This window comes from Vibrio sp. 1180_3 (genome assembly GCF_029478545.1).
Lineage (GTDB): Bacteria > Pseudomonadota > Gammaproteobacteria > Enterobacterales > Vibrionaceae > Vibrio > Vibrio aestuarianus.
In genome coordinates this window covers 115,343-173,013 of the sequence record NZ_SJFM01000004.1, presented here as the reverse complement: position 1 = coordinate 173,013, position 57,671 = coordinate 115,343, and the positions used below count along the sequence as shown (strand labels likewise).

Annotated in this window: 46 protein-coding genes and 1 pseudogene (2 of these 47 running past the window's edge); 29 read left to right on the top strand and 18 right to left on the bottom strand. The window is 42.5% G+C overall.

The window, feature by feature from the left end:
* Nucleotides 1-1,371 carry the 3' portion of an HTH-type transcriptional regulator MalT gene (gene malT / locus EYW48_RS04535; RefSeq protein ID WP_171981198.1) on the top strand. 1,338 nt of this gene lie to the left of the window's left edge, so only the last 1,371 of its 2,709 coding nucleotides appear in the window; its start codon lies beyond the left edge, outside the window; it ends in the stop codon at nucleotides 1,369-1,371.
* A 73-nt stretch (nucleotides 1,372-1,444) separates the two neighbouring features.
* Here the strand turns inward: malT and EYW48_RS04530 are convergent, their stop codons facing one another.
* A complete protein-coding gene (locus EYW48_RS04530) occupies nucleotides 1,445-1,801 on the bottom strand; it encodes a YibL family ribosome-associated protein (RefSeq protein ID WP_053308917.1) in 357 nt (118 codons plus the stop codon).
* Between the two features lie 228 nt (nucleotides 1,802-2,029).
* On the opposite strand from EYW48_RS04530, the gene EYW48_RS04525 reads away from it, so the two are divergent.
* The gene (locus EYW48_RS04525) at nucleotides 2,030-3,691 is read left to right on the top strand and encodes a methyl-accepting chemotaxis protein (protein ID WP_168524371.1); all 1,662 of its coding nucleotides are present in this window, start codon (nucleotides 2,030-2,032) and stop codon (nucleotides 3,689-3,691) included.
* 106 nt (nucleotides 3,692-3,797) lie between these two features.
* Here EYW48_RS04525 and melB read toward each other — a convergent pair.
* Both melB and EYW48_RS04515 read right to left on the bottom strand, forming a co-directional pair.
* Nucleotides 3,798-5,173 (bottom strand): annotated as a pseudogene (gene melB / locus EYW48_RS04520) (melibiose:sodium transporter MelB).
* Nucleotides 5,174-5,516: 343 nt separating this feature from the next.
* Nucleotides 5,517-7,655: an alpha-galactosidase gene (locus EYW48_RS04515; protein ID WP_277431923.1), complete on the bottom strand. Its 2,139-nt coding sequence runs from the start codon at nucleotides 7,653-7,655 to the stop codon at nucleotides 5,517-5,519.
* A gap of 819 nt (nucleotides 7,656-8,474) precedes the next feature.
* Between EYW48_RS04515 and EYW48_RS04510 the strand changes: the two genes are divergently transcribed.
* The 4 genes from EYW48_RS04510 to EYW48_RS04495 all read left to right on the top strand — a co-directional run bounded on the left by EYW48_RS04510 (nucleotide 8,475) and on the right by EYW48_RS04495 (nucleotide 15,001).
* Nucleotides 8,475-9,716, top strand: a complete 1,242-nt coding sequence (locus EYW48_RS04510) for a carbohydrate porin (protein WP_277431922.1) — start codon at nucleotides 8,475-8,477, stop codon at nucleotides 9,714-9,716.
* A 69-nt stretch (nucleotides 9,717-9,785) separates the two neighbouring features.
* Nucleotides 9,786-10,661, top strand: coding sequence for a MalM family protein (locus EYW48_RS04505; protein WP_277431921.1), 876 nt, complete (start codon nucleotides 9,786-9,788; stop codon nucleotides 10,659-10,661).
* Nucleotides 10,662-10,751: 90 nt separating this feature from the next.
* Nucleotides 10,752-13,835 carry a beta-galactosidase gene (locus EYW48_RS04500; protein WP_277431920.1) on the top strand — a complete coding sequence of 1,028 codons (3,084 nt, stop codon included), beginning with the start codon at nucleotides 10,752-10,754 and terminating at the stop codon, nucleotides 13,833-13,835.
* Between the two features lie 164 nt (nucleotides 13,836-13,999).
* Nucleotides 14,000-15,001: a substrate-binding domain-containing protein gene (locus EYW48_RS04495; protein ID WP_277431919.1), complete on the top strand. Its 1,002-nt coding sequence runs from the start codon at nucleotides 14,000-14,002 to the stop codon at nucleotides 14,999-15,001.
* Between the two features lie 29 nt (nucleotides 15,002-15,030).
* Here the strand turns inward: EYW48_RS04495 and EYW48_RS04490 are convergent, their stop codons facing one another.
* Entirely contained in the window at nucleotides 15,031-15,615 is a 585-nt protein-coding gene (locus tag EYW48_RS04490; RefSeq protein WP_171979849.1) for a LysE family translocator, read from the bottom strand.
* A gap of 106 nt (nucleotides 15,616-15,721) precedes the next feature.
* On the opposite strand from EYW48_RS04490, the gene EYW48_RS04485 reads away from it, so the two are divergent.
* The gene (locus tag EYW48_RS04485; RefSeq protein ID WP_053308927.1) at nucleotides 15,722-16,165 is read left to right on the top strand and encodes an Lrp/AsnC family transcriptional regulator; all 444 of its coding nucleotides are present in this window, start codon (nucleotides 15,722-15,724) and stop codon (nucleotides 16,163-16,165) included.
* Between the two features lie 6 nt (nucleotides 16,166-16,171).
* Here EYW48_RS04485 and EYW48_RS04480 read toward each other — a convergent pair whose 3' ends face one another.
* The 4 genes from EYW48_RS04480 to raiA all read right to left on the bottom strand — a co-directional run bounded on the left by EYW48_RS04480 (nucleotide 16,172) and on the right by raiA (nucleotide 18,488).
* Nucleotides 16,172-17,170 (bottom strand): 2-hydroxyacid dehydrogenase, encoded by a 999-nt coding sequence (locus EYW48_RS04480; protein ID WP_277431918.1) that lies wholly within the window; start codon nucleotides 17,168-17,170, stop codon nucleotides 16,172-16,174.
* A 173-nt stretch (nucleotides 17,171-17,343) separates the two neighbouring features.
* Nucleotides 17,344-17,634: a hypothetical protein gene (locus EYW48_RS04475; RefSeq protein ID WP_171375445.1), complete on the bottom strand. Its 291-nt coding sequence runs from the start codon at nucleotides 17,632-17,634 to the stop codon at nucleotides 17,344-17,346.
* 26 nt (nucleotides 17,635-17,660) lie between these two features.
* Nucleotides 17,661-17,897 carry a hypothetical protein gene (locus tag EYW48_RS04470; RefSeq protein WP_053308930.1) on the bottom strand — a complete coding sequence of 79 codons (237 nt, stop codon included), beginning with the start codon at nucleotides 17,895-17,897 and terminating at the stop codon, nucleotides 17,661-17,663.
* Nucleotides 17,898-18,140: 243 nt separating this feature from the next.
* A complete protein-coding gene (gene raiA, locus EYW48_RS04465; protein ID WP_277431917.1) occupies nucleotides 18,141-18,488 on the bottom strand; it encodes a ribosome-associated translation inhibitor RaiA in 348 nt (115 codons plus the stop codon).
* Nucleotides 18,489-18,738: 250 nt separating this feature from the next.
* Here raiA and arfB point away from each other — a divergent pair, with 250 nt between their 5' ends.
* Nucleotides 18,739-19,152, top strand: coding sequence for an alternative ribosome rescue aminoacyl-tRNA hydrolase ArfB (arfB, locus tag EYW48_RS04460; RefSeq protein ID WP_053309053.1), 414 nt, complete (start codon nucleotides 18,739-18,741; stop codon nucleotides 19,150-19,152).
* Between the two features lie 119 nt (nucleotides 19,153-19,271).
* Here arfB and EYW48_RS04455 read toward each other — a convergent pair whose 3' ends face one another.
* Complete coding sequence (locus EYW48_RS04455; RefSeq protein ID WP_277431916.1) at nucleotides 19,272-21,338, bottom strand: GNAT family N-acetyltransferase; 2,067 nt, start codon at nucleotides 21,336-21,338, stop codon at nucleotides 19,272-19,274.
* 176 nt (nucleotides 21,339-21,514) lie between these two features.
* Between EYW48_RS04455 and EYW48_RS04450 the strand changes: the two genes are divergently transcribed.
* The gene (locus tag EYW48_RS04450; RefSeq protein ID WP_168524378.1) at nucleotides 21,515-22,549 is read left to right on the top strand and encodes a spermidine/putrescine ABC transporter substrate-binding protein; all 1,035 of its coding nucleotides are present in this window, start codon (nucleotides 21,515-21,517) and stop codon (nucleotides 22,547-22,549) included.
* A gap of 52 nt (nucleotides 22,550-22,601) precedes the next feature.
* On the opposite strand, the gene EYW48_RS04445 is transcribed toward EYW48_RS04450, so the two are convergent.
* The gene (locus EYW48_RS04445; protein WP_277431915.1) at nucleotides 22,602-23,573 is read right to left on the bottom strand and encodes a ParB/RepB/Spo0J family partition protein; all 972 of its coding nucleotides are present in this window, start codon (nucleotides 23,571-23,573) and stop codon (nucleotides 22,602-22,604) included.
* A gap of 7 nt (nucleotides 23,574-23,580) precedes the next feature.
* Nucleotides 23,581-24,798: a ParA family protein gene (locus EYW48_RS04440; protein ID WP_053308935.1), complete on the bottom strand. Its 1,218-nt coding sequence runs from the start codon at nucleotides 24,796-24,798 to the stop codon at nucleotides 23,581-23,583.
* Between the two features lie 1,301 nt (nucleotides 24,799-26,099).
* Here EYW48_RS04440 and EYW48_RS04435 point away from each other — a divergent pair.
* Nucleotides 26,100-28,076, top strand: a complete 1,977-nt coding sequence (locus EYW48_RS04435) for a replication initiator protein RctB domain-containing protein (protein ID WP_053308936.1) — start codon at nucleotides 26,100-26,102, stop codon at nucleotides 28,074-28,076.
* Nucleotides 28,077-28,451: 375 nt separating this feature from the next.
* The gene (locus EYW48_RS04430) at nucleotides 28,452-30,011 is read left to right on the top strand and encodes an alpha/beta fold hydrolase (RefSeq protein WP_277431914.1); all 1,560 of its coding nucleotides are present in this window, start codon (nucleotides 28,452-28,454) and stop codon (nucleotides 30,009-30,011) included.
* Between the two features lie 64 nt (nucleotides 30,012-30,075).
* Here the strand turns inward: EYW48_RS04430 and EYW48_RS04425 are convergent, their stop codons facing one another.
* Nucleotides 30,076-30,537 (bottom strand): transcriptional regulator, encoded by a 462-nt coding sequence (locus tag EYW48_RS04425; protein ID WP_274672408.1) that lies wholly within the window; start codon nucleotides 30,535-30,537, stop codon nucleotides 30,076-30,078.
* Nucleotides 30,538-30,975: 438 nt separating this feature from the next.
* Here EYW48_RS04425 and EYW48_RS04420 point away from each other — a divergent pair, with 438 nt between their 5' ends.
* The 17 genes from EYW48_RS04420 to EYW48_RS04340 all read left to right on the top strand — a co-directional run bounded on the left by EYW48_RS04420 (nucleotide 30,976) and on the right by EYW48_RS04340 (nucleotide 47,887).
* Entirely contained in the window at nucleotides 30,976-31,173 is a 198-nt protein-coding gene (locus EYW48_RS04420) for a hypothetical protein (RefSeq protein ID WP_053308938.1), read from the top strand.
* Between the two features lie 160 nt (nucleotides 31,174-31,333).
* Complete coding sequence (locus EYW48_RS04415) at nucleotides 31,334-31,543, top strand: DUF3283 family protein (protein ID WP_053308939.1); 210 nt, start codon at nucleotides 31,334-31,336, stop codon at nucleotides 31,541-31,543.
* A gap of 89 nt (nucleotides 31,544-31,632) precedes the next feature.
* Nucleotides 31,633-32,349 carry a YebC/PmpR family DNA-binding transcriptional regulator gene (locus EYW48_RS04410; RefSeq protein WP_053308940.1) on the top strand — a complete coding sequence of 239 codons (717 nt, stop codon included), beginning with the start codon at nucleotides 31,633-31,635 and terminating at the stop codon, nucleotides 32,347-32,349.
* Nucleotides 32,350-32,532: 183 nt separating this feature from the next.
* Nucleotides 32,533-33,402 carry an NAD(P)-dependent oxidoreductase gene (locus EYW48_RS04405; protein WP_171979855.1) on the top strand — a complete coding sequence of 290 codons (870 nt, stop codon included), beginning with the start codon at nucleotides 32,533-32,535 and terminating at the stop codon, nucleotides 33,400-33,402.
* A 628-nt stretch (nucleotides 33,403-34,030) separates the two neighbouring features.
* Complete coding sequence (locus tag EYW48_RS04400) at nucleotides 34,031-34,294, top strand: STAS domain-containing protein (RefSeq protein ID WP_176245757.1); 264 nt, start codon at nucleotides 34,031-34,033, stop codon at nucleotides 34,292-34,294.
* A gap of 23 nt (nucleotides 34,295-34,317) precedes the next feature.
* Nucleotides 34,318-34,677, top strand: a complete 360-nt coding sequence (locus EYW48_RS04395) for a response regulator (RefSeq protein ID WP_053308943.1) — start codon at nucleotides 34,318-34,320, stop codon at nucleotides 34,675-34,677.
* A 60-nt stretch (nucleotides 34,678-34,737) separates the two neighbouring features.
* Nucleotides 34,738-36,825, top strand: a complete 2,088-nt coding sequence (locus tag EYW48_RS04390; RefSeq protein ID WP_277431913.1) for a chemotaxis protein CheA — start codon at nucleotides 34,738-34,740, stop codon at nucleotides 36,823-36,825.
* Nucleotides 36,826-36,847: 22 nt separating this feature from the next.
* Nucleotides 36,848-37,375 (top strand): chemotaxis protein CheW, encoded by a 528-nt coding sequence (locus EYW48_RS04385; RefSeq protein ID WP_053308945.1) that lies wholly within the window; start codon nucleotides 36,848-36,850, stop codon nucleotides 37,373-37,375.
* A 3-nt stretch (nucleotides 37,376-37,378) separates the two neighbouring features.
* A complete protein-coding gene (locus tag EYW48_RS04380) occupies nucleotides 37,379-37,843 on the top strand; it encodes a chemotaxis protein CheW (RefSeq protein ID WP_274676086.1) in 465 nt (154 codons plus the stop codon).
* A gap of 10 nt (nucleotides 37,844-37,853) precedes the next feature.
* Nucleotides 37,854-40,247, top strand: a complete 2,394-nt coding sequence (aer2, locus tag EYW48_RS04375; protein ID WP_176245755.1) for an aerotaxis transducer Aer2 — start codon at nucleotides 37,854-37,856, stop codon at nucleotides 40,245-40,247.
* A complete protein-coding gene (locus tag EYW48_RS04370; protein ID WP_261916119.1) occupies nucleotides 40,232-41,086 on the top strand; it encodes a protein-glutamate O-methyltransferase CheR in 855 nt (284 codons plus the stop codon). Before aer2 ends, EYW48_RS04370 begins: the two co-directional genes overlap by 16 nt.
* A gap of 11 nt (nucleotides 41,087-41,097) precedes the next feature.
* Nucleotides 41,098-41,739: a chemotaxis protein CheD gene (locus EYW48_RS04365; protein ID WP_053308949.1), complete on the top strand. Its 642-nt coding sequence runs from the start codon at nucleotides 41,098-41,100 to the stop codon at nucleotides 41,737-41,739.
* Nucleotides 41,736-42,776, top strand: coding sequence for a chemotaxis response regulator protein-glutamate methylesterase (locus EYW48_RS04360; protein ID WP_176245754.1), 1,041 nt, complete (start codon nucleotides 41,736-41,738; stop codon nucleotides 42,774-42,776). Before EYW48_RS04365 ends, EYW48_RS04360 begins: the two co-directional genes overlap by 4 nt.
* 31 nt (nucleotides 42,777-42,807) lie before the next feature.
* On the top strand, nucleotides 42,808-43,983 hold the full coding sequence (locus EYW48_RS04355) for a methyl-accepting chemotaxis protein (RefSeq protein ID WP_277431912.1): 1,176 nt from the start codon (nucleotides 42,808-42,810) through the stop codon (nucleotides 43,981-43,983).
* A gap of 11 nt (nucleotides 43,984-43,994) precedes the next feature.
* Nucleotides 43,995-44,294: an STAS domain-containing protein gene (locus EYW48_RS04350; protein ID WP_053308952.1), complete on the top strand. Its 300-nt coding sequence runs from the start codon at nucleotides 43,995-43,997 to the stop codon at nucleotides 44,292-44,294.
* Nucleotides 44,295-44,313: 19 nt separating this feature from the next.
* A complete protein-coding gene (locus EYW48_RS04345) occupies nucleotides 44,314-45,987 on the top strand; it encodes a fused response regulator/phosphatase (protein ID WP_254068172.1) in 1,674 nt (557 codons plus the stop codon).
* A 223-nt stretch (nucleotides 45,988-46,210) separates the two neighbouring features.
* On the top strand, nucleotides 46,211-47,887 hold the full coding sequence (locus tag EYW48_RS04340; RefSeq protein ID WP_172532600.1) for a FapA family protein: 1,677 nt from the start codon (nucleotides 46,211-46,213) through the stop codon (nucleotides 47,885-47,887).
* Between the two features lie 77 nt (nucleotides 47,888-47,964).
* Here the strand turns inward: EYW48_RS04340 and EYW48_RS04335 are convergent, their stop codons facing one another.
* The 4 genes from EYW48_RS04335 to EYW48_RS04320 are packed head-to-tail and all read right to left on the bottom strand — an operon-like array spanning nucleotide 47,965 to nucleotide 54,112.
* Nucleotides 47,965-50,079: a type I secretion system permease/ATPase gene (locus EYW48_RS04335; protein ID WP_053308955.1), complete on the bottom strand. Its 2,115-nt coding sequence runs from the start codon at nucleotides 50,077-50,079 to the stop codon at nucleotides 47,965-47,967.
* 17 nt (nucleotides 50,080-50,096) lie between these two features.
* Nucleotides 50,097-52,007 (bottom strand): EAL domain-containing protein, encoded by a 1,911-nt coding sequence (locus EYW48_RS04330; RefSeq protein ID WP_053308956.1) that lies wholly within the window; start codon nucleotides 52,005-52,007, stop codon nucleotides 50,097-50,099.
* A 5-nt stretch (nucleotides 52,008-52,012) separates the two neighbouring features.
* Nucleotides 52,013-52,675 carry a transglutaminase-like cysteine peptidase gene (locus EYW48_RS04325; RefSeq protein ID WP_053308957.1) on the bottom strand — a complete coding sequence of 221 codons (663 nt, stop codon included), beginning with the start codon at nucleotides 52,673-52,675 and terminating at the stop codon, nucleotides 52,013-52,015.
* A gap of 45 nt (nucleotides 52,676-52,720) precedes the next feature.
* Nucleotides 52,721-54,112 carry an HlyD family type I secretion periplasmic adaptor subunit gene (locus tag EYW48_RS04320; protein WP_053308958.1) on the bottom strand — a complete coding sequence of 464 codons (1,392 nt, stop codon included), beginning with the start codon at nucleotides 54,110-54,112 and terminating at the stop codon, nucleotides 52,721-52,723.
* Between the two features lie 238 nt (nucleotides 54,113-54,350).
* Between EYW48_RS04320 and pdxH the strand changes: the two genes are divergently transcribed.
* A complete protein-coding gene (gene pdxH / locus EYW48_RS04315; RefSeq protein ID WP_053308959.1) occupies nucleotides 54,351-54,986 on the top strand; it encodes a pyridoxamine 5'-phosphate oxidase in 636 nt (211 codons plus the stop codon).
* Nucleotides 54,987-55,015: 29 nt separating this feature from the next.
* Here the strand turns inward: pdxH and EYW48_RS04310 are convergent, their stop codons facing one another.
* Both EYW48_RS04310 and EYW48_RS04305 read right to left on the bottom strand, forming a co-directional pair.
* The gene (locus EYW48_RS04310) at nucleotides 55,016-55,732 is read right to left on the bottom strand and encodes a PAS domain-containing protein (protein WP_171979864.1); all 717 of its coding nucleotides are present in this window, start codon (nucleotides 55,730-55,732) and stop codon (nucleotides 55,016-55,018) included.
* A 292-nt stretch (nucleotides 55,733-56,024) separates the two neighbouring features.
* Nucleotides 56,025-57,671, bottom strand: the 3' portion of a protein-coding gene (locus tag EYW48_RS04305) for an SUMF1/EgtB/PvdO family nonheme iron enzyme (RefSeq protein WP_053308961.1). Its footprint extends 174 nt past the window's final position; the window shows 1,647 of its 1,821 coding nt (coding positions 175-1,821); its start codon lies beyond the right edge, outside the window; its stop codon occupies nucleotides 56,025-56,027.

The following is a 57,671-nucleotide window of genomic DNA, read 5'->3' as shown; positions in this document are numbered from 1 at the left end:
ACCACCAAAGAACAAGGTGAATTTAATGCCCTGCGTGCACAAGTCGCCATTAACCAAAATGAACCAGAAAAAGCATTAGAACTTGCAGAGCTGTCATTAAGCCAGTTGGACCATACCGTTTATCGAAGCCGCATTGTGGCTACGTCAGTAGTTGGTGAAGTGAATCATGTGCTGGGTCAACTCAGCCGTGCTTTGTCAATGATGCAACAGACAGAAAAGCTTGGTCGCCAATATCAAGTATTCCACCAAGTTCTTTGGGCTTTATTGCAACAAAGCGAAATTTTGATAGCTCAAGGTTATGTTCAAGCAGCCTTTGAAGTCCAGGATGTGGCCTTTAAGCTAATAGAAGAGCAACAACTGCAGCAAGTTCCACTACATGAATTCTTGCTGCGCGTACGAGCACAAATATTATGGTGTTGGAATCGATTAGATGAAGCTGAAGAGTGCGCTTATAAAGGACTACGTGTGCTTGGCAATCATTCGCCAAGTAAGCACTTACATAGCTATTCAATGCTCGCGCGAATTGCCATTGGACGCGGTGAACTCGATAAAGCAGGGAAGTTTATCGAGCAGATCCAGCATCTACTTAAACAGTCGACCTACCACGTTGACTGGACAGCCAACGCGTCCTTGTCTCTGATTCTATTCTGGCAAGCTCGTGGGGATAATGAAGCGATGCAACAGTGGCTAGATACCACTATTCGACCAGAGAAAGCCTGCAACCACTTCTCACAATTGCAATGGCGCAACATTGCTCGCTGTCAGATCCACCTAGGTCTGCTCGATGAAGCTGCTCAAACGATCGCCTTCTTACAAAGTGAAGCGGCGACTTACCAGCTTCTTACCGATACGAATCGAAACTTAATCGTTGAAGCCGTCCTTGCCACCACATTACATGATGATGAACTGGCCAAAGAGAAGTTAAAAGAAGCGCTTAAGTTAACCAACCAAACTGGTATGATCGGCAACTTTTTGATTGATGGCGCAAAGATTGGCCACCTACTAGAGAAACTCGCTTCTCGCTCAGAACTAGGGGACTTAGAACGTCATCGAGCTCAGCAGTTAATGAAAGAAATCTCGACTACACAACGCAGTCGTTCTGTGCATTTTGACGAAGAGTTCGTTGAAAAATTAGTCAACCACCCTAACATCCCTGAGTTAGTTCGCACCAGTCCACTTACCCAACGCGAATGGCAAGTTCTCGGGCTTATCTACTCTGGTTTTAGTAATGAACAGATCGCACAGGAGCTCGATGTTGCGGGAACGACCATCAAAACGCATATCCGCAACTTGTACCAAAAACTCAATATTGCCAACCGTAAAGAAGCTATCAGCACAGCGGAAAACCTTCTGCAATTAATGGGTTACTAGATCAAAAAGAGCCAGTAAAAACTGGCTCTTTTTCTATTCTATAGATACACTGCCCGAATAAAAAAATTCGACCTTAAAAAGGCTTCGGTGCAAAACCCGTCATCACTTCAATACGTAATTCTTTACCCATTTTTGTCAATGGATGAACCACAACCAAACCCTTAACTGATTTTTTCAATTTACCTAAATCTGCTTGTTCTGCTTTGGTAATTTCGCGAGAGAACGGCATATCAAGCAAGCTCTTACGTTCTTTGTTCATTGTGTAGTTGTCTTTGTGCTTCACTTGAGCCATTTTCTTCGTCAACTGCTCAACTTCATCGGTAAATTTACTGATCATTGCCTGGTCACCACGAGCTTTAGCCGCTTCAAGTTTATGACGGCAAGTGTCTAAACGGTTGTTTAGTTGTTGGATTTCATTTTTCATGCTCATGGCTATTTGGCTCTTGGAAGGTAAAACGGGGCGGGAGTATATCACAAGGAAATGTAACTCCATACACGAGATTCATTGATCAAAAAAAACAATGGATAACATCTCTCTTTTTGAGGTTATTTGTCGGCAAAAGTACAAAACTTAAACTATTCTATAATTTACAAAAACAACAATATAAACGTTAGTGGTAGTACTCAATACAACCTTATTTCTCACAGGAAGTGCCCCATGAGCCTTACGATTCGCCAACGACTCTACGTGCTGTCTATTGTTCCACTGCTCATTATCTCATTGAGTATGATGTACCTTAGCTTTTCCGAAACTCAAAAGCTAAATAACGAGCAGATAACCGAAACGCGCAGCAGCATGATGGATATGAAACGCGCAGAACTAAAATCTTATCTACAAATTGCTGAAACCGCTCTGTCTCCATTAACGCAACGCAACGCCTCTCTTGAAGAAGCAATGCTTGTGTTACGAGAAATATCTTTTGGTAGCAGTGGTTATCTTTTCGGTTATAACTCAAAAGGTGATCGGCTACTACTGGGTAAAAGTGACAAAGGAGTTGGTGAGAATTTTTGGAGCCTACAAGATTCTCATGGCAACTACCTGGTACAAGACCTACTTAAAAATGCTAAAAAAGATGCCTTCACTACCTATTATTTCCCCAAACCAGGTGAATCAACACCTTTACCTAAATTGAGCTATTCCGTTTATTTATCTCAGTGGGATTTAATGATCGGTACAGGTTTCTACACCGATGATGTTGATGCGCTTATGGATGAAATGGCAGCTCGATCTTCTGAGCAGCTCGATAAAAGCCTACTCACGATTGTAACCGTCAGCCTGTTTATTGTCGCGATTGTTGGTGTGTTCGCGGTTATTTTGAACCGCAGCATAATGCGACCTTTGGAGTTATTTGATGCTTCTATTCGCTCATTTGCCAGTGGCGACGCTGATTTAACAGCAAGAATGGAAAAATTCAACGCACCGGAATTTGCTAAATTAAGCGATAACTTCAATGCGTTTGTTACTAGCTTGCAAGACATTATTAAACGCGTCAATCAAGTCGGTCAACAGGTCGTCGATGAAACCGATAATATGACCAAACGCGCCACACAGGTTGATACTATCGCCGCAGGTCAGCGCCAAGAGACTGAGCAAGTTGCCACGGCAATGACAGAAATGACCACCACTGCAACAGAGATTTCAAGTAATGCAAGTCAAGCAGCGCAATCAGCAAAGGATGCCGATGACAATGCACTAGATGCTCATCGAATTGTTGAGTCGGCCGCACATTCAGTTCAGGCATTAGCCGAAGAGGTTGCCGAGGCCAGTAGCGTTATTTCGAAACTCGAAGGTGATGTGAAAAATATCTCGTCTTCACTTACTGTAATCCAAGATATTGCGGAACAAACCAATTTATTAGCACTCAATGCTGCAATAGAGGCGGCTCGTGCTGGTGAACAAGGGCGCGGTTTTGCGGTAGTTGCCGATGAAGTACGTAAATTAGCTAGCCGAACTCAAGAAAGTACTGGTGACATCCATCAAATGATCGAGCAATTGAAAAAAGCATCGGATGCCGCCGTAAAAGCAATGGATTCCAGCCAAAGCCGCAGCGTAACGACGGTTCAAGAAGCCAATGCAGCTTCAGATGCCCTGAAAAAAATCCAAGATTCAATTGGCACAATCATGGACATGAACTCGTTGATTGCAACAGCAACGGAAGAACAGAGCATTGTAGGGCAAGAAATTTCTGAGCGTATTGTGGTCATTTCCGATCAAAGTAGTCAATCAGCCGATTTAGCTAACGAGAACCGTCACGGTAGCCAAACGCTGAATGGGCGAGCTCATGAGCTCTATAATTTGTTGGTTCGCTTTAAAGTTTAATCACACTTTACACTGTAAACCCCCGATGTTAGTACAAGCATCGGGGGTTTTTATTTGCAGTTCTATAAACGATAGCTGCATCGCTTACACAATAGAGGAAACATTCTTACGCTGATGCAGCAACGTGTTCAGATTGCGCTTCAATTTCCTTTTCTTCTTCCTGGTTGAAACCTTCGTGAAGTCGGTAGTAACGTTGATAAACAAAACCGCTGACTGCCATCATAATTGCTGGTAAGCCAACCATCATAAATTGCAGCCCCATGATTGTACTCTCTGACTGCTCAACGTTTGGCACATAACCAACTACAGATAGACCAACACCCACAATGAAACCACCTGCAGCACCAGCAAATTTCACCAACATGGTTTGTACTGAAAAATAACACTCTCACTACGACGACCAGTTTTGTATTCACCGTAATCAACAACATCTGCCAGCATAACTGTTTGAAGAGCATTAGCGATGCCAACACCAAACTTAATCGCAGCACCTGCCAAACCAATTAACATTGCATTACCAGGGGCAATAAGTGCCATTAGTAATAGCACCAAGCATGACAAAATAGGGAAACCACACGCCATCAACCATAGATTTTTTCGAGGTAACGCGGCTGCAATACGTGGGAATAAGAAGACACCAGCAATTTCGGCAGCACCAGCCACCATCATGTAAATCGGAAATAGCTCTGCATTACCCAGTGCGTAAGAGAAATAGTAAATGGCAAAGCCGCCCACCAATAAGTTAGCAATTTGGAATGACAATACAGTGCCAATCAACGCTTTTAGTTGATCGTTTTTACCAATAATTACCAACACATCTTTAAAGCTAAATCTTTCAGCAGGTTTTGCATTGGCCGGTGCCTGCTTTTCTTTGACGTTGCGAGCAATCAAAAAGGCACTCATGACGAATAATACAGCGATGAGCATCGCAACATTAAAGAAGCCTTGACCTTGATCGCCATTACCCAGCTTGCCAACAATATGTAGGCCGTATGTACCGGTCACAAACCAAGCTAAACTTGCGAAAAGGCGTGGCCATACCACAAGTTTTTCACGTTCTTGGCGAGAGCTAGACAGAGCTGGGATCATTGACCAATAAGGAATATCCATAATGGTGTAAGTTAGCCCCCACAGTATATAAGCTGCCGCTGCGTAGACGTATAGTGCTGTCCCTTCAAACATGTGAGTACTGAAAAGACCAACTAACACAACAGCATTTAAAAGTGTGCCAATCACAATCCATGGACGGAATTTGCCGAACTTAGAGCGTGTATTGTCCACAATCACGCCCATCATAGGATCGGTAATAGCATCAACAATACGCGCAGCTAAAAAAATAGTACCAACGAACGCAGCAGATAGACCAGCCACATCGGTAAAGTAAAACATTAAAAAAATATAGATTGGTGCACAGGCAAAATCTTTGCCCAAAGCACCAAGGCCATACGATAACTTCGTTTGTAGAGTAATTTTATCAGACATAATTTTTCCTTTAGGCGTATTACCGCTTCCCCTAACTAGAAACCGCAACACATACCTTTTATTGATTTATTTGTAAGTCCGATAGGAATACTACCTATCCCAAACAATCGGTACTGTGATCAAACACACTCAACTGGAAACGTTTACAATGAAAATTAAAAAATGGGACCTATGCCGCTATTTACTTAAACAAATGGTTTTAAATAAAAGGGATTACAAAGTGGTAACGATTCCACAAAATGATTAAATCCGCACGGATAGAAATATCAATGCGGATTTAATAAGAGGAGCGTATTGGTATATCCAACATAATTGAAGTTATCAATAGGTGGTAAATTTTCCCCTAAAACTTCACATTAGAATAGTCACTAATACGTTCGAATTTAATCAATAAGGCCGTTTCGGCATCTAGAATTGGCATGGTTAAACCAACTTCAGCGCACCAAGCACCTGACAATTCGCAGCCAGACTCCGTCCAAGGTGGTTGATAGTTGACAATATCATCATAGTTCTCAGGTTTATCCAGTACCGATATGCGATATAGCGCATTACTATCCAATCCCGGAACACGTAAGTGACCACTGAGTGAATGGGTTGGCATAGTAAGCTGTGCCATCATGACGACCGCTTCCGATTGATCTTGAGAAACAACAGCATGTATTTGGTGTGCTTTGTCGTCGGCTGGAATCCGCCAAGTTCGCCCTGTATGCAGCAATTGACGCAACATCTTATGCAACCGAACATATCGTTCAAAACCTTGCTTTTCTAACAGCTCTTCTTTGACCGGATCTAACTCAATTCCCATGTGACCAAACAAAGCCGTCAAACCACGAAATTCAATACTATGGCGACGACGTGTCGAGTGACAATGACTCGCACCAATGTGACTGCCCATGACTTCAGGTGGGAAAAAATAGCTCATGCCACGTTGAATCGTTTGACGTTCTAAAGCATCGTTATTATCTGATGCCCAAAAACGCTGAGTTCGTTTGAGTATTTCAAAATCAATGCGTCCCCCACCAGCAGCGCAAGACTCAATATCAACTTGAGGATGTTTAGCGCGCACCTTATCAACCAACTGGTAATAACGCTCGACTTGAAGAGATGCTGCGGCCTTACCTAAATGAGCTGGCTGTACAATCTCACGATTCATATCCCATTTTATATAGGCAATATTGTAAGTATTCAAAAAATGATCGAGCCTTTCAAATAAGAAATTAAACGCCTCATCATTTTGTAAATCAATGACATACTGGTTACGTCCGGTTGGCTGCTCATAACCGTCAACGGCTAATAACCAGTTAGGGTGAGCACGATAAAGATCTGAATCTTTGTTTATCATTTCAGGCTCAAACCACAGGCCAAACTCCATGCCTAATTTGTTGACGTGTGCAATAACAGGCTCTAAACCATTTGGGTATTTCTCTCGGTCTAAAAACCAATCGCCTAAGCCTGCTTTATCGCCATTACGTCCTTTAAACCAACCATCATCGATAATGAAGCGCTCTACTCCCATCGCAGCAGCTTCTGATGCCATCGACATAATATAGTCAGGATCATGGTCAAAATAGATCCCTTCCCATGTGTTTAAATGAATAGGTCGTGGCTTTTGCATAAAATCCGAAGGCAGAATAGCGTGACGGACATGCGAATGAAACTGGTGGCTCATACCGTTCAAACCAGCATGGCTATAACTGGCATAAAGCCAAGGCGTGGTTAGACTCTCACCTTGCTGCAATGCGATTTCACCAGGTAAATAAATGACTTCAGCTTGCATATAACGACGACCGTCCGCTTTTACATCTACCCGCAATCGATGATTACCACTCCAAGCAAAATGAAATCCCCATACATCCCCTTGCATTTCATCAAAATGCTGAGTACCCGCAACCAAAGCAGGATAATGCTCGTGAGAAGTTCGACCACGACGGTTTTCTTGTTGGTAGCCGCCTTGTAGCAATGGTTGGCGCACTGTTTGAAACTCATGAACCCAGCGACCGTAATAAGTCATCAACTCATTCGCACGTGCTGGCAAAGGCAACGTATTGGCAAGACGGTTCACATGATAAACGCCTGTTTTCTTGTTGGTGAGCGTATGACGCGTTTTCACCACATCATTGCTATCAAGCTTAAGCTCGCTTTGTAAACGAAGCCCTGCGATCGCATCTTCGCTCTCAATCACAATACTGTCTTGATTTTGTTCAATATGGGAGATGACAAACACTGGAGCCCAATCTTGACCATCGCGATGCCCTTCCACACCCGGGCTACTGAAAACGCCACGACCAAGCTCTGGGTGTAGAGTAATGGATACGTCGCTGTCCAAACGACCGTATGGCACGGGACGATGTAAAGCCATGCGGAAACCACTAAGGTCACCACTTACTTTTTGTCCCCAATGCAGAATCTCTGCATATTCGCCCAACTCTACAATCAATTGAGTTTGCTGACCGGTTATCTCAATCAGTGTTTTGTCCGTCATCTTGTCTTACCTTGAAACTGGAAATTACGCTGCATCATAATGAAAAAAACAAAATAATCTGTGAGCCACACCAAAATCATGGAAACGTTTACAGTTAATTTTTCAAACTTGTGCAATCTCCCGCCAAGCCTTATTCCTTCTTATATTACGCAGCGATCAGCTCAAAAACCCTCAGATTATTTGGTTACTGAGTTCTTTAAAGCACTGCACGTGAATTCGAATACCAAACTGATTTATAAAGAATTTTTCACGATTCAATTCATTACTTTACAACAACAAAATCATAAATAAGGTTACAGACCGCTCAGTTGAACTCCTCACCTCTTGAAGTGGTTAACCGATAACCGTATTCTTGTGGCTTCGAGATTCTTTATGAAGTGTCTATCTTGGGTCCTAACTCAAAATCCCAGTTTGACGATACAACAAATGCTCGTGTGCAGTACGCCCGCGCACAACTTGTTGTATATTCTTCCTTGTCTCATATGCCCAGTTGATTTCAATTGGGCTCTCTTTCCTCTTCTAGTAACAACTCCCTCACCCCAAAAAGACACTTTAAATCAGCAACTTAAATAAAATCAACTGCAATTCTCCACCTCAAACACCGCCCAACTTAAGTAAACGATTCCAAACTATACCATTAGAAATCAATCTAAAACCGCGCTTAAAACTTCAATTTAAGAGATCAAAATCACACAAAATAGTAATAAACCCCTCATTACGACAAAAATGCCAACCTCATCATGAAAACGTTTCCATGATTTATTTACACTACGCAGCGAGTTAGGACTCAAACCAATAAAAAAAGAATGGAGACACTTCATGAAACAAAAGACGCTTGTAAGAGCGCTTGGGTTAACCCTCGCCCTAGCACCGCTTGTTGGTATGGCTGCAGTGGAGAACATCACTTACTTTGGCTACGCCAAGTGGGGCAACATTTACACCGATAACGATGAGCACAATGGTGGCAAAGGCGAACGCAACGATGTGATTCGTGCTAGTCAAGGTTATGGCAACTACCGTTTGGGTAACGAACTTAACTGGTGGGAAGCAGGTTTGAAAGCCGATGTTTGGCAACAAGGCGACGCGTACTTTGATACCACGCTTTACCTTGGTAGCGGCGAAAGCTGGGGTGACGTTAGCTTGATCCAAATGTGGTCAGCGGGTCATGGCCTGTTTGAAGGCCAAGCGGATGCCACTGTTTGGGCGGGCGAACGTTTTTACCGCCGTCATGAAGTCCATATGATTGACATTAAATATTGGGATACCTCAAGCACAGGTATCGGTATTGAAAACTGGGAGCTTGGCTTTGCTAAAGGCCACATCGCATGGATGGCGCCAAACTCCAGCGCCGATGGTCGCAGCTTACACAACATCGACGCACGTTTAAGCGGCATTGAACTGAGTGACAGCGCGGATCTTACGGTCGGTTTGAACTACGTGTTCACCCAAAACTCTAGCTATGACGAAAGTGACATCACCACTTCTGGGGCTATGCTTTCTGTACTTTACCGTCAAGCTTGGGGCTATGGTTCAAACACGTTTGCTTTCCAATACGGAACTGATGCGCTTGCGGGCGGCTTGATGAGTGCAGAAGGCGGCTCAAACCGTAAATACAACACGGGTGTTGAGCACGATGGTTACAGCTGGCGTATTTTCAACTCTGGCGATCTTAACGTGAATGAAGATTTCCAAGTGATGTACTCCATCGCTTACCAAGACAAAAACCTTGATAACAACGAAGGTGAGAAATGGTTCAGCGTAGGCGCTCGCCCTCAGTACAGCTGGACAGAATACATGGCAACCGCACTTGAAATGGGCTACGAATCAGTAGAGGCACAAAACGGCGCTGGTACCAACGATATATACAAAGTGACCGTGGCACAAATGTTCCAAGCAGGCAAAGGCGTTTGGGCTCGTCCATCACTGCGCTTGTTCGCGACCTACTCTGAGAAAACCGATGAGTGGAACCGTAGCGGTGATAAATACGGCCATGCCCAAAGCATGAGTACTAAGAACATCGACGAAGTAACCTTCGGCTTTAACGTCGAAACATGGTGGTAACTCAAACCCGCTACTATTTTTGAACTCAACGGGGTGAGTAATACGCTCACCCCACAAAGGACAACGTAGATGAAACTAAAACCGCTAGCAACTCTATTCATGGCTCTGTCTCTTGGCGCGTGCAGTGGATTACCAGAGCAAACCTTCAATACCGATTTGAGCCAACTACAGTGTTGCTCAACGTTAGATGCTTTACCTCTGACTGCCCTATCGATTCCTTTCCACCAGCAGGTGGTTATGGATGCTAACCTGCCAAGCTTGAGCAATGCGGTTTTACTTTCTTTAGATTCTGCTTCATCCAAACCGCTCCCAGTGATGAGCTACCAAATCACTTCTGACGCACCATTCTCGCTGCTCGTTCGTTCTTATGTTGATAACAATGCGCTATTTGCTGCGAACGTTCTGATTTACGACGCGAAATGGCAACTTCTATCCGATTACTCAGCGAAAGACTTTAACTACCACACAACTGGCATGCGCGGCTTAGAGCGTGCTGAACAAGTGATCACGGTGAACCCACAACTTAATGGCGCGAAATATGTAGTCATCGCTTCAGATTCGACATTGCTTGGCACGGAATTGACTCGCAAGCACCCGGAAGAAGTCTACGCAGAAACGCAAAACGTCATTGGCAGTAAACAGCTTCCGCTCACAGCAGAATTCCAACCCTTTGGCGTCATTGATGTCACAGCGAGTGCCTCCGACAACAACGTGGTATTAACGCTTTTGGCGGAATTAGGCACGCAAACCAACGACGGTTCAAAGGCAGAGTTAACTCCTGCCGCATCACCTGAAGCACAAGACGAATGGGATTTGTACCAATCTCAAATCGATGCAGCACTCAAAGACAACGACGTAAAACAAGCCGCGGCAATTGCCAACCAAGCTGCTGAGCAAGGCTTTACCCAAGCAAAAGATTATCTCGTGAAACAATTAGCGAAATAACGCTTCACAACAAAACCAAAGACACCCTTGCTACGGACTCAAATTCCGTAGCGAAACAAGATTAGAAACAAAAAGTTAAGTAGGAATACCATGAAAGCATTTTCAGACATTATCCAACGAAGAGACTGGGAGAACCCTCAGTCGGTTAATATTCACTGTCTTAAAGCGCACAGTCCACTGGCGAGCTACCGTGATATTGAACATGCGCGTCAAGCAAGCAATGCCCAGCTTCACTCGCTCAATGGTCAATGGAAGTTCAAACTGTTTGATGCCCCAGAACAGGTCGACGGTGATTTCATTACAGCCAACTTTGATGATGGCGCCTGGGATGAGATCACCGTGCCATCGAACTGGCAACTTCAAGGGTACGACAAACCAATTTACGCTAACATCAAATACCCGTTTGAAGTCAATCCACCTTATGTGCCCGCAGATAATCCAACCGGATGCTACCGTACTCGCCTGACTCTGAGCGAAGCGTCTCTCAACGAGACTCAGCGCATTATCTTCGACGGTGTGAACTCTGCCTTTTATTTATGGTGTAACGGTCATTGGGTTGGTTATAGCCAAGACAGCCGACTACCCGCTGAATTTGACTTATCACCCTATCTCCATGCCGGTGACAACAGCTTAGCGGTAATGGTCATTCGCTGGAGCGATGGTAGTTATTTGGAAGACCAAGATATGTGGTGGCTGAGCGGTATTTTCCGCGACGTTAATTTGGTGTCTAAACCACAACACTGCATTGAAGATGTGTTCATAACGCCAGATTTAGACGCGTGTTACCACGATGGTTCCCTGTCAGTTGTGACTTCTATTTCTGCGCCTGACACCTATCAAGTCCAAGTGCAGCTGTTTGACGGTGAACAAGCCGTGACAGAGCCTCGCATCGATCGTCCACACAACCGACGCATTGATGAACGTGGCACTTGGGATGACGTGGTATTCCAAACGTTGCACCTACGCGAGCCAAAGAAATGGACGGCGGAAACACCGAACCTCTACCGCTTAGTCGTCTCACTGTTGGATGAAAACGGCACGCACTTAGAAAGCGAAGCGTACCAAGTTGGTTTCCGCAAGGTCGAAATCACCGATGGTCAATTGAAGCTCAACGGCAAGCCTTTGCTGATCCGTGGTGTCAATCGCCATGAACATCATCCAGAACTGGGGCATGTCATGACCGAAGAAGATATGATCCGTGATATCTGCTTAATGAAGCAATACAACTTCAATGCGGTTCGTACTGCGCATTATCCTAACCATCCTCGTTGGTATGAATTGTGTGATCAATACGGTTTGTATGTATGTGATGAAGCCAACATTGAAACACATGGTATGGTGCCAATGAACCGTTTGTCAGCCGATCCACAGTGGGCACACGCTTACATGAGCCGCTATACACAAATGGTGATGCGTGATAAGAACCACCCTTCGATCATCATCTGGTCTTTAGGTAACGAGTCAGGTCACGGCAGTAGCCACAATGCGATGTATGCATGGTCAAAACATTATGACCCATCGCGCCCTGTGCAGTATGAAGGTGGCGGTTCAAACACCACCGCGACAGACATCATTGCCCCTATGTATGCCAGGGTAAATACCACCATTGAAGACGAAGCTGTCCCCAAGTGGCCAATCAAGAAATGGGTGTCGCTACCTAACGAAAATCGCCCTTTGATTTTATGTGAATATGCACACGCGATGGGCAACAGTCTAGGTAGCTTTAATGAGTACTGGGATGCGTTCCGCGATTACCCTCGCCTACAAGGCGGTTTCATCTGGGACTGGGTGGATCAAGGCTTAAGCCAATGGGATGAAAACGGCCAACACTTCTGGGCTTACGGTGGTGACTTTGGTGATGAAATCAATGACCGTCAGTTCTGCATCAACGGTTTGATCTTCCCAGATCGCACCCCACACCCAACACTGGAAGAAGCCAAATTCTGTCAACGGATGATCACCGTTGTGCTCAATAAACAACATGAGCAGCACTGCCACTTAACCATCACTAACGAGAACTTGTTCCGTGCCACCGATAACGAACAGCTAAACTGGTCTCTGTTAGAAAATGGTGTGGCTATTCAAACCGGTCAGTTAGCGCTCGCTATTGAGGCTGACAGCCAGCAACACATGATAATTGAATGGAATTTCCAACCAAAAGTCGATGCACTCTATCATCTCAATACGGATGTTTGTTTAGTGAATTCAACCGCTTGGGCGCCTGCGGGTCATACTATCGCTACCGAGCAGTTTGCATTAGTCAATACTTGTGCTTTATCACTGCCTGAGGTGAATCTTCAACCAGCGCCAGAACTCAGCGAACAAGGCTCTCAGATTTTGGTAAACAGTCGTGATGCAAAACATCAATGGCAATGGGATACACAGACCGGCTTACTCACTGATTGGCGAGTAGATGGACAGCCGCAAATACTGCGATCGCCCGAAGATAACTTTTTCCGCGCACCATTAGATAATGATATTGGCGTTAGCGAAGTGGACAACATAGACCCAAATGCTTGGGTATGTCGTTGGCAACTAGCGGGTATTGGCCAATGGCAGCGTGAGTGTATCAGTTGCGTCAGTGAAACACTAAACCAAGCCATTCAAGTCACCTCAACCTTTGCTTATCGCTATAATGAGGCCATTCAAGCGCTAACCGTTTGGACTTACACACTCGATAACCAAGGCTGCATGAGTTTGGATGTCAGCGTAAAATTGGCAGACCATCTTCCTCCGATGCCACGTATCGGTTTAGAGTTGGAATTACCATTGGCAGAGGAAGTCACTTGGCTAGGTTTAGGCCCATTCGAGAACTACCCTGACCGCTTGTCGGCCGCCCGCTTTGGCTTACATACTCACCCCCTAGAGTCGATGCATACACCCTATATTTTTCCAACCGATAATGGCCTACGCAGCGGCGCAAAGTGGCTAGCTGTCGGCGACCTGACGTTCACGGGCGATTTGGCATTTAGTGTTAGCCAATATAGCTTGGAGCAATTAGCGCAGGCCAAACACACCAATGAATTGAAAGCAGAAGATAAAGTGTATGTCCGTATTGATCACCAACATATGGGGGTTGGTGGCGATGACTCTTGGAGCCCAAGTGTGCATAAAGAATTTCAACTACTAGAGAAAACGTACCGATATACAGTCACGTTAAAACCTCACGCCTAGCGCTTACCCTATCGCTTCTGTTAACTTAGCCCTCAATCATCTTGAGGGCTTTTTTATCAAATGGTTAAATAAAACCTGCAACAATCGAGTTAAACGATCTTTAGCATTTGTGTTATTCACTCATCCGCTGTCTAATTAACCACAATCAGAAGAAAAGAGGCTCTATGGCGACCATTAAAGACGTTGCAAAAGAAGCAGGCGTATCCATTGCGACTACTTCACGCGTACTCAACAACGCTCCACATACCAGTGAATCAGCCATTATCGCGGTCAAAGCGGCAATGGAGAAACTAGGCTATCGCCCCAACGCCAATGCACGCGCTTTAGTTAGTAAATCCTCTAATGCAATAGGCGTTTTGGTGAATGATGTCTCTGCTCCTTTCTTTGGCACCATGGTCAAAGCAATTGACACAATAGCAAGTGAGCAAGGTAAACAGTTATTAATTGGCAGTGGTTACCATGATGCGATCAAAGAGCGCAACGCCATTAACTTACTCATTAACAGCCGTTGTGAATCGTTAGTCGTGCACAGCAAAGGCATGAGCGACGAAGAACTGACTAAGTTAGCTCAAGAAATTCCCGGCATGGTATTAATCAACCGAATCGTACCGGAAATAGCTTCCCGTTGTATCGCGCTCGACAACCACAAAGGCTCTTACATGGCGACAGAGTATTTGATTCGAAATGGCCATAAACATATCGCATACATTTGCTCAAGCCACGATATTGAAGATGCGCACGACCGCAAAACTGGCTATTTAGATGCCTTGCGTGACAATGGCATTGAACCCATTGAAGAGTACATCGAATACGGTGAACCCGATGAGCTTGGTGGAGAGCAAGCGATGGTTAACCTAATGGCCAAAAATACACCGATTACCGCGATCGCCACCTACAATGACTACATGGCTGCTGGTTGCCTCACCTTATTACAAGAAAATGGTGTCCGTATTCCCGAGAACATGTCGGTAATTGGGTTCGACGATGGGCATATCGCTCGCTATATCTACCCTCGCCTCACTACGATTCGCTATCCAATTCAAGTGATGGCTAAGCAAGCGGTGAAACTTTCATTGGAACTAGCAAGTAATGAACAAACTGAGCACCATGATCACAAGTTGTTTATGCCAATTTTGGTGAGACGTTCCTCTGTGAGTAGCATTTAACCTGACAGATATTGATTAATAGTAACGCTCTATAACATAGATACTACGGAAAACAGCAGTAAAGCCCCCATAGCACCATTAAACCAACGTACATAGCTTGGATGATTCATCCAATAACTCAGTTGTTTGCCAGCGGCTGTCCATACACTAACCGATGGAATGTTTACCAGTGCAAACACCAGTGAAATAAGTAACAACTGCGCCCAACTAGCACTCTGGTTATAAACACTCACAGCGGTTAATGCCATCGACCACCCTTTAGGATTAACCCATTGAAACAGTACTGCGGCTACAAATGACATCGGCTGATAGTGCTCAGCATTTTGTGCCGGGTTACTTAAAGCAATTTTTATGGCCAAATAAACTAAATATGCCATGCAAGTGATTTGCAAGCCTTGTTGTAACAGTGAATAGCGTTGGAACAACTCTGTTAGCCCAACACCAACTAACAACAGCATGAGGCTAAAACCAAAGGTTATACCTAACATATGGGGAATGGTACGTACAAAACCGACATTGGCTCCTGATGTCATGAGCATAATGTTGTTCGGCCCCGGTGAAAATGTTGAGACAAAGGCAAACCCAATCAATGGCCCCCACTGTGTGTAATCCATTTTTTTCTCTCTATTGATAAACGATAAGAAAATAATAATGGTATCAACTAGCAATATTGTGCTTATATTTGTTTTAAACGATAAAAATAGACAATAAAAAATACCCATGGACCGATTTGACGAAAGAATATTGCAAGAACTAAAAATTGATGGCCGAGTATCTAATGTTGAACTAGCCGAGCGAGTAGGGTTATCTCCCTCAGCAACTCTGCGACGAGTTCAAGATCTAGAACGGAAAAAGGTAATTAAAAGCTATCGTGCGATATTGGATAAAACACAGCTTGATGTCGGTTTTGTAGCTTACGTAGCGATTGGTTTAAACAGTCACACGAAAAAAGCACAACTTAGTTTCGAAGAACATGTACGTTTTGCGAAAGAAGTGGTGGAATGCCACAACATCACGGGGATGAACGAATACCTTCTCCGCGTTGAAACAAAAGATCTCGGTGCTTATAAACGCTTTCACGCAGACGTACTTGGTGAGTGTTTAACGGTAAAATCCATCAGCACGATGGTGGTGATGGATTCTCCGAAAGATGAAAGACAATGACGTTTATCAAGTAAAATCTAAGAAGTTTGGATTGCTTTTTTGTTGTGCAAAGCTATCTATATTGGACAGTGTGGTTTCGGCAATGCTCTGCAGTGCATCGGTAGTCAAGAAAGCTTGGTGACCGGTAAAAATAACATTGTGACACGCAGACAAACGTCGAAATACATCATCCACAATCACGTCATTTGATTTATCTTGGAAGAATAGTTCCTTCTCGCTCTCATAAACGTCTAAACCAAGCGCACCAATACGCCCTTGCTTAAGCGCTTCAATAGCGGCAACTGAATCTAACAACTCACCACGACTGGTGTTGATGATCATCACCCCATCTTTCATTTTCCCAAAGGAAGCCGCATCCAAAAGATGGTAATTCTCTTTTGTCATTGGACAATGTAAGGAGATGACATCAGATTGACGAATAAGCGTCTCTAATTCACAGTAAGTGGCTCCAAGCTCTTTTGCTACTTCGCTTGGATAAGGGTCAGAACACAACACGTTCATACCAAGCCCTTTCAAGATCCGAATCGTTGCCAGACCTATTTTCCCAGTGCCGATGATACCGGCGGTACGACCATGAAAGTTAAAACCAACCAAACCTTCCAGTGAGAAATTCGCTTCGCGGGTGCGCTGATACGCTTTATGGAAACGGCGATTTAATGTCATCATTAATCCCACCGTGTGTTCAGCAATCGATTCTGGTGAGTAAGCAGGTACACGAGCCACAGTAATACCGAACTCTTTTGCTGCATCCAAGTCGACATTATTAAACCCTGCGCAACGCATAGCGATCATCTTAACACCACGCACTGCAAGTTGTTCTAGAACCGTACGTGATAAATCATCATTAACGAACGCACACACCACTTCACAACCTTTGGCCATTTTGGCTGTTTTTTCAGTAAGTAAAAAGTCGTAAAAGTGATAATTGACCTGGTGGTTATTTTTAGCTTGTTCGAATGCAGCTTGGTCATAAGACTTCGTGCTAAAAAAGGCAATGTTGATCATTATTGTTCCTCATTGAGTGAGCTTTGTATTCTTTTACTTTTTCTAACAATCAGCATATCACTGATTGAAGCAATGATTGATAGTGATATGCTCCGCGAAACGCTCTTTTAGACAAAATAAGTATCGAACCAATGAGAAAGATTGAAAATAAGTAGCTGTGAAATGCAAACTAGTTAACGTACAGCAAATCGACGACGCACCTCCTTGTAGCTTTCAATCACCAAAGTGATAAAGGCACTCGATGGATGTGCATTGTTGTACTCTTCTAAAGCATAAAGATAATTTGAACGAAACTTTTCAACAGCTTCTTCTGCTGTACTCGCGTAAATGACATCATCTTCAACTTCAAAATCTAATTGTAATAGTTGCGCTTTTTCATCCGAGAATGTCTCACTACTCATATCGAGATAAGTAAATTCTTTACGTTCAGAGCCTGGTTTGCAAAAAAACTGAAATTTGGTCATCAAATAATATCCTTGTAGTTATCGTATCATTGAAATTCTTCACCGTGATTTTCGAGTACTTTATGCCCACACTTATCACAAACAACATATCGGTCAATAAGTTCTAATGATGCCAATGCTGGGCTTGCAGTTCCCGAAAAGAACCCTTCTAAAAATGCTTTAAACTGCTCCTTTCTACTTTTTCCATACTTCGAAGGCTTCTGTTTAATGATCTCTTTGTGTGGTGTTGCTTCACCACATTTTTCACAAAATCGAATATCCATACAACCAACCTTAAAACAAATAAACGATGTGTAAGATATCGGTTTTATTGGCACGATGAATGTGATCTACAACCGAGGTTCAAACTTATGATATGGAAATATTGATTGCATTAAAGTTAAAGCAATAATCGGTCGAACAACCTGTTGGTTTACGCATTCTGCACCATCCTAGGCATTGAGTATAAAAAAAGCCAGCACGATGCGGCTGGCTTCAAGAATCTGTTTGATGATATGAAAATAAGATTACTCTTCTGAGATAAGGTCAGTATCTATCTCAGGTCTCATGCCCGTTGGTTTAGCATGAATATCGGCTCTCAATTGCCCTTTGCGATTGCTTAAACCAGCTTCAAGTTTCTTCAATGCCGCAGCAATAGCCGGATACATAATGTCGTTTGTCGATTTAGCTGAAACGCGCACGCCCTCATAATTGGTGAAGATTTCTACCTCATGCTGCCCGTGTTCTTTGGTGATAATAATGTCGCAGCTGATCAATTGAGGAAAGTGAGATGAAATTTTCTCAAATTTACTTTCAATTTCTTTACGTGAGTCTTCATTAATTGATACATGATGTGTTTGAACGTTTACTTTCATATAATTATACCTTTCCAATCACTATGTCTTCTTAACCTATCAAACTCTATCCACTTTGACCAACTATAGATTCTCACATGTGTGATTAAGCTCTGTGTTATCAAATAATATTGTCTCGTCCCCTTGAATACGTCTAGCGCAAAAATAAACTCTCAGTGGTCTTGCTAGATCGATTCATTCATAGGTGAGATGGTAAACCACTAGCAACTCCATTAGAATGACGACTGAAATCACTTCTTACTCTGGATTTATGCTCAAGATATCTAACACCGTCGAACTCGCTAGTTGGGAAATTGAACTTTCAGCAATTCGCGCCATGGGTAGCGGCGGGCAGAATGTTAATAAGGTTTCTAGTGCGATACATTTACGATTTGATATTCATCGCTCTACCCTACCCGATCTTTACAAGCAAAAACTACTCGCCTTATCTGACTCAAGAATTACCAAAGAAGGTGTCATCGTTATCAAAGCTCAGTCTTATCGAACCCAAGAGCAAAACAGAGAAGATGCACTCAACCGCCTCAAAGAACTGATTCTTTCAGCAATGGTGGTCGTAAAGAAACGCACCGCAACAAAACCGACTAAAGGTTCTCAACGTCGACGGATTGAGGCGAAGAAAAGAAATGGCGCAAATAAGTCTTTGCGCGGTAAAATCGACTTTTAAAAGAGTCACAGAAGATCAATTAACTATACCTCTCTTAACAACTTGCTATTGATGACCTTGAGTGACATTCGAAAAAAAGCGAACACCTTCACTTTACACTGTAAATCCCAGCTTCATTATTAATCGGATTCAGCAGTTTTACAGTGTAAATTATCCAAAATAAAACTCAGATCATGGCGAATGGTTTGTTCAATTTGCTTACGCCCAGACAATCCAAGTTCATTGGCACAAGCCGACCAACTTTTATTCTGCAAACATTTTTTTACCAATACATCCGAAATGGAAAATGCGAATTCAGAATTGAGGCAATGGAGTACTTGCTGAATCCAAACGCTGACACTTTCAAAATCTGAACCGCCGGCACTGTAATCAGACAGTAGACGATACGGAACCATCTCGACTGGATCTGAGTTGAATACCTCACTGTTGTTAGCCATCTGCATAAGTAAAGTTCGCACCAATTCAGGTTCGATATTTTGTAATGTATCCATTAGCGAATATAAGAAATGGCGCTTAAAACGTTGTGTCGCTATTGCGATCCAAGAAAGACTTGAATCCTGAACCATGAGTAAGGAATAACAACCGCTGGCTTGATCGCGCTGTGTGCCAATTTTCACAGGAACAAAGTGTTGTGATGACCAAAAATGAATGAGCTCACTTGTCGCTCCAAAACTTGTTGCAAGATAATCGCTAGTCACCTTTTTGCTCAGCAGAGTAAGCAACTGTGCACCAACGCCTTTTCGTTGCCAATCAGGATGAACGGCTATTCGCATAATTCGCGTACAAGATTGAGAAGCCGCTTCGGCAATACCCACTTGGTTAGCAAGCGATATAGGTACAAGATGCCCCTTAGGACGACGTTGTCCTTGCTGAATAGAACGAATTAAAGGCTCATCTAATTGACCTTCGTCTACCGTTAAAATGCAGCCAAGACAACGCTTACCTAACATCGAAACATAAAGCTGCATGTTGTCATCAGCTAGTAAATGGAATAAATCATTGGGTGAAGTTTGGTAGTGTGCATTGACCAACAACGAAAAAACCTCATGCAGCAATCTTGGCTCATTGAGCATCTGCTGTTTGGGTATCAACTCCAATGTTACGTGACTAAGACTAAAAGAAGATGGCATCGCCAACGTTGGTAAGTCGTAATTAAGTAGAAAGGTTTGATATTGCCACTGTTCGAGTGGGTCCCCTTCTTTCCAACGAATAGGCTGATCAATATGGAATGACTTGACGCCAGGTCTGTGCTCTTTGAGCCAAGATTGAAACTTGAGAGTGAAACCTCGACCACACCCTTCATAGCCGTGAATCGTTGTAGAAAATACCGTGCGATGATACAGCTCGACCATCAGCTGTAGCAAGGCAAGAGGCAAAGCGGCCGCTTCATCGACCAATAGCAAATCACACTGAGGTTTGAGTTTTAGCAGTTCATCTGGCGCAACAAATTGTAGGGATGAATGCTGATAATGAAGAGCATTGGCGCTCCGACTTGAATCGGGTAGATTCAACATCGCATGTTCAAATACGGGCTTAAGCGCGTTAATTGTCGGCGCAGTGATGAGTATATTAATATTCCGCTTTTTCATCAGCTCCGCAGCAGCGATCCCTAATGCACTACTTTTTCCACGCCCGCGGTCAGCCGTAATAACTAAAGGGCGCTTACGATGGCCTTCAACGACGTGAACAATGCCTGCAATAGCTTCTTTCTGCTGTGAAAAAAGAGGAAGAGGTAATTCATCAGCAACCAATGAAGTATCAGGTAGTGCTGGCAAAGGGCGAGATTGCTCAAGCACGAGTAACTGCTCAAACGCCATATTCAGCCATTGCTGCGCAGGAGAATGACGATTTTCCTCATTCCCCATCACAAGCAAAATGCCCGCCCCTTTTAATGCACCAAGTGCAGCACTAAAACTATTGGCATCAAACCCATCACTGAGATCATAAATTAACCGTTGGCACTCTTGTCCTAGCAGCTGCTGACCTTTATTAAAAGGAACTGAACGAGTGACATCTCGAGCCGCCCCTCCTACTTGAAAACAAGTTGTAGGATTACCAGTAATTAGCAGAGTGTCGCAGACTTGATTCTGAAATAAATCATCACCACGCACTACAACACCAAAACGCCAATCAGTCAGGTTTGCCAATTCAATAAGTTGCTTTAAGTAGTCATTGATTGCTTTCATTTTTATGCCATAGCCACGATTAATCAGCCAATGTTAGCACAGGCAAAAGGCACCATAAGAATGCATAAAAATATTTTTCTTTACGACAAATTTGTTTTGCTTTAATCCGAGCACTTTTTAACTAATTATTCGCTCAACTCCAGTATGGTTCTGGACTCAAGAGGAATGAAAATGCAATGAAGACTTTCATCAAAGGATTGGTTTTATCAGCAATGCTCACCGCTTCTCAAGTAAGCGCAAATACACAAACGCTAAATGTTTACGCATGGGGCGGTTATCTGCCTGAAAAAGCACTGCAGCAATTTGAAGAGCAAGAAAATGTCACCATCAACTACTCAACTTTTGAAAATAATGAGTCAATGTATACCAAGCTCAAATTGCTTAAAGGTGGCGGTTACGATGTGGTATTTGCGTCCGCGTATTTTATCGAAAAAATGGGACGTGAAGGCCTACTTGCTGAGCTAGATCATACACAAATCCCGAATATGAAAGATGCAATGCCTTCATTGTTAGGACAAGCACACGACCCCAAAAACCGCTATTCCCTACCCTATATCTGGGGAATTACTGGCATCAGCTACAACGAAACGCTTATTCCTGAAGGAGTGACTCGTTGGGCAGATCTTTGGAACAAGCAATATAATCAACAGGTCATGCTAATTGACGATATTCGTGATGTATTCGGTATGGCACTCATTTTAAATGGCTTCAGCATCAATACCAAAAATGAACAAGAGATCGAAAAAGCCTACCAGTCACTAGAGGCGCTAAAAGATAACGTTTTGTTGTATAACTCTGATGCACCACATGTCCCCTATGTTTCAGGTGAAGCTGCTTTAGGTATGCAGTGGAATGGTAACGCTTACCAAGGCCAGGTTGAAATGCCTGAGTTGAAGTTTGTTATGCCAGAAGAAGGCGCCGTATTGTGGATGGATAATTTTACCATTCCTTCTGGTAGTAAAAATAAGGCATTAGCCCATAAGTTCATCAACTTTATGTATCAAGCCGAAAACCAAGCAGAAATAGTCAATAGCTTAGGTTACGCATCGGCGACACTAAGTGGCCGAGCATTACTTCCCGTAGAACTACGTGATAATCCAACCATTTTCCCTTCCGAATCAGATATGGCAAAAGGGGAATTCATTAACGATGTTGGCTCTGAAGCACTCGCCATTTACGAGAAATATTGGCAACGTCTAAGAAACCAATAATAGTAAACGACAAAGCCCGCAATTGCGGGCTTTGTTATAGAGCAGCAGAAAATTAATCGAGTTTACTTTGAATAAAATCTAAGATTTCTTGCATCGTTGCATCATCTACTTTTTTTAAATTCAGCGCCAAATTACTGCCATTGCGGCTATAACTTGCACGACCTTTAACAAGGTCAGTTTTGGTGGCTACTGCACGCTTAGGTGGCACCAATTCTTGGATCCATGACTCAATGGTTTCAGTCACTTCTTTGGTCAACCTAGCCACACCTTGCGCACTACCACGCTGCCATGCAAAACCTTGCTTAGATTGGCACTTTGCTAATAGTTTAGCTTGTTGTTCTGCGTCTAGCTCATGGTATTGCTTATGCAGCTTCACTATAGTCGGACGACCTAATTCAACCACATTTGGGTAGGCTTGCAGTAGCTCCAAAGGTAAAGCTGCAGCCTTTAAAGCACCACTAACTAACGCTTCACTGCATTGAAACATTTTCGCTAAGGCTTTTTGATCTTCAGCGTCTTGATTATCGAGCTTTGCCTGCATTTCTTTGCCTTTTTCGTACAAAGAAAGCGGCTTATGTGCGTTTGCAACATCAGAAAGAAATTTAGCGTGTTCAGCATTAATATCTTCGGCAACGTAAACCAGAAACTCTTTATCAGCCAGGATACAAGACATTCGACGACGGCTACCGTCTAAAACTTCTATCTTACCATCAGCTGTTTTACGCCCTACAGCAGGGTATTGCTGACCACGTTCACGTAATGTTGTGAGAACATCGGACAAAGCATGTTCGTTTAGGAAAGCTTGTTCACGTGCATTTTGCGAAAAAACGACCGTTTTATCCGCTACTTGATCAGCCGGAATACGTACTAACTCAAACGTTACCAATTCTTCGCCAGCCACTGCGAGTTCGATAACTTGAGCCTGTTCCTTAGCCGCTGTTTGTGCCTCTTGCGGGGTGGTTGCACGTCGTTTATTCGCTTTACCAAACAGTTTTGCATTTAGATCAGACGTTTTAATTGCCATGTTTTATTTACCCCTGATTAAGTGATGACCAATGACTATGAAGTACGCGCTCAAGCTCTAATGCACTTTTCTGCACGGCATCTTGTGCCGTTGCCAGCGTCTTTTTACCACCTTCAAAATCGCTGGTGGTGAGATCAAATACAGTGCTGTATGTGTCAGCACAAGTTTCAAATGCACGACTACGAGGAATCGTCGCCATCATAACTTGATCGCCTAATAAGTAGTTCATTTCGGTTAAAACCGACACTTGCTTTTTATTGTCGTCTTCAAACATAGTCGGCATCAGACGCACAAATTCGAGCCCTTTCCAATCCTCTGGAAACATTTCATACACAGTTGGCAGATGCTGGAAGAAATTGACTGTCGATGCCCAATCCAAGCGCTTTGCTGCACACGGAATCAATAACGCGTTAGAGGCATACATAGCATTCCACACTAACGGATCTACGTGTGGGCCGGTATCAATCATGATCATGTCAAAATCATCGGCTATTTTATCTATCAACTTTTCTTTTAAAAGACGCACAATATCAAGCGATTGATTTTGAGAAAGATATTGCCAAGCTTCCGCATTAAACATCGCATCTTCGGGGAAAGCTGAAATGGTTTTCAAGTTTGGATACTGCGTTGGCAACATGACATTTTTATGTAAAAACGCAGAGTCGACTTCCGTCCCTTCAGGTACATTATCGAGCATAATATCAACTGCCGAGTAGATATTACTGTGTTCAGATAAACTTATTTGCGGATTTAAAAATAGGCGCAAAGAACCTTGAGGGTCCAAGTCGATTAAACAAATACGGTAGCGTTTATCCAAATTCAGCGCTAGACAAGCGGCTAAATGTACCGCTGTCATCGATTTCCCAGTGCCACCCTTTTGGTTTTGAACATTAATAATCCAGGGTTTGTGGTCACCATGTTTTTTACGTTGATGGAATTTAGGCACACCTGCAGCGTCCATTAGCATGTGCGCTTCAGCAAGAGAAATAGAATAATGATTGGCATTATTCTTAGTAAATTGATGACCAGCTTGCTCCAATTTAGTAATTGCTTCATCCAACTTACGACGAGTTAAACCAGAACGCGTTTCCATCAGTGCTTTAGACATTGGAGGAAAGTGGTCATCACTTCGCTCTTCTAAAACAATTTCGATACGGTCAGCTTGAACTTGTTGCGTCAATTCTGCGAGTTGGTAGAGATTATCTATCGTTTGTTCTCTTTTCATTGCCAAATTCCGTAATAGGTACTTAAGCAAGAATTGTACAGCAAAAAATACAATACACAATAAAAAGGTGAACATTCACTTTTAGAGTAATGTCACATTAAATAGAAAATAAATTAGGTATTTAATGTTAGTAGCCAATTTACAAACGCAAAATGCACAGCATTATCTCAACAAACTTGGAAACATTTAAAATATTACGTTGTCACTTATTTACAATGTAAACTCACATTGATTAGAAAACATAAAACAGAATGGGATAAGAAAATTCCATCGATAATAAAAATATTAAAAAATTATAGATCCTTTAAAAAATAACCTTCGGAACGATTATAGAATCTCAGTAATTTACGGCTAGTGTCATTTTCATTCGACATCGTGAGAAAATAGTAATAAAAATCATCAATCAAGTTCGCACTAAATCGCTCGAGCTCGGTGAGGAATAGCTTTTGATCACTATAAAATGGTGGAAGCATGATCAAGGCTTATTTGATGATCATGCTTCTTGATAAAAATGGACACTTAGGAACAATGATCAAGGGTAATCTATCGCATTCTAGTGGATTAAGCCTCCGCAATGGAACCTGATCCTTTACGGATCAATGATCAAGTGCAGAATATCTACGGAAGCATGTAAAATCTCATTTAAATTACGGGGATTGTAGATGGAATCAAGTGCGAGCGTATTTCTCTTCTGTTAGTACAACATGTAGAAAAACACGAACGAAGTGAAGAACATTCAATTCAGACCTTGATCATGCTTGCTGCAATATACTTGCAACCCAATAACACCAATAGCAAAGCATGACATTGTTATTTTGAGATGAAATCGTACAAACTGTATCCAAAATTAATGAAAGAATACTTTTCATGATCATTGTTCCGTAGCCAAAGGTTAGTCCAATTTCGAATTATGATGGCGAAATCGATAACTTTCACTTCATGACTGTGGATAAGTTGTGGATGTATGATGATCATGCTTTTAAGAATACGTTGATCATTGATTCAGAACAGCAATGATCATCGTTCAACGAAATATTGATCATGCTTTCACCTAAACATTGATCATGTTTTCATAATCACGATGATCATGCTTCTGGTAGTGTTTTTTTTTTATCATTTAAAAACAGTGGATTACAAGGGAAAACATCTTCTGATCATTAGATCATATAATCAATATAGATCAGAATAATCAAAAAGATCAGTTGTTTAAAAGCAGTAAATTTTTCTTTATTTATGATCTCTTTTTCTTTATTCTGTTGGAACTATAGCGATATTACGGCCAGTGTGATACGGATCTAATCATGAACTCAGACGAAAAAATACTGATCAAAGCACCAAGAAGTCATAAAGATGGTCATCTTTTTGAAATATCTGAGGCAGCCGTAGATTGGGTTGAGCAATACCAACACTTCAAAGGCGTGACGAAAAGTATTGTTGAACTTCTTAATCTTATCTCCTTACGAGGCTTTCGGAGTCAAGACGGTTTAGTATCCACAACCGAATTAATCGAAGCAACAGATGGTCAACTAACCAGAGCTGCGATTCAGCAACGTTTACGTGCCGCAGTAAGCATCGGTTTATTTAAACAGATCCCTGTTAAATTCGAGGAAGGACTAGCTGGTAAGACGATGTTACATAAATTCGTCAACCCTAATCAATTGATCTCAGTCCTAGGATCAACGAGTTTAGTCACTGAATCAGTAAAACAAACCGAAAAACGTAAACGGTCGAAAGCATTAGCTCAAACTCAAGTAAATAAACGTTTGCTCAATGAACACGGGTTAAACATTCCACCAGCCATGAAAGATGAAGCGGATCAATTTGTCGTTTCTCCAACCAACTGGGCAGGGATTATTGACCAAGCATTAGCTCCACCAAGAACTCGTAAAAGTTACCAGAAATCAATGGTTTCAATTTCAGGTACGCGTGCGATTATTGAAACCCGCTCATCGAAGAATATCATGACGGTCGATGATTTAATGACATTGTTTGCGCTGTTTACGCTTACCGTGCAATACCATGATCATCACCAAGAAGACTACCAACTTAATACCACCCATACTCCAAATAAAACACCGCTCTACATTACGGATATTTTGTCGTTACGTGGAAAAAAGGACAGTGGGCCTGCTCGTGATTCAATTCGCGATAGTATTGATCGTATTGAATTTACCGATTTTCAACTGCACGAATTGACTGGTCGTTGGCTAAGTGAAAATATGCCGGAAGGTTTTAAGAGTGATCGATTCCGTTTTATTGCTAGAACGATCACCGCCTCAGAAGAAGCGCCAACCGAGGGAGCTGATGGCGAGATCCGGATCAAGCCCAATCTCTATATTTTAGTCTGGGAGCCGTCATTCTACGAAGAGCTGCTCACTCGTGATTATTTCTTCCTATTTCCACCAGAGATCTTGAAACAACATACCTTAGTGTTTCAATTGTACTCCTATTTTCGGAGTAGGATGTCTCGTCGCCACACAGACAGCATGCTACTTAGCGAGCTCAACCAAAAATTGGGCCGTAACATTGAATGGCGTCGTTTCTCAATGGATCTAATCCGTGAATTGAAACGGCTATCAGAAGGGAAAGGCAACGATGAGATCTTTATCGTTAACCTATGGGGTTATCATTTAACGGTAACAGCAATAACAGAAAAGAATAAGATCACGGATTACCAAGTTGATATTAAGTGCGATGTTGAAGAAGTTTTACGCTATTCACGCGCACGTACAACCAACGCTGGTAAGCGTAATATGGCTCCTACATTGCCTAATCCTCTGCGTAATGAAATTGTATCCAAGCAGAAACTGGAAGAACTGGCTGAGATTATTGATGGAGAATTTGAGCCAATTCAGCGCAAAGCACCATCACCAAAAGGCAAATTGGGACGTCGTGTTAAGCAGAGAAAACACCTTGTAGAGATCAATGCTGACGAAATCACGATAACTCTATCTAAATATACCTCTCCAGAGGCTCTAGAACGCAGTATAACAGCGTTATCTGCAATGACTGGTCACTCACCTTCATCAATTAAAGAGGAGTGTATAGAACTTATAGATAAGCTTGATTGGCTACGTGTGAGTGGTGAGATGATCCCATATGAGACGTTGAGCAAATTAATTGAGCTTTACAACACACAAAACGAGAATAAACATTTATCAATAGAACGTTTAATTTCAGGCCTCGCCGTACGCCGCAAAGTATGCAAACAGGTTTATGATGGCCACCTAGATGAATCGGTCTTTCGTGCGCTTGATGAAGTCGCTATTGGCATTTAGTAATAAACAGTTTAACAACACAATTCTGACCAGTAATTGACATTAATATTGGTTGCATTAACTATACTCGAAAACGAATAGACAACCTTTTCCCTATCTGATTGATAGATTGGCTCATATTGTTACATTCTGAATAGATTCGCGAGTTCTTTTGAGCTCGCTTTTTTTGCCCAAAATCTTACTCATGGAAGCATGATCAAGGTAACTTGTTTTCATGACATGCTGTCTTTGAGCATCCTCCATTTATTGGCTTCTCGCGCTCTTTTTCTGACTCTTTAGTTAAAACGCGCATAATAAGGAAGGTTCTTTTCGTGTATAACTGAAATAAGCAGTAATACAATCTGGCTCTATTTTTTTTGTAGGGTCATTTTATCAATGAAAAGCAAATTAGCATTACTAACTATTGCCACAGTGATTGCAGGGTGTGGAGGAGAGGATGGAAAAAGCAACTCAGCGGTGAGCAGCAATAGCAATACCTTCCTGAATTTATCCACGCTATCGACACAATCAGTGTCTCTACAACCGGTACAATGTAACCAGATGCAACTAGTTGCAAATAACTATGTTCAGCCAAATACCGTTGAGAAATGCTGGCTTTTAGAAGTTCCAGAAGACTACTCACAACCAGATGGTAAAAAAATAACCGTTGCGGTTGCTAAAACGGCCTCTCAAGGTACCAAAAAAGGTGCTTTTATACATCTCAATGGCGGGCCAGGAGGGATGTCAATCGATTGGGCTGAATACAGCAATAGTGAATTATCTGTATTGTCCGAGAATCATGATATCTACTTTGTTGATCAACGTGGTACCGGGTACTCTACTCCTTCTTTAAGCTGCAATTTTGAAGACTCAGCTACTGCGCAGCAAATCAGAGATTGCAAGAACAAATATGTCAATGACGGTGTGGACTTAAACCAATATACGAATGTAAACAATGCCCTAGATTTACTGCTGCTAGAGAAAAAGTTGGTAGAAGTTGAGGAGCTTGAAGATGGATGGAAGCTTTATGGCGTTTCATATGGTACGCGTCTTGCTATGACGATGGCTCGTGAAGAGCAAAAGCAGATCAAAGCTGGTTATCAGAGCTCCAGTGCAATTCAAATGATGGTATTAGATGGTGTCTTTCCTATTGAAATGAACGGTGTTCAGGATATGCCTTGGTCAAACTATGAAGCGCTAGACAGGATTCTTGAAGTGTGCCGTCGTAGTGTTGGATATTGTGATGAAGCGACATTTAAATCAGCACTAAATACTAAGCTTACTGAAATAGACGACAAATACTATGATATTTTTCTAAATTATCTGACCACGATAAGTATGCGGCGTGATGATAATGAACCTTTGGATGGGCAATTAAACCCAGTTGAATTTATTCAACAGTCTAAGGTAATTATTGAGTCTTTACTAGATGCTCTAATTAGTCATCGAGCTAATTCCTATGATCCTTCATATCCTAGTCAGTTTGCTGCAATGGGGTTAGCAAATATTTGTGCTGAAGAACCTGTTAAACCAAAGTACTTCACGAGTCATCACGAGAGTCGAGAAAAGTGGGGCTCTGCAGTGCAAAAAGCGGTAGATGGCAGTACTCATTTTGGCTTGACTCTAGAAGCATGTCAGGCAATTAACGTCGAGCCAGTTGATAGTAGCTTCTATGCGTCTATGGAATCAGTAAATTATCCGGTACTCATTCTGAATGGTGCCAACGATGGTATTACACCACCAGCACTCGCTGATGTGTCTGCTAAGAAGTTCACGAACATGCTCAGTTTAACTTACGACCAAGGCTCTCATGGTATTTTGACAGATGCTCAAGATTGGGCTCCTTGTCTGAAAAGTTTGGTTCTTAGCTCGATCAATGAGCCTGAAGATATGCTTAGTTTAGATACTACATGCTTAAATACTCAAGATTTTAAGTATGTTGCTGATATGAACTGATACAAGGTAACAAGCTCGCGCCCTTATAGCCAATAAAGTGGTTGTAAGGGGGCATTGTTTACTATTAGTTTTTAATGTAGATAAATTGATCCTCATTCCAAGAAAGGGACGCCATAAAGCTAACATGCGCATCAATTAAGCCTGAAGCGATAGCGTGCCATTGAGTTTGATCTTGCTGCTGACAAAATTCGAGAGAAAGAACGATAAGATGTTGCAGCCGTTTCATGCACCAATCTTTGATAATTAAGTCGGTTAACGGATCGGCACTTGTCTGCTGTAGTTTGGCGTAAGCAAACTGTAAATATTGAAAGGCAGCATCTGGTTGATTGGTTTGCTGGTGTTGAAATAAACGTAGACAACCATCCAAAAAGTAAGCAATTGCTTTACTTTGATTGTCATTGAGATCTGGCCCAAATACACTCCTTGGCACATCGATAAGTAACTGTTTAAGCGCTTGCCATTGAGTATCGTTTCGTTGCTGATGAAGCGTTTCCATTGCATGTAACCAAATCAATAACCTTGACATCATCACTCCTTCCAATCGCTTAGATTGACTATCCATTTGTAAACAAAACTTCTTTGTATATCTCTTCCCTATTTGAAGTTGCAGCGGTGTTGGTTACGGTTGCTCACCCCAATCACTTGCCACCTACCGGTAACTTCAAGTTGCTTAGGTATAGTTTGGTTTAGTTTTGAGTATTTATCTATATGGGGAAATGGCTTGAGAGTTAGGTTGAATAGGGACTGGAGAGCCAAAATGAGAGCTGGATCAGAACACATTTTTTAGGGTAATTCCTTAAATGTACTTCTACACTGATAGTTGAGCAAAGGATAAGTGAGGGATTTATTAATTAGATTCCAGAAACCCTAGCGCCAATCACATTATGAACTAAATGTTCTTAACAACAATCGGTCCCTTTGCTAAAGATTACGTGTCCCTTACATGGTTTGTTCGGAGGTAACAATGTCCATTAATTCTATTAACCATGACGAAATGACAGATATTGCAAGTAAGTGGGACTTCACGGAAGAAGTAGAAACTCAAAAACCGGTTAAAAACCTTAAATCAGCCGAAGCTCGTCGCCGCATTGAAGCATTAAGAGAGATTCGCGAAAGTGGTTTAACCATTGAGGAAGCAAAGGAGCTAGGTATACTTCACTAACGTGTTCCCCACGATTAAATTCACAAGGGTGGTCTTGGTACCACCCTTTGTATTTTCGTTTTTCTTGATTTCATACCGACAAAACGCACATTTCTACTCTTAATTTTCCCATTTCCTATGCTATATTTCGTGCCACGTATTTACTGATCTAGGCTAACTCATGTCCTTCAACCTTTCTTTACTGCCTGCTGATGAAAAAAATAAAGTGGAACTTGATAAGCAAGCCTCATTTTTAATTTGGAAACTTAAGCAGGGTAAAGCTGGGCCAGAGGAAATCACGAAACAGCAATCAAAGATTGCCAGTGAGACAGAGAAAGAGTGGTTTTTGCAGTCGGTGAACAAATACAAAAGAGTGATGGGCGTTGCGTAGCGTTCATGTCTTTGCTAAGTGGTGAATTGAAATGATCCCACTTTTTGCTAAAATCCCTCGCATAAAATTGAATTAGAGAGATCATCCCGATGGGAAGAAGTTTTGAAGTGCGCAAAGCCTCAATGGCGAAAACTCAAGGCGCAAAAATTAAAGTTTATTCCAAATACGGTAAAGAAATTTACATGTGTGCGAAAAATGGTGGTTCAGACCCAGACATGAATTTGTCTTTGCGTCACTTGATCACCAAGGCGAAAAAAGACCAAGTACCAGCTCACGTTATCGATAAAGCGCTAGACAAAGCTGCTGGCGGTGGCGGTGAAGATTACCAACCAGCTCGTTACGAAGGTTTTGGCCCTGGTGGTTCAAGCGTTATTGTTGATTGCTTGACTGACAACGGTAACCGTACTTTCCAAGATGTTCGCCAATGCTTTGTTAAGACTGGTGCCAAAATCGGTACTCCAGGTACTGTTGCGCACATGTTCGATCACCAAGCGGTATTTCAGTTTAAAGGTGATGACGAAGATTCTATCCTTGAAGCACTGATGATGGATGATGTTGACGTAACGGATGTAGAACTTGAAGATGGTGTTATCACGGTATTCGCGCCACACACTGAATTCTTCAAAGTAAAAACATCTTTGAACACGCAATTTCCTGATATCACTTTGGATGTGGAAGAGATTACTTTTGTACCTCAAACCCATACTCCAGTTACCGGTGATGATGCTGAGAAGTTCCAGAAGTTCTTAGATATGCTAGATGATTGTGATGACGTTCAGCAGGTTTACCATAACGCTGAGTTGTAATTTCATCAAAACCATATAAACCGAGCTACTAGCTCGGTTTTTTTATCTTTGCCGTGCAAAGCATGTATGTTTCTCGTCCTTATCCCTACTAAAAACAGGTATAACGAGAAGGTTATTGTCATAGATATAATGCATGCAATCCCGAAACTAGGGCAGACGCGTTGCTAATATAAGGAGAAAACAATGAAAGTGAGTTTTATTGGTCTAGGGGTCATGGGTTTTCCTATGGCGGGGCATCTGCAAGCTACGGGGTTTGATGTCACGGTTTATAACCGCACACATTCCAAAGCGCAGCAGTGGGTTGAAAAATACCAAGGCAAGCTTGCTGATAATGTAATCGATTGTGTTAAAGATGCCGATATTGTGCTGACTTGCGTGGGTAATGACGACGACGTTCGCAGTATGACGACCAGTCCATCAGGTGCGATTGCAGCAATGAAGCCTGGCTCGATTTTGGTTGATCACACCACCACATCGGCATTGCTTGCTGAAGAGCTAGAAAAGGCATCAGTAGCCGCTGGCATTCGTTTTATGGATGCTCCGGTATCTGGTGGACAAGCTGGCGCTGAAAATGGTGTATTGACAATTATGTGCGGTGGAGACCAGGCTCTCTTCGATACGCTGCAACCTATTTTTGCCGCTTATGGTAAATCATCGGTACTGATGGGGAGAGTAGGGCAAGGTCAGCGCGCAAAAATGGTCAATCAGATATGCATTGCAGGGGTATTAAATGGTTTGTCTGAAGGACTTATTTTGGCGGAAAAGTCTGGGTTAGATATTGCTACTTTAGTGGATTGCTTAAAAAATGGTGCGGCAGGCTCATGGCAGATGGAAAATCGTGCGGTGAATATGTCAATGGGCAAATTTGATTATGGATTCGCCATTGATTGGATGATTAAAGACTTAGGTTTTTGCCTTGATGAAGCACAGCGCCAAGGAGTGAAACTACCAATGACAGAGAATACGATCCAAGCTTATCAATCTCTATCCGCTCAAGGTGATGGAAGAATGGATACTTCAGTGCTCATTAAAGCGATAAAACAGCACGCTTAAAACTTTCAGCACAAATAAAAAGCCTTTGATTGGTCTTTAGGGGCTTTTTTACAACACATTGATATACCCTTCCTGCTTGAAGTTGCAGCGGTGTTGCTACGTTCGTTTACTCCAATCACATAGTTTATCTATGCTCATGGGGATGAACTCACTTGTTGCCTACCTGCGACTTCAAGTTGTTTGGGTATAGTGTAAATATCAACAATATTAGTCTTCGTTTCCTGCCTGAACTAGCATATTTTCGTTGAATCATTCCAAACTAATCTTGTGAATAGTATTTAAGTTATTTGCTAACGTTGGGTAACATAAACACCCATCTACCGATGTTTATATTCTTTAAAATTATAGCTTTTCACCTCAAAAATGTTGGATCATAAATAAAGTTTACACTGTAAATAATTTATTGAAATGAAGTTCCCCAAGTCATGTTTCATATTATTTTTAGTCTTACTATCTCTGATTAAAAATTTTAATTATTAATGAGTTACAACTTTTTTCTGTATTGTTTGCTTTTTTATCTTCTCTTTTTGTTGTTATGCAGCCGCTTGCTAATTAAGTATTACCTTCTACACTCAAAATCAGGCTTAAAACAAAATAATTAGAAAAATAATAATACATAAGGGTTGGTATGGATTTAACGTTGGCTGAGTCTTTGGAAATTTCAACGGTGTTGGATTCCAAAGCTCAATATCTAGAATGGCTTAAACAAAATTCCCCTCTGCGCATTGATGCCTCTCTCGTGGCACATGTTGATGCCGCAGGAATTCAATTACTCGCTTCATTCTTTATGACAGCGAGGCATGCCAACATCGATATCAGCTTAGTAAACGCAACAAATACACTCACTGAAGGGATTACAGTGCTGGCTTTAGAAGGCCTGTTCTCAGAGTAATCGGGTTTTGTAAGGAAAAATCTATGACAAAGATTCTCGCTGTTGACGATTCTGTTTCAATCCGCCAAATGCTTAGTCACACATTGAAAGATGCGGGCTATGAGGTTGAAACAGCCAATGATGGAAGTGATGCGTTGCGCAAGGCGCAGCAGACAAAGTTTGACGTTGTTATCTCTGACGTCAACATGCCCATCATGGGCGGGTTTGATTTGGTAAGAGCAATAAGAGGGAAACCACAGTACAAATTCATCCCCATTTTAATGCTAACGACTGAAACCAGTATGGAAAAAAAGCAAGAGGGAAAATCAGCAGGAGCAACGGGGTGGTTGGTCAAGCCATTTAACCCTGACACTTTATTAAAAACACTGAAACGCGTTATTTAAAAATAGAACCATATAAAAAAATACCATCATAAATAACAATATCAATTGGCAGGAATATCTATGGCTCTAGACATGGAAATGTTGCGCAAGATGTTTTACGAAGAATGTCGTGAAAATCTTGAAGTACTTGAAAGTGTACTACTTAACCTTGATCCTCTCGAGGTTGACAGCGAGACCATTAATACTATTTTTCGTGCCGCTCATTCGATAAAAGGTGGAGCCGCTACGTTTAACTTACTTGATATCAGTGAGTTCACTCACTCGGTTGAAGCGTATTTGGATCTGGTGCGAAATGAACAAGCAACGTTAACTGCTCAAAGTGTTGATATTCTCCTTAAAGGTGGCGATTGCATCCGAAACATGCTCGAAGGACACGAAAGTGGTATCGATGTTGATCATGATCTTAAACAAAAAGTTAGTCTGTCTTTGCAAACGTTATTGTCGGGAAATAATGAAGAGCAAGTACTGGATAATGATCAGCACCAAAACGCTGAATTAAAGAGCCCTCTCGAAAGTCATAACGCAAACACCCGTTGGGAGATCGTCTTTTCGCCTCATCAAGAACTGTTTTTTAGCGGTAATGATCCATTGAGACTCTTACGCGAACTCAAAGAACTCGATGAGCAATGCATTATAGAGGTTCAGCAAGATACTCTTCCCGAGCTTGCTGAAATCGAGGCTGAACTTTGCTATTTAGGTTGGACGATTACCTTAAATGGTGGCATTGATGAAAACGATATTCGTGAGATTTTCGAATGGGTTGAAGATCAATGTGACTTGGCGATTTCACGGCTAGAGATCGGCGTTCAAATGACACCTCCTCATGCAGATCAACCGACAGTAGAATCGAGCAATAGGCAGGAAGACGTCTTATCTGTTGTGACGATACCAACTTCTGACCCTTCTCCTAAAGCAACTAAAGCGGCGAAACCCGAATCGAGTGTTAGCTCGATTCGGGTTGATATCGATAAAGTTGATAGCTTAATTAACCTAGTAGGGGAGTTAGTCATTACGCAATCAATGCTGACTGAAATTGGTAATGATTTCAGTATGGATAAGCTGGAAAAACTTAAAGCTGGCCTCGCTCAACTGCTACAAAATAGTAAAGATCTACAAGAAAATGTACTGAATATCAGAATGTTACCCATGAGTTTTGCTTTTAGCCGTTTTCCTCGCTTAGTTCGAGATTTGTGCGGTCGGCTTGAAAAGAAAGTTGAACTGAATATTGTCGGAGAAAACACCGAGTTAGATAAAACGGTATTGGAACGCATTGTTGATCCACTAGTACACCTAGTGCGAAATGGCATTGATCACGGTATTGAACAGCCGCAAATTCGCCTTGATCAAGGCAAGGTGGAAACCGGTACGATAGAACTCCATGCTTACCACCAAGGTGGTTCAATTATTGTTGAAGTAAAAGATGATGGTGCAGGTATTGATTGTGAAAGAATATGGCAAAAAGCCATAGAAAAAGGTGTGCTTCCTAAAGACTCTCGGCGTGAAGACATCTCTGATAAACAGATACTTAACCTTATTTTCGCCCCCGGTTTTTCAACAGCAGAGCAAGTTTCAGATATCTCTGGTCGAGGTGTCGGCATGGATGTGGTGAAACGAAACATTGAAGAGCTCGGTGGCCATATTGAAGTGGAATCAACGCTTGGTAAAGGCAGTCATTTCACCATTAGCTTACCGCTCACCTTAGCCATTTTGGACGGGCAATTAGTTAAAGTAGGCGGTGAAGTTTATATCATTCCTCTTCTGACGATCATCGAATCTATTCAAATTAATCATGCCAACATTAAATATGCCGCTGGTGGGGTTGAACTGTACCGCTTACGGGAAGAAAACATCCCTATCTTACGTCTGCAAGATGAGCTTGAGATGGGGGAAAGTGGAGAGTTAAGCGATAGGATTATTTGCTTTGTCGAGGCGGCAGGCAACCGAGTCGGGCTATTGGTCGATGAGTTATTGGATCAGCAGCAAGTTGTGATTAAAAGCTTAGATTCCAATTACAGCAAAGTATCCGGTATCTCGGGCGCTACGATTTTAGGCGACGGCTCAGTTTCTCTGATATTAGATATTCAAGGCTTAATTTCAGCGTACTCAAATCGCCGTTCAAATCCCTCATCCAAAATTATTGCAGCCTAATAAAGATGAAAAGGAAGAAGGAATGGAAGCAGAATATTCATCAACTCATCAAAAGACGGCTCAAGCGCAAAGCGTGTTGAATGCATTGTATGAAGAACGCAGCAGCGCCGCTGATTTTCTAAGTTTCCATCTTGCTAAAGAACTTTATGGCGTCGCCATTCAGGATGTGGAAGAGATTAGAGTATGGGAACAACCCACGCCAATTCCTCATGCTCCTGAATTTGTCAAAGGGGTCATCAATATGCGGGGAATGATCGTGCCTATTATTGATCTGCGCATTCGCTTTGGGGTGTCACCTTGTGAGTACTTACCAACTACTGTCGTATTGGTATTGCACTGTCAGCAAGAAGAGCAACAAAGAGTGATGGGTTTGGTTGTTGACGCTGTGAGTGATGTGATTGCTCAAGGTGAGAATGTGCTCTTTCCTGCGATTGGTGAAACTACCGCGGCGTCTTACTTACTGGGTTTACTCAATGTTGGTGATGAGGTGATGTCACTGCTTGATACCTATGAGCTTCTTGATATGCAGCGCATTTTAGGTGGGGAGTAGCTGATGCCGACACAAGAATTTCTCAGTTTTGTGCTTGACGGTGATGAGTACGCGGTACCAATTTTGGACGTACGTGAGGTTCGAGGTTGGAATGACGTTCGTGCGGTACCCAATGCCCCCGACTATTTGATTGGATTGCTCGATATCCGCGGTGAATACGTTCCGATTGTTGACTTGCGGTTACGTTTTCATTTGTCACCTGCACAAATAGGCGCCACAACGGTTGTCATTGTCCTCAATGATAGTCACAACAATCCATTAGGGGTCATTGTCGATGGTGTTTCCGAGGTTTATGACCTGAGTTTAGAGCAAATTAAACCAGTCCCAGCCTTATCGTCATCGGTCGATCAGCGTTTTATGAAAGGGATCGCCTCTGTAGCTAATGGTCATTTGATCTTAATTAATATCGAGGCCCTTTTTGATGTAACAGGGCTAAACCAGACGTTTGTAGAAGAAGCTATTATGTGAGGGAATACTCATGGCATTTTGGAATAGAAAACCAGCAACCACAACGCAATTTGTTCCACCGGTAAATGATCCGCTAGTCGATGAAAATGAAGGGATGTCAAACCAGCAACTTCTCTCTGCACTCAATGCGGCAAAAACCGCATTGATGATGATTGATAGAGATTTTCAAATAACCTATCTCAATAAACAATCATTGACTTTGCTTAAACAGCATGAAGCTCTGTTTCAAAGTGTTTGGCCTGGCTTTCGAGCTGACGAATCATTTTTAATGGGTTATTGCATTGATGGTTTTCATGTTAACCCACAGCACCAACGTCAAATGCTCTCTACACCGGCAAACCTACCGTTTACGACCGTCATTGATATTAAAGGGGTGAAAATCGAACTGAACGTTGGGGCGATCATCGATGAAAATGGGGCTTATACTGGCAATACATTAGAGTGGCGAGATGTCACCGCCATACGCCGGCAAGAAGATGAAGTGGCGCGTTTGCGCGCCGCGGTTGACCAGGCTCAAACCGCGATGGTTATGATCGATCGTGACCTTCTTATTACCTACATTAACCAACAAACATTGGCATTATTTGCTAAGCATGAAAGCACCATGCGCACCGTGTGGTCAGGCTTTACTGCTTCTGCTGAATGGTTGTTAGGGCGCTGTATTGATGAGTTCCACCAACACCCTGCGCATCAACGAAAATTGCTCAGCGACCCTACTAATTTGCCTTACAGCACGGACATTTCGATTGGTGATCTCAAAATTGAACTAAACGTTGCGGCAATTCATGACTTAAATGGCCAGTACATTGGCAATACATTGGAGTGGCGAGACGTCACAGAGGAGCGAGCTAAAGAGCAACAAATTGGTCGCTTGGCGTCTGCCGTCGAGGGTATGACCACCAACCTGATGATGGCGGATAAAAACGGCATTATTCAGTATCTCAATCCATCGTTATCTAAGTTGATGCACAGCCGAGAAAGCGATTTACGTAAAGTATTATCGAGCTTTGATGCCAGTAACCTAGTAGGAAAGAACATTGATGTGTTCCATAAAAATCCGGGCCACCAGCGCAGCATTATTTCAGACCCAGATCGCCTGCCTTTTTCATCGAATATTAAAGTGGGAACATTAGAATTTAACTTAACTTGTATCGCGATGCGCAATAGCAAGGGTGAGTATATTGGTCCGGCATTGCAGTGGGTCGATATTACCGAGCAGCAAGACGGCCAGCGCCAAGTTGAAAGCTTGATACAAAAGGCGATTGCTGGCGAGCTGAATGAGCGAATCGATACCACAGTATACAGTGGGTTCATGCGTGAATTAGGCGAAGGAATCAATAATTTACTTGATACACTCGTGGCACCTCTAGGCCAATGTATTGATGTGATGAGTAAAGTGGCGGAAGGTGACCTTAATACCAAAATGGAAGAAGGCAGCCAAGGTGAGTTTGGTCGTCTTACTGATGCAGTCAATACGTCCATTACCAATTTACGCGATATGGTCGATAAAATTACGGTTTCGTCTGCACGTGTCGCGACAGCATCAACTGAAATTGCCGATGGTAATAATGATTTAAGCCAGCGAGTAGAAGCACAAGCTTCGAATCTAGAACAAACCGCCGCTAGTATGGAAGAGATGACCGCAACTGTTCGTCAAAACGCCGATAATGCCAAAGGCGCGAATGAATTAGCTGATGATGCCGCCAAAAAAGCAGGCAAAGGTGGGGAAGTGGTTGGCGAAGCGATCTCTGCGATGGCCGAAATTAACAGTGCCAGTAAAAAGATTGCAGACATTATTGGTGTGATAGATGAAATTGCTTTCCAGACAAACTTACTCGCCCTAAATGCCGCCGTTGAAGCAGCGCGAGCTGGAGAGCAAGGCCGTGGTTTTGCAGTTGTGGCAGGAGAAGTGCGTAACTTAGCGCAGCGCAGTGCAGCAGCAGCCAAAGAAATTAAAGGGCTTATCAAAGACAGTGTTGAGAAGGTCGAAGAAGGTTCGCGTTTGGTGGATGAATCTGGCGCGACGTTGAAAGAAATTGTCGATGCTGTAGCGCGAGTTTCTGATCTTATTGCCCAAATAGCCTCTTCTAGTATTGAACAGTCAACCGGTATTGATGAAATTAATCGAGCTGTCTCCGCAATGGATGAGATGACACAACAAAATGCTTCCCTAGTTGAACAAACGTCGGCAGCAAGCCAGTCATTGAAAGATGAAGGTAAAGAGCTGCTCAACTTAATGAATTACTTTGCGACAGATAGCAATATCACCACTTTCGAATCGAAAAAGCCGCATAGAGTTGCCCGAACCACTAAAGCTAATGTGAGTGATATCCGATCACCAACCAAAGTGGTTAATTCAAAGCTCAATCTTGCTGAGGACGGAGATGAATGGGAAGAATTCTAACCGGTGCGACTGCGATGAATATTAACCAAGAGTTTGAGTTAACAGATAGCGACTTCAAATTCATTCAGTGGTTCATGCATAAAACGGTGGGTATTTATCTCTCAGACGCTAAGCGAGCCATGGTTTATGGGCGGATCAGTCGTCAGATGCGCAAACGTGGTGTGCAACGGTTTAGTGATTATAAGCAGCTTATTGAGCAAAATGAGCAAGAGCGTATTCACTTTATTAATACACTGACGACTAATAAAACACAGTTTTTCCGTGAGTATCATCATTTTGAGTTCTTAGAAAAAGTGTTATTAGCAGAGTGGAAAGCTCAACAGGTTAGCCATCCTAAAATTTGGTCAGCAGGGTGTTCAACTGGTGAAGAACCGTACAGCTTTATTGCATCACTTTATTGCTCCGGTTTATTTGATTTTGCCCAGGATATCGATATTTATGCGACCGATTTAGATACTCAAGTGTTGGCGCATGCGCAAGCTGGAATTTATTCAGCTGAAGCAGCCACGACAATCCCGGAACCGTATTTAAAAAAGTGTTTTTTAAAAGGCGTCGGTGCGCAGCATGGGAAGATGAAGATAGCCAGTAAATTACAAAGCTATGTTCATTTTCAGCAACTTAATTTGTTATCTCGATGGACAGTACCTAATAACCTAGACCTGATTTCATGCCGTAATGTCATGATTTATTTTGATAAACCTACGCAGGAGGCCTTGATTAAACGATTTTATGATTGGCTAAAACCTAATGGGGTTTTACTTCTTGGTCACTCAGAAAGTGTCGGGCGATGTGCTGATCTATTCCATCATCTTGGCCACACCATTTATGTGAAGCTATAAGGTAATTAAACATGGCATCGTCAGCGATTCACTCAACAGAGGATAACCGACATTTTAATCGGTTCCACCACCCACAAAAGAATGTGGATTGGGTGAAAGTGCTGCCCGGAGGTATTTATTGTACTAACCGTCAAGAAATTATCTGTACTGGTTTGGGATCGTGCGTGGCTGCATGTATATGGGACCCTGAAGCGAAAGTTGGAGGAATGAACCATTTCCTATTGCCATTTGATAATTATTCACAAATTGACCATTGGAAACCAGATGAAGTTGCATCTACGGCTTCAAGATATGGCTGTTATGCCATGGAATTACTGATTAACCAATTAATAAAAATGGGGGCTGATCGCCAGCGATTAAGAGTTAAATTATTTGGTGGTGCTCAAATGCTCGATTTGAAGATTATGATTGGCCAGAAAAATATTGATTTCATAACCCGTTACGCGAAACAAGAACAGCTCATTGTTGCAGCGAAAGACCTAGGTGGTTGTGAACCAAGAAAAGTGATGTTTGATCCATTAACAGGCAGAGCGTGGTTGAAAAGGATTCCATTTAGTGACGCTATTTTGCTCAGTAATCAAGAAAAGAGGTATGCCACACAGTTGGAACGTGAAACTCATAACAAACAGAATGATGCGGAGTTATTTGAATGAGTAAGAAGATCAAAGTGTTGGTTGTGGATGATTCTCCTGTTTTCAGAGCCTTATTATCTGAGTTGATCAATGCAGACCCTATGTTGGAAGTCGTGGCAATGGCGGAAGATCCTTATCAGGCAAGAGAGCTGATAAAAAAGCATAACCCAGACGTGCTGACGTTAGATATTGAAATGCCAAAAATGAACGGTGTGCAGTTTTTAAAAAATTTGATGCGCTTGAGGCCGATGCCTGTGGTGATGATCTCAACACTCGCGCAGCACGGGGCTGAAGCCACTTTAGAAGCTTTAGAGGCGGGAGCTGTCGATTATTTTCCCAAACCTGCCATTGAAAATACGGCCGAAATGGTCAGCTATAAGCAACTGGTGAATGAAAAGCTCAAAATGGCCGCAGGTGCAAACATCGTTCAGCCAAATCACCATGCTAATGTCACTGAAAAATTGGTTAGCAGCCACGCACAGACTGCTTACCAATTGATTGCGATTGGTGCGTCTACCGGGGGAACGGAGGCTGTGAAAAACGTATTATCTGCATTGCCATCCGGCTTACCGCCGATAGTGATTACTCAGCACATTAGCGCAATGTTTACTCGCCCATTTGCTGAACGTTTAAACAAAAACAGCGCAATTGAGGTTCGTGAGCTTTCTACTCATCAGGCGCCATTAGTCAATGGGTGTGCTTACCTTGCCCCTGGAGACAAACATTTAATTGTGATTAAAAAAGGAGCCCATCTTTATTGTCAGCTTGATGATCGCCCTGCGGTAAATCGGCATAAGCCTTCTGTTGACGTCATGTTTGACGCTGTTGCTGAAGTGGTTGGTGATAAAGCCATCGGTGTTCTCTTGACTGGAATGGGTAAAGATGGAGCGCAAGGTATGCTAAAGATGAAACAACATGGTGCTTTTACTATCGCTCAGGACGAACAGAGTTCCATTGTATGGGGAATGCCAAAAGCGGCGGTTGATATCGGTGCTGTTCAGCATATCAAAGCGCTGAGTGCGATTCCTCAATGGATATGTGATGAGCTTTATCCGTAATTGGTAAACATTTACTTTCAAGGAATGGGCAATGAGTAATATAACAATCACCCAGAAAGCAAAATACATATTGGCTTTAGTTGTGCAGATAAGCGCATTGTTAGTTGCTATGTTTTATTCTGATTTGAGTTGGCACATTGGTGTATGGATTCTTGCGGCATTTATTCCTTGGTTTATCTTGCCGCTAAGCCTTAAAAGTAACAGTAAACTTTCGTCATCATCCCCCACAGTTCAAGGAAATACTTCGCTTGATTCAATGAAATATATCCAACAAATAGAGCAGTTATTTACTGAGACATTACCTAAAGTCAGTGAACCTTTAGCAATGCAACGCACTGTTATTGATGAATCTATCGAAACGCTCAATGACAGTTTTTTCGGTTTGCAAAGTGTCAGTGAAAAGCAAAGTTTAATCTCTAGCACATTGGTTAACAATTTACTTGCTAACCAAGGCAGTGAATATGATTTAACCACAGTTTTACCACGTACTGAGGCGATAATTGATAATTTTGTACAAACGCTAATTGATATTTCTGAGAAGAGTATTTCCGCGGTACACAGTATCCATGATATGTCCGAAAAACTCGATACGGTGTTTAAATTATTGGCGCAAGTACGAGGTTTATCAGAGCAAACGAACCTGCTAGCACTCAATGCAGCGATAGAGGCGGCGAGGGCTGGGGAGGCTGGGCGAGGGTTTGCTGTTGTTGCTCAAGAGGTTCGTGAACTGTCGGTAAAAGCTCGAGATCTTAATGGAAAAATAGAATCGGAAATTAATGTGGCACTACAAACGGTTCAACAAGCAAACCAAACGGTTGGTGATATGGCCTCGATAGATATGACTCATGTCATTGAATCTAAAGAAAAAGTAGATCACATGCTACGTGGTGTACAACAAATAAATACCGAAATTGAACAAGAAGTACAAAAGATTCAAGAGTTAGGATATGAGTTAACAACGCAAGTGGGAAATGGTGTTCGCTCACTCCAGTTTGCCGACATAGTTGTGCAGCAAGGTGAGTATGCGCAAACATCGATCATGTATATGCAAGAAGCTATCGAGCTTTTGAAAGCGGTCCACAGTCAGAATATGTCGAAAGACTTATTAGCTGAACAGCTTCAGCAATTGACGGAACGATTGCGCAACCGAAATGCACCAGCTGCCAACCAAACCAGTATGGATGAAGGTGATGTTGAGCTGTTTTAGGAGAAAGGTACATGAGTATTGAAAGTGAAGTGGATAACAACACCAAACATATCACCATTGCAATAGAAGGTGCTTTTGGATTTGGTTTAGTAAAAGATTTTCGTAGTAGTTATTCCCCCTACCGAGATTATCGATTCACCATTGATTTGCGTAAAGTCGATTACATTGATAGCGCTGGCCTTGGCATGTTACTGAATATGCATAAATATCTTGAACAGAGTGATGGGATGATCCGCATTATAAACACCTTACCTCAAGTCAAGAAAATTTTGCTTATTTCGCGGTTTGATAAAAAGTTTTCTATTGAATAAAACTTAAAAGGAGCAGGTTATGCGAGTAATGATCGTTGATGACCATGCGACGAATAGAGAACTGTGTCGATTTATCTTGTCTCATATCGTCGAGCATATCGATACCTTTGAAAATGGCGAAGGTGTCGTTGAGGCAATGCTAGCAATGGACGAGTTGCCTGACATTATTTTGCTTGATGTAATGATGCCAATTAAGAACGGCTTTGCAACGGCCAAGGAGATACGCCAAGCATTTCCTTACCACCATATCCCGATCATTTTCCTGACTGTCTTAGACGACCACGATTCTTATGAACGTTGCTTATCTCTAGGTGATGATTTTATTCTGAAACCGGTTGAGCGGAGTGTGTTGATTGCAAAAGTTCAAGCACACTACCGCATTGTAAAAATGCATAATGAAGTCACTTTGCAAAGAGATGAACTCCATCATTTTAATGAGCAGGTGCAATATGACTACGCTATTGCCGAGTCCATTTTTACTAACCTAATGGATGAGATGAGCACCAAGGTGAGTAACATTTATGGGATAAATTATATCTCGACACCTTCTACTATTTTTAATGGTGATCTCATTGTAGTAGCAAATCGACCATACGGCGGTGTGTATGTGATGGTTGCGGATGCTACCGGGCATGGTTTGCCTGCCGCTATATCAACCATTCCTGCGACACGAACTTTTTTTACTATGACAGAGAAAGGGATGTCGCTTGGAGAAATTGTCGAAGAAGTGAATAATGCACTCGTGAAATTTCTGCCGATAGGCATGATGCTTGCCGCTAGTGTGTTTGAGATTAGAGCGAATGGATTAGAAGTATCATGGTGGGGAGGGGGATTACCCGATGGTTATTTGCTCGACAGTGACGGACAAATTGTTCGACGCTTAGTCTCTTCACATATGCCATTGGGAGTGCTTGAACCTGATGAATTCGAAGTGAATTTGGTGCATTTTAAGCTAGAACCTAATCAAAGAATTATTTGTTATACCGATGGTATTACCGAAGCGATGAACGAAAAAGGAGAGCAGTTTGGCCAGCAACGTTTAGAGCAAGTGTTACAAAGAAGTCGCCAAGATCTTATCGCAGATCTGTATGAGGAAGTGCGTCAATTTGCCAATCGGGGACGTGGTGATGATTTGTCGATCCTTTCTATGACCTTTCCTATCACAAATCGTAATGATGTGCTTGCGCCGCAGAAGAAAACGGTCCTTTGCTCTATTCCAATGCAAAGTCATTTGCATTTTCCCGCCAGTATCCTCAAAAAGACAGCGATCATGAATGAAGTTCGCAATATTATGCGAGGCATTGTCAGCAGTGGTGCTCATCTTGATTTAGCCTGTTCTGTACTTTCTGAGTTGTTCGCTAATGCCATTGAGCATGGCCTACTGAAATTGGACTCTGCATTAAAGGATGACCCGGAAGGATTCTTTGCTTTTTATGAGCTACGAGAGAAGCGAATGAGCGAGTTGGATGAAAGTTATTGGGTTAATTTGGACGTGGACTACGACCCTGATCGCTCGCAAGTGACTTTTTTACTTGAGCATAATGGTGATGGGTTTGATTATAAGAACCTAGTTGACCAGAATAACGATAAAACGCATGGTCGAGGAGTGATACTAGTGTCTGAGCTTTGTGAATCATTTGAATACTCAAAACATGGACGATGTGTGAAGGCTATTTATTCACTCAACGCGTAGTAGAATACGCTATCAAGCATGCCAATGAATAGTTACAAAGTGACTTATTACATATCAAAAGTGCCCATTTATCTCAATCCATCCTATTCTTTAGACAGTATTGGGTGAGTTTGGTCATCACTAAGTGATGTATCCCTTAGTTTGATTGTCGATATATTTAGCCCGCTCATTAAATTGTATACACTGCCAAGTAAAGGATGATTGAACGTGTGGGTTGAGTAATATGTGGACAAGCTTTATCTCGTTTTCACAAGACAAAATACAAGTGATAGCGCAGCTTCCAGGAACGGAGTCTGTCGATAAGCGTTTTGATCAGACTGGCTTGAAAGAAGCATTATTGGAGCTTGGTGCTGCGAATTACTTTTTAGATGAAGCTGAAATCACACGTTTTATTAATTGTGCCAAAGAAGGAAAAGGTGAAGCCTTTTCCGGTATTGCTATTGCCTGCATGAAGCATGCAACCGTCGAAGTGGTATTGAGTGATAATGACATGCTTGCAAGCATGGTTGTTACGGGAGCTTACGGCGGAAGAGCGTTACGAGGAAGTGAGGTAGTACACGCGTTAGCACAGTCTCATGTAACGAAAGGTATTAATAAATTAGCGTTAAAAAAAGTGCTAATGGTGAGCCACACTTTAAAAGGTGGCGAAACCTTCAACCAACCAGTAGCACAAGGAAAAGAGCCAATTCAGGGTAAAGATACGCAGTTTATTGCTTTAGTTGAGGATGTTACTAAGCGTGTTTTAGCTCCAGCCAAAAAGCCAGGCCAAGATAAAGTCGATATGCGTAACCTCGGTGAAACGATCACCGTTGGCCAAGATGACGCAGTGATGCGTCGTATTCCAGCCACTAAAGGTACGCCTGGCTACACCGTTCAAGGCAAAATTATTCCACCTAAGCCGGGTACAGATTCAGCATTGGTTGCCGGTAAAGGTTCTTATATATCACCTAATGATCCTAATTTATTGCTGTCTAGCCAGGCTGGCATGCCAATACTCAAGAGCAAAACGGTGGATGTGGATAATGCACTATGCTTAAACAATGTTAGTGTTGCTACCGGTCACGTGAAGTTTAAAGGCTGTGTCGTGATCACTGGGGATGTTGAACCAGGCATGATTGTGCGTGCTACGGGCTCAATCACCATCGGTGGGTTTATTGAGTCTGCTGATGTTCAGGCACAAGATAACATTGAAGTTGGAAAAGGTATTATTGGTCATACGGTATCGGAAGGTGAACCCAAGAGCTGTATTGTCAAATCAGGTGGTTCGATTACAGCAAATTATGCTCAATTTAGTGAACTACAAGCCGCGGAAGATATTAATCTAGCGGTACATAGTATGAGTAATGAGTTGCGTTGTGGCAATGAGCTGAAAGTTATTGATAGTAAAGAAAAACAAGGTACATTGAGCGGCGGTCATGCCAAAGTTGGTGGCAAGGTTGTCTGCTTTAATCTGGGGGTTGAAGGGGATACCGCTACTCATGTGCAGGCTTTTGCTCGCTATGCCATGTATAAAGATCGCATAGCCAAACACAAAGATCAGTATACCCAAGCTCAAGAAGCCACTATGGACGTGATCCGCCAAGAAATTGAGTTTAAGAAAAAGCCGAAAGCTGAAAGGACCGAAGAGCAGCAGCTTAAAATTGAACAATTTAAGCAACAGTCAAATGAACGCTTAGAAAAAGCCAAAACAGCGTTAGAGATACTCACGGATGAGTTTGAACAGTTACTTGAGATCAACACAATAGAAGCCAAAAATAAAGTATACACTCATGTCACTGTGCAATTTGGTGATGAACGTGTCGTCACCAAGCGGGTACATGGCGCAAGTATATTTTCGTTCAATCAGTACGATATTAAGTGTGCATCTATGCTTGAAGAAGAGGATGTTGGAGGGATATAACTAACCTCACTTATTATTTAAAAAACGGGGAGTGTAGTGCTCCCCGTTTTTGTACTAATTACAATAAGTAATCGGTATTACTGTACTGCGCGAACCTTACCTTGCTTGAGGTCATTCAACACCATAGATTTTGGACCATCGGCGATGACGCAACCTTTTTCCATCACAATCACGCGATCAACGATATCCAACATTGATGTTTTATGTGTAATCAATATCAAGGTTTCACTTGGTGTTAGTTGGGATAACTGATGCTTTATGTGCATTTCAGAGCGGTTATCCATTGCGCTGGTGGGTTCATCCAGTAAAAGCACAGGTGGTCTGCCTAAAAGAGCGCGAGCGATAGCAATCGCTTGTCGTTGCCCACCTGAGAGAAGTAAACCCCCTTCACCGACTTGGCGCTCTAATCCTGCAGGATCTTGCTGAGTAAATACTGTCACTCCAGCTCGGTTCGCTGCATCCATAACATCTCTGTCATCGACTAAAGGTCGACCTAGGGTGATGTTGTCTCGAATAGAGCCATAGAACAGGTTGCTATCTTGTGGCACACAGCCAATATTACGGCGTACATCAATGTGATGAAGTTGTGCAATATCGGTGTCATCGATGCGTACATGGCCTTCTGTTGGTTGGTACAGCCCCATGATCAGGCGTTCTAACGTCGTTTTCCCCGAACCGATACGGCCAATGATAGCAACCTTCTCTCCAGGGGTGATCGTGATACTCAAATTGCGAATAGAAGCGACTGGCGAATCAGGGTAATGAAAGGTGACGTTATCAAGTTCAATCTTCCCTTGCACTATTGGACGGTGAATATAACGCTTACCTTTTTCTTGTTCATCAGGCATTTGCATTACTTGTTCAATGATTTTTAGGGAGGATTTCGCTTGATTATAACGGGTAGAAAGCAGTGAAAGTTGGACCATTGGCCCAATGGCACGTCCACTCAACATGGTAGCGGCAATAAGGCCACCCATAGTGAGATCACCGGAAGAAATTAAATACACGCCAAAAATGATCATCCCCACATTTGCCGCTTGTTGAACAAAGCCTGCGGTATTTTGGATGCCATCGGTAATACGGCGGCTTTTTATATTCCAATTGGCCATATGTGCGACCGCTTCTTCCCAGCGGTATTGGAACTGACTTTGAGCACCAAATAATTTTACGGTTTCTAACCCTGCCAAGCTCTCTATTAAGTTTGCGTATTTTTGTGAGGCTAGGCGAGAACCCTCTTCTATTGCTCGTCGTAACGGCGCTTGAATGAGAAGAGAATAGATAGCAATGATAAGCACGCCCGCAATGGGCACAAGCACTAAATTGCCAGCCATAAACCAAATCAGGAGAAGAAATAGCAGCGCGAATGGAAGGTCGATCAATGATGAAATTGTTGCTGAGGTAAAAAATTCACGAATCGACTCAAATTCCTGTAGGTGGCGTGCAAATGCGCCTACTGATGGAGGACGTGATTCCATGCGGATTCCCATCACTTTGCTAAACAGTTTTGAGGATATGAGAATATCTGATTTCTTTCCGGCAACATCAATAAAGTAGCTACGAAGTAGTTTGAGCAATAAATCAAATAAGAAGATAACGAAAATACCACTTGCGAGTACCCACAATGTTTCAAAGGCGAGGTTTGGCACAACTTTATCGTAAACCAAGCGGCTAAACATGGGCGCGGCAATGGCAAATAGGTTAATCAATATAGAGGCTATCAGTACGTCACGGTAGATATGTTTTGACTGCCATAATGTACCCCAAAACCAATGGCCATCCCGAGTTTTTAAGACTTCAGGTGAGCGTTCATCATAGCGAAACTGCTTTTTGACCATAAAGTAGCGACCAATATATCGCTCGGTCAGTTCCTCTAATGGCAAGGCAACAGGAATTAACCCTGATTCTGCGGTAACAATTTCAGCCTCCTGACTTTCCTCATTAATGCTATTAAGCACGCACGCCTCGCCACCTTTCAGTAGCAGTACAACAGGAAAGACCAATTTGGGTATTTGCTGTAGTGTTGAGCGATTTTCTTTCGCAACCAAGCCAGCCCGTTCAGCAGCGCGAGGGAATAGAAAAGGTGTCAGTTTACCATCGGACAGTGGTAGACCGTTGATAAGCGCTTCTGGAGAATTCGCCAATCCGTAATAACGGCTCACATAGATAAGCGAATTAAGTAGCGTGTCTTGCATTACATCTGACCTTCTTCTTATTTATCAACAATAAAGCCTTGGAAGACTTCAATAAAATGCTCGGAAAGAAAATCAAGCTGTGTTTGAGTCTCAACCCTTGATGCAATAGTGGTGATACCTAAATTATGCGCAGTACGAGAAATTGACGTTAAAGTGAATTTCTGTTTTTCATCATCTAAATGGTGCGTAAATAGGTAATCTAGCTTCACATATTTTGGCCGGAATTCATTAATGTAATCTAAAGACTGGAAGTTTCGTCCATAGTTATCAACTCCAAAATCAGCGCCAGCGGTACGCACTGCATTACAAAATAATGCCGTGTGATGAGGGGCATTGATAAAGCACGCTTCCGGTATTTCAAAATGCAAATTTGCACAAATGGATCGGTGTTTGGTAAGAGTTTGGGTTATCCAACGAATAAAGCTTGGCTGAGAAATACTGCTTTGAGCAATGTTAATGGCTAAAGGTTCGTTAACTTCTGAATTCTCTAATTTTTTTATCATCGACTGTATAACATACTCGTCAAATATATGACTTGCATTGAGCTGATCGAGTGCGAACAGGTACTGATTAGCACTGTAACGTTGGCCATCATGTTCAATTGCGGAAAACACTTCTCGATGGAAAGTTTGTCCCCAACTGTTATTCGCAGCTTGCAGGCGGAAACTAAACCAGTCGTTATGAATCGCTTCTTCAACTAGAGTTTTCCACTGTTGTTTACCCATCACCACTTGATCGGTTTCACTACTCACAAAGCCATAAGGGAGGTCTGGGTTGGCTGTGGCGAGTGCCAGTGCATTATCGAGCAGTGACAGTACCTGTGTCGAAGATTTAGGCTCTTTATTATAAACGACCCCTAAAGAAACTTTAGCTGATGCCATACCCGTTGGGTCGGCGCTGACGTCTTGCACAAAATTCATAATGCTGTCGGCAATAATTTTTAGTTCACTTTCATCCATGTTTGGCAAAATGAAACCAAACTCTTCTGTTGAAATTCGCGCTAGAGTGACTTCTGGAGATGTAATTGAGACTTTGAGGTGGTCTGCTAAGTGTCGAACCATGCCATCTCCGGCTTCATACCCTTTATCTTCATACAACTCTTTAACGAATTCAGCTTGAAGAATTGCAACCCCACCAAGTGCACTTTCTGTTAGCCAGCTATTGAGTTGGCTCATGTAGTAGGCGCGGTTACCTAAGTGAGAAACCGGGTCGATATAAGCCCGTTCACGCAATTGCTGCGCTTCTTGCGCTTGTGCTTTGAATGATTTTTCAACTTGCGCCGACATACTATTGATGCCATCAACGACATAGATGAGATCTTTAGTTGCGGGGCGAGGAAGCGGTTCACCGAATTGGTTACGCGCCACTTGCTCCATTTTTTCGACGATCATTTGTAGCGGACGCAAAGCGCGTTTTAGAATGAAAGCAATCGCGGCTAAACCAATAATAAAAATGGCGCTAAAAGCGGTGAGCAAGCGAAGTAAAGCTTGCCAAAGTTGGGCATAAGCTTCGCCAGGGTGGCTGACGATTTCCACTTCAGCGAGCTGCATCCAGCCACTCGTCACTACGCGCTGGTCATGAATAGGAGCAAACAGGTGTAGATCGGTAAACCATTGCGGTACATCACTTGGTTTTATTGGATAGGAGCGTAAAATCTCCTCTTCATCGTCCAAAAAAATCAGCCGCACGACAGAGTATGAACTGCCATCAAATAACGCGTTGATGACTGATTCAACGGCAATCTTATCTTTTTTCTCTAGATACGGTGCCAGCGCTAGCCCTACGGTGTTGATGGTGTTACTGACTTCAGAGCGTTGCTGCTGCTCTAAGCTGTTGCGGGTGGTATTGAACTCAATGATAAATACTGAAGTCATCAGCATTATAAAGACTGCAATCATTCCCGCTACAAGTTGTTTATATAGCGTCATATTACCTACTCATCGTAACTTATTATTGGTTTATTTAATTTTAGCGAACGCTCACGAGCCCGTAAGTCATTCCAAAGACTCAACCGTGAAGAATCTCCAGCGAGCTGGCCATTTTTCGATTTCATTAGCCACAAATTCTTACCGTTAAAACTGTATATCGGCAGTAAATCGCGACGTACCGATGCTGGCTTAATTTCAGGATTTATATTGTCTAAAATTAAAGGCTCGGCATTCGGTGTTGAATAATAGGCAAGTACCATGTGAAACTGGTTTAACTCTATTGCTTTAACGTATACAAGACGTAGCTTCTTATCATCGATACCTAATTCAAGCAGTGAGAAGTACTTTGCAATAGTGAAATCTTCACAGTCTCCGGCATTGCTGCCGAGAAACTCAAGAGGTGTTGCCCAATAGTCATTTTTCCCCCACAAATCAATATCGTTAACGAAATATAATTGATTGAAAAAACTATTTATTTTTGTGAGTTGTTGCTGTTCCGACGCATTTTGGTACTTGGCGATTTCTTTGCGCCACGTTTCAACTCGCTTGCCTGCTCGAGTTCCATAAGTGCGAGTCACCGCATCCACCCACTGTTGCTCTTTGGTGTTGAGCGCTTGTGGTGCGGATGTCGTCAATATCAATAAAAACAACGCAGGCCAAAACTTCATTGGTAGTTATGACCAACGTTTTGTTTAACGTTCATTGGGTGAAGGTTATTCCCTAAGTGCATTTTTTTGCGCGCCTAATATTGGTTTTAGTAAGTAATCCATTACTGTGCGTTTACCAGTAATGATATCTACTGATGCCGTCATTCCTGGAATAATCGGTAAATTTGCATCATGACCTAAACTGGTTTCGTTGGTTCTGATACGAACCAGATAATAACTTTTACCTTCTTCATCTTGCGTAGTATCAGCGCTGATGTGTTCAAGTCGTCCTTCTAAGCCACCATATTTAGTAAAATCATAGGCGCTAAATTTAACAATAGCAGGTAGTTCTGGATGCAGAAAAGCAATGTCTTGAGGGGCTATTTGCGCTTCGACGACTAGCGTATCTTCGGTGGGCACTACTTCGACAATATCCATTCCTGGTTGGATAACACCGCCAACGGTGTTGACATAAAGTGTTTTGATTGTGCCAGTCACAGGAGAGACAACCACGGTACGATTTACTTTATCTTCAAGGCCTACCGCCGACTCTGTAATAGAGGATAGCTTGTCTTGAGCATCATTCAGCTTTTCTTGCTGCTCAGAGCGGAATGTTTGCGCGGCACTAATGCGGTTAAGCATCGCTTCCCGAATGGTTGATTTCAGTACCGGAATTTTCAGTTCACTGGATGTCATCTCGCGACGCGTATCATTAACTTGGCGCTGTAATTTGAGTAATTCAATTCGAGGCACAACGCCTTCATCAGCTAAAGGCTGGGTGATTTCCAACTCTTTTTGAGCGAAGTTATAACTTTGGCGGAGGTTCTTTACCCTAGCTTCTATTTCAACGAGATCTTGCTGTTTCTGTTTAACTTGTTGATCAAGTAAGGAGAGTTGGTTGCGAAGATTATTCAAATCTTGACGATATTCGGCTTTCTGTCTTTCAACTAACAGAGGCTGAGTATCTTTTAATATGGGAGGGAAAGCCAGTTTGTTAAAATCAATTCTTACGCTGTTTTGCCATTGATTTTCATCGAAATTTTCGTCAATCACTACACTAGTAATTGAAGCCGAGAGCTGTAAAACGCTAGCCGTTAAGTTGGAGACTTGTTGTTCGCGTTCTCGGTAATCAGAACGAAAACGAGTATCGTCAATAAGCAGCAGTTGTTGCCCTTTTTGGACCTTTTCACCTTCGCGAACCATTATTTGTTTTACCAAGCCGCCTTCCAAGTTCTGCACTACTTGAATTTGCGAAGAGGGAACCACCTTGCCTTGTCCGACGGTGACTTTATCTATTTCTGCCCATGAAGCCCAAAATATCGCCAAAATAAAGAAGCAGACCATAACCCAAAGCATAATACGCGCACTATTTGGTGTATTGAGCAGTAGAGCGGCAGTTTTATCGTCCACATACTCTAATTCAGTGGTGGAGAGTTTGTTATAACTCTTATTGCTCATGGGTTATCCTTGTGCCTAGTCATATTGTGTATTTGCTTGATTTTATTACTTGTCTAGCAAAATGTTAAGGTTTTGCTACTCATCATTAGGCTTGTATTCAGTATTTTAATCAATAGATGCTTTCAATTTCAGTTTCTATTACAGTTTAGCTGTTAATTATTGATTTTGTGGTGTTGCCACACGCTTGAGTTCTCTCACTGATAAGCGCACAATCACCAAAAAACTCACAGGAGTCGCAATGGAACTTTCAGACATTCGCCGTGAATATATTCAAGGTGGGTTGAGACGCAAAGATTTGCTGGCCAATCCGATCGATCAATTTAATCTTTGGCTTCAACAAGCTATTGATGCCGGTCTTACCGATCCTACCGCCATGACAGTGGCAACCGTTGACGAGCATGGCCAACCTTTTCAGCGAATCGTCTTGTTGAAAAATGTCGAAAAAGAGGGATTTGTCTTTTATACCAATTTAGGCAGCCGCAAAGCGCAGCATATTGAGCACAATAACAAAATTAGTCTGCATTTCCCTTGGCATCCTATTGAGAGGCAAGTGCACATTACTGGTATCGTTGAAAAGCTGTCAGCTTTTGAAAATATGAAATATTTCACATCTCGTCCTAAAGAGAGCCAAATAGCCGCCATTGCGAGCCGTCAAAGTAGCCGCATCTCTGCTCGAGGCATCTTAGAAGGTAAGTATTTAGAATTGAAGAAGAAGTTCGAGAAAGGTGATATTCCAGTTCCCAGTTTTTGGGGGGGATATCGCATCAAGCCTGAGTCGATAGAGTTTTGGCAAGGGGGCGAGCACCGTTTGCATGACCGATTTATATTTACTCATCATGATCAAGCATGGGATATTGAACGCCTAGCTCCATAGTGACTATGACTTGATAAAAATGCCCCGATTTATGCGGGGCATTCGTTATTTAAGACGATTGATAACTGTGTTTTGAGTAGTGTCTTAGGGATATGAGAACCATAACCTTGGTCGAGTGCCATATCGATTAACTGCTCTTTGCTGTGTGCGCCAAACTTAGTTCTTAGCTTTGCTTCATAACCCTCGACGGTTTTAGTTGAAATGTTCATTACCCGAGCAATGTGTTTGGGCTTTTTACCATAGAGAAGCAAAAATAACACTTCGGATTCTCTGGTTGTTAATGTGTTTTTCAACGTCTCGTGAAGGCTGGTGGCATGCTGAGCTGTCGTCAGTCCCGTTGCTCTGCATATCCAATGTCCTACCTCCAAGATAGCGGTATCGGTTAACTCTTGACCAAAGAAAATCGTGCCTTGAACTTCTCCTTGAACATTGAACCACGGTGTTTTGGTAAAGATATGTGCTCGCCAAGAGCCATCGGGATAAGGGTGGATATCGAGTACTTTTAACTGTTTTTGAGTGGTGATGACGTAGTGATCTTGTTGCTGAAATTCAGTTGCACACGTTGTGGTTGGGCTAGGCATCTCGAAATCGGTAAGACCGATACACTGTTTTGCATCCTCAACACCGATTAACCTACCATAAGCATCATTCGCGTAAACAAATACTGAGTTAAGGTCTTTGCACCCCCAGTAGCCAGGTAGTTGCTTAAATAACGAAATTTGTTCGTCACTGAGAAAGTTACTCACGATAGATCCCCTAGATATCAGACCGATATGATACCAAGAGCATTCACAGTTGTAATCATGCAAAATCATGAATAAAAAAAGCCAGCCTGAAGAGGGGCTGGCATAAAAACAAGAAATGAATCTTGTCGACGTGTAGAAGAGGTTCTGTGAATTCTGCTAGGGTCTCGCTGAATTCACGGATATACCACATGGATATAAATTATTAAACTTGTTTAATAATCGTCGCTACTATATTCGATCTATACAGCACGAAAAAAGGGGGGAATTCCCCCCTTTTCTGCTTTGATTATGCTTAAAGTTCTCTAACTACTCTAAAACCAACATAGTTAGCAGATGTAGCAGGAGCGATAAAGAGTTTGCCATGAGCGGCTGCTGTCGATGGAGAAAAGCTCCATGCCCCACCTTTTGCTTTACCTACAGGGTCATTGGTCCATTCCCAAACATTACCTACGACGTCATAGATACCCAAGTTATTAGGTGCAAATGACTTAACTGGTGAGGTGCTTTTATTTGACCAAGGAGTGCCACTCCAGCCTGTATTGGCTTTTCCTGTACCAAAGTCATTGCCCCACCAGTAATCGGTTTGTGCCCCTGCTCTCGCCGCTATTTCCCATTCGTCTTCGGTTGGAAGGCGGTAGGTATAGCCAGTCTGTTTACTTAGCCAACGAGTATAAGCTTTAGCGTCATTTTGGCTGATGCACACGACCGGAGATTGGCTTAATTGTTTAAAGCCGGGATCGCGCCAGTAGCTTCCGGCAATCGGAGTGATCTCAGACTCAGAGACAGTGGTACAAAGTTTTTGTAATTCAGCATCCGTTTGATAAGTCGTTTGATTAATAAAGGTTTCAAATTGACCAACCGTGATTGGTGTTGTTCCAATTGCGAAAGCATGATCAAGGCGAATCTGTTTTGATGCATGTTCACCAATTAAGTATTCACCGGAAATTAATGTGACAAGCTCTGGGGCTTTAATATCCCCCTTTAATGTGTCGGCAAACTTATGACCAGCTTTTAATATATTGTCTTTTTCACGCAAAACGGCTCGCAACGTATTGTCGGATGTAATTTTGAGCTCTTGATGGAAAGAGTGATAACCTTCTTTTTCTATTGTTACGACATGAGGTCCAACAGGAAGCATCACCTCAACGGGGGTACTGCCGTAGTGAACGCTATCAATGGTGACTTTGTCACTGTATTGGTTAGAACGAATAGAGAGTGTGACCCAGGCTACCTCTTTCTGCTTTTCACCGTTTGGCGAGTATTCTCCAGGGGCGAAACAGTATTGTGAATCGACATTCAGTAGTTTGCAGGGAGTATTTTCACTAGGTCTTGCGTCCAGTTGTACATCCAGTACGGTTTTGAACTTGTTGCCACTGTAAAATCCCGATTCTACGGCTTTATGACGTAGCACATGAATGTTGAGTGACACATTCGCTAAGTGCTGCTTCACTAGGTTAGATTCAGTAGTTTGATCGATTAAGTGACTTTGGTATTGGTTAACGGCTTTTTGTAAGGCTAAATCGTTAGTTTGTTTTGCGCATTGAGCGAGTGTCATGTCTGCACTACATGCATTAGTAAAGCTGACCGTTTGCTCACCGTTTTGTCTGAGCTCACCTTTTAAACGTTCAACGCGTGCACGCAACTTATGTTGCTCTAATTCAGCAATGCCTTTTTCGACGGTATGTTGAGCCGCTTTTTTTTCAGCCAGTAGGGCTTCGAGCTCTTGGAGTTTTTGCTCTGCTTCTAAACGTGCTTTCTGGTTTTGCTTTACATTGGCCCAAGCCGACTGATAGGCATTTTGAGATGGCATGATGTCCAGATCAGGGTCATCGATCATTTTCATATAGTCGCGTTCTAAATCGGCTTTCGCTTTAGTGAGCGCGGCATCTAAGCTTTGAGTCTGTTGATTAAGCCTATCCAGTTCGCTTTGGTGATTATT

Coding starts and splice junctions, on each gene's coding strand:
- EYW48_RS04530 (WP_053308917.1), bottom strand. CDS start 1,801: ATGAGCATGAAAAATGAAATCCAACAACTAAACAACCGTTTAGACACT.
- EYW48_RS04525 (WP_168524371.1), top strand. CDS start 2,030: ATGAGCCTTACGATTCGCCAACGACTCTACGTGCTGTCTATTGTTCCA.
- EYW48_RS04515 (WP_277431923.1), bottom strand. CDS start 7,655: ATGACGGACAAAACACTGATTGAGATAACCGGTCAGCAAACTCAATTG.
- EYW48_RS04510 (WP_277431922.1), top strand. CDS start 8,475: ATGAAACAAAAGACGCTTGTAAGAGCGCTTGGGTTAACCCTCGCCCTA.
- EYW48_RS04505 (WP_277431921.1), top strand. CDS start 9,786: ATGAAACTAAAACCGCTAGCAACTCTATTCATGGCTCTGTCTCTTGGC.
- EYW48_RS04500 (WP_277431920.1), top strand. CDS start 10,752: ATGAAAGCATTTTCAGACATTATCCAACGAAGAGACTGGGAGAACCCT.
- EYW48_RS04495 (WP_277431919.1), top strand. CDS start 14,000: ATGGCGACCATTAAAGACGTTGCAAAAGAAGCAGGCGTATCCATTGCG.
- EYW48_RS04490 (WP_171979849.1), bottom strand. CDS start 15,615: ATGGATTACACACAGTGGGGGCCATTGATTGGGTTTGCCTTTGTCTCA.
- EYW48_RS04485 (WP_053308927.1), top strand. CDS start 15,722: ATGGACCGATTTGACGAAAGAATATTGCAAGAACTAAAAATTGATGGC.
- EYW48_RS04480 (WP_277431918.1), bottom strand. CDS start 17,170: ATGATCAACATTGCCTTTTTTAGCACGAAGTCTTATGACCAAGCTGCA.
- EYW48_RS04475 (WP_171375445.1), bottom strand. CDS start 17,634: ATGACCAAATTTCAGTTTTTTTGCAAACCAGGCTCTGAACGTAAAGAA.
- EYW48_RS04470 (WP_053308930.1), bottom strand. CDS start 17,897: ATGGATATTCGATTTTGTGAAAAATGTGGTGAAGCAACACCACACAAA.
- raiA (WP_277431917.1), bottom strand. CDS start 18,488: ATGAAAGTAAACGTTCAAACACATCATGTATCAATTAATGAAGACTCA.
- arfB (WP_053309053.1), top strand. CDS start 18,739: ATGCTCAAGATATCTAACACCGTCGAACTCGCTAGTTGGGAAATTGAA.
- EYW48_RS04455 (WP_277431916.1), bottom strand. CDS start 21,338: ATGAAAGCAATCAATGACTACTTAAAGCAACTTATTGAATTGGCAAAC.
- EYW48_RS04450 (WP_168524378.1), top strand. CDS start 21,515: ATGAAGACTTTCATCAAAGGATTGGTTTTATCAGCAATGCTCACCGCT.
- EYW48_RS04445 (WP_277431915.1), bottom strand. CDS start 23,573: ATGGCAATTAAAACGTCTGATCTAAATGCAAAACTGTTTGGTAAAGCG.
- EYW48_RS04440 (WP_053308935.1), bottom strand. CDS start 24,798: ATGAAAAGAGAACAAACGATAGATAATCTCTACCAACTCGCAGAATTG.
- EYW48_RS04435 (WP_053308936.1), top strand. CDS start 26,100: ATGAACTCAGACGAAAAAATACTGATCAAAGCACCAAGAAGTCATAAA.
- EYW48_RS04430 (WP_277431914.1), top strand. CDS start 28,452: ATGAAAAGCAAATTAGCATTACTAACTATTGCCACAGTGATTGCAGGG.
- EYW48_RS04425 (WP_274672408.1), bottom strand. CDS start 30,537: ATGTCAAGGTTATTGATTTGGTTACATGCAATGGAAACGCTTCATCAG.
- EYW48_RS04420 (WP_053308938.1), top strand. CDS start 30,976: ATGTCCATTAATTCTATTAACCATGACGAAATGACAGATATTGCAAGT.
- EYW48_RS04415 (WP_053308939.1), top strand. CDS start 31,334: ATGTCCTTCAACCTTTCTTTACTGCCTGCTGATGAAAAAAATAAAGTG.
- EYW48_RS04410 (WP_053308940.1), top strand. CDS start 31,633: ATGGGAAGAAGTTTTGAAGTGCGCAAAGCCTCAATGGCGAAAACTCAA.
- EYW48_RS04405 (WP_171979855.1), top strand. CDS start 32,533: ATGAAAGTGAGTTTTATTGGTCTAGGGGTCATGGGTTTTCCTATGGCG.
- EYW48_RS04400 (WP_176245757.1), top strand. CDS start 34,031: ATGGATTTAACGTTGGCTGAGTCTTTGGAAATTTCAACGGTGTTGGAT.
- EYW48_RS04395 (WP_053308943.1), top strand. CDS start 34,318: ATGACAAAGATTCTCGCTGTTGACGATTCTGTTTCAATCCGCCAAATG.
- EYW48_RS04390 (WP_277431913.1), top strand. CDS start 34,738: ATGGCTCTAGACATGGAAATGTTGCGCAAGATGTTTTACGAAGAATGT.
- EYW48_RS04385 (WP_053308945.1), top strand. CDS start 36,848: ATGGAAGCAGAATATTCATCAACTCATCAAAAGACGGCTCAAGCGCAA.
- EYW48_RS04380 (WP_274676086.1), top strand. CDS start 37,379: ATGCCGACACAAGAATTTCTCAGTTTTGTGCTTGACGGTGATGAGTAC.
- aer2 (WP_176245755.1), top strand. CDS start 37,854: ATGGCATTTTGGAATAGAAAACCAGCAACCACAACGCAATTTGTTCCA.
- EYW48_RS04370 (WP_261916119.1), top strand. CDS start 40,232: ATGGGAAGAATTCTAACCGGTGCGACTGCGATGAATATTAACCAAGAG.
- EYW48_RS04365 (WP_053308949.1), top strand. CDS start 41,098: ATGGCATCGTCAGCGATTCACTCAACAGAGGATAACCGACATTTTAAT.
- EYW48_RS04360 (WP_176245754.1), top strand. CDS start 41,736: ATGAGTAAGAAGATCAAAGTGTTGGTTGTGGATGATTCTCCTGTTTTC.
- EYW48_RS04355 (WP_277431912.1), top strand. CDS start 42,808: ATGAGTAATATAACAATCACCCAGAAAGCAAAATACATATTGGCTTTA.
- EYW48_RS04350 (WP_053308952.1), top strand. CDS start 43,995: ATGAGTATTGAAAGTGAAGTGGATAACAACACCAAACATATCACCATT.
- EYW48_RS04345 (WP_254068172.1), top strand. CDS start 44,314: ATGCGAGTAATGATCGTTGATGACCATGCGACGAATAGAGAACTGTGT.
- EYW48_RS04340 (WP_172532600.1), top strand. CDS start 46,211: ATGTGGACAAGCTTTATCTCGTTTTCACAAGACAAAATACAAGTGATA.
- EYW48_RS04335 (WP_053308955.1), bottom strand. CDS start 50,079: ATGCAAGACACGCTACTTAATTCGCTTATCTATGTGAGCCGTTATTAC.
- EYW48_RS04330 (WP_053308956.1), bottom strand. CDS start 52,007: ATGACGCTATATAAACAACTTGTAGCGGGAATGATTGCAGTCTTTATA.
- EYW48_RS04325 (WP_053308957.1), bottom strand. CDS start 52,675: ATGAAGTTTTGGCCTGCGTTGTTTTTATTGATATTGACGACATCCGCA.
- EYW48_RS04320 (WP_053308958.1), bottom strand. CDS start 54,112: ATGAGCAATAAGAGTTATAACAAACTCTCCACCACTGAATTAGAGTAT.
- pdxH (WP_053308959.1), top strand. CDS start 54,351: ATGGAACTTTCAGACATTCGCCGTGAATATATTCAAGGTGGGTTGAGA.